Below are 57,671 nucleotides of genomic sequence, written 5' to 3' on the forward strand. Positions count from 1 at the left end.
GACACCACCGAACCCGCCGACATCACCTTCTCCGTACCCGCCACCCACGTCGCCCCAGTCCCCGAAGAAGCGGAGGCGTACAAGCGCGTGCCCCTGCGGCGGCATCCCGCCGCCGTAGCCCGCGCCGGCCGCCGCCCGGCCACTCCCCCGCCTCCGCCCCGGACCCGCGAGAACGCGGCCGGCGGAGGCTCGGGGGCGGGCTGGCCGCAGGTCCGCGGGGACGGTTCCGACCGCTGGAAGATCACCTACCCGCGCCATCCGTACAACGACACCAGCCCGCGGCGCAGCGTCCTTCACCACGCCTCGTGCTTCACCGCCCCAGGCCCCGCGGACCTCACCACCGACCAAGCGCTCGAGGCGCTGCTCCGGCCGGGGGCGCGAGTGTGCGAGATGTGCGGCGCCGACCGACTCGCCACGCCGCCGGGCACCCCCGGCAAGGCCCGGTGAATCCCGGGGCTCCTTCAGGGACGAGCTCGCAGGAGGACCTCCTCCCCGCCTGAAGGGCTGGGCGGCAGCGGGATGCGCCGAGGGGTGCCGTGCCTTCGCGCGGTGGTTGAGGTGCGGCAGGGACCGTGTGCTCTTGCGCCTTCGTCCGGGCGCTCTCCCCGGCAACGTGGTCGTGCATGGTTGCGCGTCATGACCGCCCCGGAGCACGGAGAGCCGGTCAGGAGCGCGACCGTCGGAGGGCCGACTCGCGGGTCGCGGAGCGAGCCCGCCCTCACCGGTCAGTTCCTGCCGGCGGGCCGCCCGCTCACCACCCGCAAGCCCCGCCCACTCCCCCAGCTCGCCGGTGCGCGGGTGGCGAGCGGTGAATCGCGAAGAACGCGCCGTCGTGGATGCGCAGTGCGAGACGGTCGCGGTGGAGGGCGTCGAGCACGTCGAGGATGTGCCCGGTGCCGCGGACGAGGCGGAACGTCTCAGAGATGTGCACGGTATCGGCTGGCCGCGCGTAGTCGAGGAAGCACGCGGAACTTCGGGCGCTGGAGGGGGTGGAGGCGGCTGGAGGTGCCCGGCTCTTCTTCGAAGACGACCGGGGCCTCGGTGTCGGCCTCGTGAAGGACGAGGTTTGGCTCGTGAAGGACGAGGTTTGGCCTGACGGTCGACTGCTGGTCGGTCGAGACGCGCTTGTAGACCAAGGGTGGCCGCCGAGAGGCCCCTTGCGTACGGAGGATCGAACCCTACCTGTCCTCAAACCCTCTCAGAAGTTGTCTCGCTTCTGCAATGAGTGGCTGATGGGCGGTTGGCCTCGGCAGGTGGCCGAGTCTCGGTGCCGTGAGGGTTCTTGACCGGCCGGAAGGGGCCCCAGCGAATCGTCGGGAGCCCCCTTCCGTGTCTCACTTGAGGATCGGCTTGCCTGGCAGGTCGGCCTCGGGGCTGTCGGTACGACCGTCGGCGTGAGGCGTGAGCACTTGATCTTGATCGGCTGAGGCTGGAGTGCAGTGGTCCTGAGAGCCCCTCCGCGTCGCTACCCCGCCGTGTCCTCGTCCGTCGCTTCATGGCCCGTTGCGGCATCCCCGCAGAACCTCACGGTGCCGGTGTTGTCCACGTACCGGGCCGAAACCCACCCGGGCCGGTCGCGCAGCAGGTACCACATGGCATTGCCGTCGATGACCTGGGCACGCACCTTGCATCGCAAGCCGACCGTGAAGGCGTAAGGCAGACGTGCGACGGTGGAGGAGTCAGTGCTGGGGAACTCCCGTACGTTGACTCCCGACTCGCTCACGACAGTTCCATAGGGCTGGCGGGGTGCAGAAGCCATCTCTTCCTTGCCCTTCCCTCGTCACCGAACCATGGGCCCGTCACACCACAGGGATTCACAGAAGGCGCGACTGCCACAGGCCGCCTGCGTGCAGCGGGTACAGGAGAGTGATTGGCGCAAACGGAGCTTTTGACACCTGGGACATCTGTTCGCGCAGATCAGGCCATGCGCACTGTTGTCTGCCATCGGTGAACACCACCCCTCAGCGGGCGCAACGGTCATTACCGTCCAGTCGCATGACGACGATCACCACCCGTACGGTCGAATACCCGGCCGACAACCTGACGATGATCGGATACCTCGCACTCCCGGCCGGTACCGAGCGCCGGCCCGCAGTCCTGATCGGACCCGAAGGCATGGGACTCAGCGATGTCGAGCGCCGGCGGGCCGAGGCCCTCGCCGAGCTCGGGTACGTGGCGCTGGCCTTCGACCTCCACGGCGGACGCTATTTAGAAGACCCACAGGAAATGTTGGCCCGTTGCATGCCGCTGCTCGCCGATCCCGACCGCATGCGAGAAATCGGCCACGCCGCCCTCAACGTGCTGCGGACCGAACCACGGGCCGACCCCGACCGGACCGCCGCAATCGGCTACGGCACCGGAGGCGCAATCGCACTGGAACTCGGTCGCGACGGCGTCGACCTGCGCGCGATCGGAACAGTCAACGCACTGACCACAGGCCGACCGGGCGAAGCAGCACGTATCCGCTGCCCCGTATGGGCCGGGGTCGGATCGGAAGACCCCATCATGCCACCCGCACAACGGGAAGCGTTCACCACAGAGATGCAGACCGCGGGCATCGACTGGCGCCTCACGGTCTACGGAGGAGCCCTTCACGCCTTCCACCACCCACCGGTCGACCACACCACGCCCCCCGGCGTCGGCCACCACCCACGCCACGCACAACGAGCCTGGCGCGACATCATCGACCTCCTCACCGAGTGCCTGCCCGTCACGGAGTGATCCGATCGACCCCTGATACCCACCCCTGCCCGCCGCCGTCCTCGTCGTCTTCGTCCAGCTCTGGGACATCCGGCGGGTCGCGCAGCGGGCGCAGGGCGCCGGCGGCCGGGACCCTGGCGGTGAAGCTGTAGCGGCCGAGCAGGCTCAGGTTGCGGTGCTTGAGCAGGGAGAGCCGGGCGAGGTCCTCGTCTCGGAGATCTCCTGGCTTTCGACGTGAAGCCGGGACGACGGCCGCGTCGGGGCACTTCATCGCCCAGAACACCATGGCGTTGCGAACTAGGCCCAGCGTGCCAAGCTGGTCCCCTCTCTCTCCCGTCCCAGTACGCCTGGTGGATAGTGCCGCGCTTGCCGTGGCACCATCCCGGGCCGGCTTGTGGCGGGACTCCTGCACGGTGAGCTGCCGGTTCATCTGCCGCCGGGCCGGTAGGTGCCGTCCACCGGGTCGACCACCGCAACAGGTGCTCGGATTCCTCGATCCGCCCGTACTGCGCGGACGCGGCGCCCAGCGGGGTCGGGCGGCCGTCGCGGCCGAACATGCGCAGCAGGTCGTAGGCGCGGACCTGGTCGCTGACCAGGGACCCGGCGACCTCAGCATGTCCGGCCAGTGCCTGATCACCTTGTTCCAGATTCACGCGGTTGCGCGCCAAGTCTTCCAGCGCGTCGTAGGTGCCGGTCTCGACGCGGGCATCGTGGCCCGCCAGAACCCACTGGCCGTCCAGATCGCGGAACCGCGGGCTGACGTCGTCGGCACGAGCTTGTCACCCACCTCGCACGGCAGCAGCGACTCGACGCCCCCCCTTCCGCCGCGCCAGCGCCGGCAGACCCCGCACCCCGCCAGGAGCCGCTTGCCCGCGCTCACCGCGTCCAGCACCTTCGGCCCGCCCTGCAGCGACAGGAACGGACGCAGCAACGGCATACCGATTCGCGAGCGCGACCTGCAAGACGACCCGTGACGACCGCGGCGGCCACGGTGGTGCTGGTGCCCGAGGACGAGAACTCGGCCCGACCACCCGACTGCTGCACCACCGCACCACCACGCGCCGACACCGCCGCTACGAAGACCTCCTCCTCCGCAACCGGGCGCCGAGCAGCCCAGCCGGATGACGGAGACCAGCACCGGCGGGGAGCATTTCCCGGCCAGACGACGACCCGACGCTCCCACCCCATCACACCCCCCGGGCAGCGCCCTCGAGGAACTCCAACACCATCGCGTCCACCACCACAGCACCGGCAATCGGTAGCGCATGATGACCCAGCCCCGGCACTACCTCCACCCGAGCCCGCGGCAGCAGCCGACGAGCCCGATCCGCCATCGCATCGGCATCATGCACCCGGCTCCGCCCCGCGAACACCACCAGCACCGGCACAGCCAGCCCCACCAGGTCGAGCGTCCGCCCCACCACCGGCCGGCCCCGCCCCCGCAACGTCGCACCCAACACGTAAAGACGCCTGAAGTCCACACCCACCCCCGTGCCTGCAGTCTCCCAGTCGAGGAACGCACCGACCCGCCGCACAGAAGGCCGCAACAACATCGGCAACGCACGCAGCAGGTAACCCGGACGGTAGCCGCCGAACACCTGGGTCGGGTCGAGCAGCACGAGGCGCTGCACCCGATCCGGCGCGTGCAGCGCGTACCCGGCAGCCACCCAACCACCATACGAATGCCCGCACAGAGCGGCCGCCGGCAGCTCCAGCTCGTCCAGCACCGCATCCAGCCACGCCATGAGGTCCTGCGGTGTGCGCAGCGGCAGACCTGCGCGTTCGCTGCGGCCGACATCGCCGAGGATGTCGACCGCGTACACCCGGTGCCGGGCACCCAGCGCCGGGGCATTGGCGAACCACGCCGTGCCGGTGGCACCACCACCATGCAGCAGCACCAGCGGCGGGCCGTCCGGCGGGCCGTAGGCGTGCACCCGGGTCGGGCCGTACGGCGTGGGCACGGTCAGTGCGGCGGTGCCAGCCGGCCAGCGGGCCAGCAGCGCATCGTAGGCGGCGAAGAATGTTTCGGACACACCGGCTCCTCGGGAGGTCGCATGACGTATTCTCTCGCTGAGCGAGATACTAGGCGAACGAGAGGACGGTGCGTCAATGAGTATCGACGGAGGCCGGCAGGACCCCCGGCTGCGACTGGTCCACCAACTGCGCGCCATGACCGTCGAGTTCGACCTGCTCGCCGCGGAGTTCGCCGCCCGTCACGGACTGCACCCCACCGACCTGCGGGCCCTGATCGCCCTGCTCGACGCCGCCCGGGCCGAACGCCCCATGACCCCCGGCCGGCTCGGCGAACAACTCCGCCTCAACTCCGCCGGCACCACCACCCTCGTCGACCGACTGGAGCGGCTCGGCCTCGTCCGCCGCGAACGCGACACCACCGACCGCCGACGGGTCCTGCTCACCGTCGAACCACAAGCCATCGACCTCGGGTGGTCATTCTTCGGCCCCGCCATCGACACCCTGCTCACCGCCATGGACGCCTTCACCCCGGCCGAACTCGACACCGCCGAACGCTTCGTCACCGCGATGACCACCGCCACCGCCGCCACCCGCACCAACGCCACCCGCACCAACGCCGCCGGCCATCACCCCTGACCTGCAGCCGAGCACAGCCGGGCGAGGGTTACGCCCGCCCCGGCCGGTTCCCCCCAAGGCGGCGGGTCCGAATCCAGCATTGCGTTCGATACGGCTCGGCGATCATTCCGCGCACCAACCGTGACAGTCATGGGGCAGGATGAGCTCACGTGATCGACTACCAGCGGCAGCAGCCGGTGCAGCACCCCCCGTACCCATACCCACACCCATACCCGCATCCGTATCCGCAGGCCCCCGTCGTCCCCGAACCGGTCGGCGACGAGCGCCGCATGCTCTTCGCCACGATCGACGGAACCCTCACCGTCGTGGCCGGTTTCGCGCTGGCCCTGAGGATCGCGGACGACAAGAGCGTCGGTACGTTCTGGGCCGTGGCCGCGGCATGCCTGTTCGGGGTGTCCTTCGCCCACCACGTCCTGGGGGCCGTGCTGTTCAGGACGACCGTGGGCAAGTTCCTGCTCTTCACGCGTGTCGTACGAGAGGCCGACGGCGGGCGCCCGCGCTTCTGGCAGGCCGTGGGGCGCTGGCTCATGGGCCTGACCTGGCTGCCGATGCAGCCCCTGTGGAACCTGTTCGGCTCGGACGGCGATCCGTACGAGGACGCCTGCGGACTGCGCTACGTACGCAGCAAAGATCTGCGGTAACGAGCACGAGGGCGGGGGCCGCCGCCGCGGTACATGCGGTGCCGCGGCCGCACTGCCATGGCTTTGCTGATTTTTGACTTCCCTTTGGGTGTTCATTGCCGGTAGCGTCCGGAGCCGGTCGGTGATCTTGCACAGGGCCGGCCCCGTACGTCATCTGCTCGCCGGCTCGTCGTGGGCCGCCGGACGTCACCGGAGGACGCATGCCTTCTCGTACAGCCGCCGCCATCGCCACGGGCACCCTCGCTCTCGCAACCCTCGCCTCGGGAGCAAGCGCGGCCGCGGCGGCTGCGCCGGCGGTCCTCGCGCGGGCCGCGGCCGTGGACCGGTGCAGCTATCAGGTGGTCCGCTCGGACGACTCCCGCTACGCCTACTCCGTGAGCGCAGTGTCCGCCGACGGCAGCACCCGCGCACTGCCGCTCCAGAAGGAGGACGTCGTCCGGATCGCCGATGTCTGGCGCACGGTCATGCAGGTCGACGCGTGCGCGGGCGGCCAGGGACGGGCCCTTGCCGCGCTCCGTGTCACGGGCAAGCTGGAACAGCCGGAGCACTACGAACCGTCCGTGCCCCGGACGATCCGCAGCGGCGACATCGAGCCCGCCACCGCCTCGGTGATCCCGAAGGCGCCGGCACTGAAGTCCGTCGAGCGCCTCCAGGCCAGTACCGTCCGCGTCACCTGGGAGCCCGCACAGGGCAACCCGGACGAGGTCCTCCTGATGGAAACCAAGCCCTTCTACAGCAGCGAGGTCGGCATCTGGCACCCCTACACCTTCCAGCGCAACGCCCCGGCCGGCGCCACCTCGATGGACCGCAAGCTCGAACGCGACCCCGGCATCCCCGCCAACGTCCGGGCACACTCCTACTGCATGCGCGCGGTCAAGGACGGCTTCGTCAGCGACCTGCGCGCCGAGAAGCCCGTCACGGTCGAACCGTAACCCCACCCGGTGCGTGCCGCGGTGACCGGCCGGGCGGCCTCACGGCTCCGCCGGCCCTGGTGGCACGGGGGCCGGTGAACGGGGCACGGAAGGAGCGGGCCCTGAGGAGTGCACGGCCAAACGCTCGTGGATCAGGCGGGCGAAATGGGTCAGCGTGCGCCCGCCGCCCATCAGTTCACCCGGCGGGATGTGGATACCGAAGTATTCGCGCGCCTGGAGGATGAACTCGGCACCCATGAGGGAGTCGACACCGAAGTCCTCCAGGTTGCGGTCGGGATCCAATTCGCCCGGATCGATGTGCAGGACACCGGCGAGGTGGCGGGTCAGGGCCTCGGTGATGGCGCGGACGGCCTCCTCAGGGGTCATTCCGGCCAGGGCGCGCAGCAGCTCCTCGCGGCTGTCGTCCGTTTCCGCGGCACCGGCGGGGACGAGCACACCGTAGCGAGGGCTGCCCAGGGAAGGCAGCAGACGGCGGGCGCGGGTCCAGCGGTAGCGGCCGACGCCGGCGACGTCGGTGCCGGTGGCGACGAGGTGGTCGGCGGCAGTAAACGCCTCGGCGGGGGTGACGGGTTCGAAGCCGAGAGCGGTCATCGCGGCCGCCAGGTTGCTGCGGGCGACGTATCCGGTGCCGGCGATCGGCCCCCAGGCGATCGCCGTGCCGGGGCGTCCGGCGCGGCGCCGGGCACGGGCCAGGGCCTCCAGGTAGGCGTTGGCGGCGACGTAGGGAGCCTGCGCGAGGTTCCCGGTCGCCGCGGTGACCGAGGAGTAGAGAAGGAACAGGTCGAGGTCGCGGTCGGCGGTCAGGCGGTCGAGGACGTCCGCTCCCGCGGCCTTGGGGGCGAACACGGCGGCGAAGCGCTCGTCCGTGAGGTCGGCCAGTGGGGCGTCGTCCAGGTGCATGGCGCAGTGGACCACGCCGCGCAGCCGATGGCCGCCGGCGTCCACGGCGGTGATCACCTGGCGGACGGCCGTCTCGTCGGTGACGTCGGCGGCGTACGCGGTGGCCGCCACCCCGCGCACAGACAGGCGTTCGAGCACGGCGGCGGCCTCGGGCGCTTCGCAACCGCGGCGGCTGAGCAGGGCGAAGTGGCGGGCGCCGCGGTCGGCGAGCCACTCGGCGGTGGCGGCACCGAAGCCGGAGAGCCCGCCGGTGATCAGGTAGGTGCCGTCCGGGTCCAGCGCGGGCACGGCGAGAGCGGGTTCGACCGGGACCGGTTCGTCCAACGGGTCGAAGGCGACGACGACCTTGCCGACGTGGCGGGAGTGCTGGAGCAGCCGGAAAGCCTCGTCGACGCGGGCCGGGGGGTGCAGGGTGTGCGGGAGGGGCCGGTAGCGGCCGGTGGCCACCTGCATCGCGGTGTCGTGCATCAGGCGGGGCCCGCGCAGGGGATCGAAGACGATGCTGTCGAGATTGAAGCCGATGAAGGTGAGGCTTCGGTTGAACGGGCGCAGCAGCAGGGGGTTGTTGAGGAAGATGTCGCGCTTGCCGAGCTCGACGAAACGCCCGTTGGGCCGCAGCAGCTCCAGGCTCCGGGCGATGGCCTCGCCGCTGAGGGAGTTGACGACGATGTCGACGCCCTTGCCGTCGGTCAGTTCCCGTACGCGCGGGACGAAGTCGAGGCTGCGGGAGTCCAGGACGTGCTCGATGCCGAGCGTGCGCAGCAGGTCGCGTTTGGTCTCGGTGCCTGCGGTGGCGATCACCTGCAGGCCCAGGTCGCGGGCGCATTGGAGGGCGGCCAGCCCGACGGCTCCGGCTCCGCCGTGGAGGAGCAGTGTCTCACCGGGCAGGGGCCTGGCCTCGTCGACCAGGGTGCGATGGACGGTGAGGAAGGCGACCGGCATGGTGGCGGCCTCGGCGTAGCTCATGCCGTCGGGGATGGGGCCGACGGTGGATTCCGGTGCGAGAGTGTGCGAGGCCAGGGCTGCGGCCATCAGTCCGCTGACGCGGTCCCCGACCTTGTACGCACTGGTCCCGGGGCCCACGGCGGTGACAATGCCCGCTCCGTCGGTTCCCAGGCCGCGGCTGAGCGGAGTGCCCTCGACGGCCTCGGGCGGCAGCAGTCCGTTGGCCCGCATCGGGTCGCGATAGTTGAGCGCGACGGCCCGCATCTCGATCACGATCTCGCCGGGCCCCGGCCGCAGTGGTTGCTCTTGCCGCCACACGAGCCTGCGGGAGAAGCCCGGGTCCCGGACCTCCAGGGCGAAGGGCGCGCCCGCGGAGACGGGGACGGAGATGGGGGCGGGCTGGTCGGCCGGGCACTGGGTCTCGCGAGGGACGAACCGGCCGCCACGGGTGAGGACGATCTCGTCCTCGTCGCCGGGTGCGAGCAGGTCGTGGGCCAGGCGCCGGGCGTCGGCGGCCGGGTCGCCGCTGCGGTCCAGGGATATCCGGCGCAGGTGCAGGTCGGGGCATTCGTTGGCCAGGGTGCGCGCTGCTGCCCAGGTGGCCGCGTCGAGGGGGTGGGCGGGGCGCTCGGGGGCGGGGAACAGGCCGGTGGGCCGGGTGACCAGCCACACCTGCGGGCGGGTCTCCTCCGTGCGTGCGGCGAGGGCTGCGGCCAGGGCGCGCAGGACGGCCGCGCGGTGCGTCGTCCGGGCGACGGTCCCTGCGGGGACGCCGGGGCTCCGGGGCGTGCCGAGCAGGAGGACGACGCCGCCGGGTCCGGCGGGCAGCGCGGTGGCCCAGGCCGAGGAGTCGCCGGTGGCGGTGATGACGTCCGCGGCGCCCATGAGGCCGGCGAGTGCCTGCGCGGTCGGTGTCTCGTCGGCCGTCTCGATGGCCACGGTCCAGGTGGTGCCCGGCCGGGGCGCGGGCGGTGCGGGTTCGGCGGCGGGGAGGCGGTCGGCGGCGGCGAGGAGGACGCAGCGGTCGCCGGTGCCGGTCTGCACGGTGCCGGTGAAGCCGCACTGCTCCAGCAGGGGTACCCACCGGTCCCTGGGCAGCAGCACGGTGTCGGACCGCAGGGTGCGGTCGTGGCGCTGCCAGAACTCCTCGGTGCCGCCGAGGAGGAGGGCGCGGTGCTGTGCGTCGTGCGATGCGACGGCGAGCAGGTGTCCGCCGGGGGCGAGCAGGGCGCGTACACGGTGCAGCGCCTCGGCCAGATCGGCGGTGCTGTGCAGGGTGTCGTCGGCGACGAGGAGGTCGAATGCGCCGTCGCCGAAGCCCTGGGCCGTGGGGTCGGTGTCCGGGTCGAGGGTGCGGTAGTCGACGAAGTCGTGGGCGGCGAAGCGGTGTCCGGCGGCGGCGAGAGCGGTCTCGGACCTGTCGGTGCAGGTGTAGCGGGTGCGGTCCGCCGGGAGCAGGGGCAGCAGGGCCGCGGTGAGGGCGTGGGGTGCGGCGCCGAGTTCCAGGACGCGCAGGGGGCGGTCGTCGGGCCAGCGGCGGACGATCTCGCCGAGCAGGGCCTGGGCGAGACGGTGGGTGAAGCGGTGGACGGGCGCGGCGGCGTACAGCTGCTCGTACGTCGTGGCGCCGGTCTCCAGCATGTCCTGTGTGCCCGGGGTGTCGCGCAGCGTGTGGGGCAGGTGGCGCAGGTGGGCGTTGAGGTGGAGGGTCTCGGCGACGAAGGCCGGGTGGTTCTCGGCCAGTGCCGTGAGGTGTTCTGCGGGCCGGGGCGCGGCGGCGGTCAGCTGCCAGCGCTCGCCGTCGGCGGCGCGGGCCAGTGCGTGCCGGGCGAGGAGGGGAAGCATCAGCCGTACCAGGCGCCGGTGGCGGGGCTGGAGGCCCCCGTGGAGGAGGTCGGGCAGGGTGAAGGGGGCGGAGGCGTCGTCGAGCAGTCCGGCCAGGGCCGCGGCCCAGCAGTGGGCCGCGGTTTCGTCGACGGCGGCACGGAAGCGTTCGTATCCGGTTTCCTGGAGGGCTTCGTGCAGCCGGGCGATCCGGTCGTGAACGGCGTTCGCCAGGTCGGTGGGGGGCGGCAGCGGTGAGGGGGCGGCCGGGAGCGCGGGGTGCGGCGCGGCGCGCAGGACGGTGTGCTGGACGGTCAGCGGGGTCCGGTCGGTGTTGTACGCGCGGCGGGTGCGGAACCCCTCGATCTCGGCGGTGACGGTGCCGTCGGTGTCGGCGTAGGTGACGTCCCAGCAGAACTCGGTCTCGGTGTAGCTGCGCTGGTGCAGGTGGACGACGCCGTGCGGGGACGGGGTGCGCCACACCCGCACCGCGTCGAAGGTCGACGGCAGGTAGGCGCGGCCGGCCCGCATGTGCTCCTCCACCAGGGCGACGGTGGCCTGGAAGGGGCCGTCGAGGAGGACCGGGTGCACGGTGTAGTCCTCGCCCGGGTGCTCGTTGCGGTAGTCGGCCAGCAGTTCGGTGGCGCCGACGTGCAGTTCGTGCAGCAGCTGGAAGGCGGGGCCGACGTCGAGGCCGACGCTGTGGCAGGTCCGGTAGAAGTCCGGGCCGCTGAGGGTGCGGGGGCAGCGGGCGCGGATCGCGTCGGGGTCGATGGGGGCGGGGGCCGTGCCGAGCAGCGTACGGGCCTGGGCACGGACGACGGGGTGGCAGGCGGTGCCGCGGCCTTCGCTGCTGCTGATGGTCAGTGCGCCGTCCTCGAGGGTGACGGCGGTCTGCAGCCGGGCGGGGCCGGGGTCGGGCCAGGCGATCGGCAGGGGGCTGGCGATGCCCAGGTGCCGTACCTCCACCGGCCTCTCCAGCGCCCGCCGCCCGGCGGACAGTGCCATCTCGACGTACGCGGCGGCGGGCATGAGCACGGATCCGGCGATCCTGTGGTCGCCCATCCAGGGCACCAGCTGGGGTTCGATGGAGCCTTCCCACAGCGGGTGCGGTGCCGGGAGGCGCTCGCCCAGGAGCGGGTGGTCGAGGAGTCCGGTGCCGCTGGTGCGCACGACCGCGTCGTGCGGGGTGCCGAGCCAGTGGCGTTCGTGCTGCCAGGCGTAGGCCGGCAGGTCGCTCACCCGGCCCTGGTGGGGGAAGTACGTCCGCCAGTCGACGGCCGCGCCCGCGGCGAGCAGGGCGGCGACGGCGGCGGTCTCGCGCGGGCCGTCGCCGTCGCGCTGCAGGGTGGGGATGTAGGTGGCTTCGGTGCGTTTGAGGTAGGGGCGCAGCACGGGGTGCGGGCCGATCTCGACGACGATGTCGGCGTGGTCGGCGAGGATGCGGGTGACGGCCTGGTGGAAACGGACCGGTTCGCGGACGTTGCGCCACCAGTATTCGGCGCCCAGGCCCTCGCCGGGCTGTGCCGTGCCGGTGACGGTGGACAGGAAGGGAATGCGGGTGGCGGTGGGTTCCAGTGCAGCCAGTGCGGTGCGCAGGGGGCCGGCGACGGGGTCCATGGCGGGGCTGTGGAAGGCGTAGTCGAGGTCGAGTTCGCGGAAGAAGACGTCGCGGGCCGTCAGTTCGGCTCCGAGGGCGGCCAGGGCCTGGGCACGGCCGGCGATGGTGACGTCGCGGTCGCTGTTGATTCCGGCGATCACCAGCTCGTCGGCGTACGGGAGGAGTTCCTCCCGTACGGCGTGCTCGGGCAGGCCGACGGCGGCCATGCGTCCGGTGCCGGCGGTGGCGCCCTGGGTACGGCTGCGTTCGGCGACCACGCGGGCTGCCTGCTCCAGGGTCAGCGCCCCGGCGGCGTGAGCGGCGGCCACTTCGCCGACGCTGTGCCCGGCGACGGCCGCCGGGCGCACGCCGTGGGCGGCCAGGACGGCGACCAGGCCCACCTGTACGGCGAACAGGGCGGGCTGGGCGATCTCGGTGCGCTGCCAGCGGGCTGCTTCCGGTTCGGCGAGTTCCTTCGCCACCGACCAGCGCAGGTACGGCGCGAGTGCGGCATCGGCCTGCTCGACGGCCGTGCGGAAGACCGGGTCGGCGGCCAGGAGATCGGCGGCCATGCCGGGCCATTGGGAGGCGTTGCCGGAGAAGACGTAGGCCACCGTGTCCCGTGGGGCCTTGCGGGACCGGGCTCCGTGGACGGGCTCGTCGGCGAGGAGCCCCTCGAGCCGGTCGGCGGCCTCCTGGAGGCTGCCGGCCAGGACGGCGGCGCGGTGGGGGTGGGCGCTGCGGCGCCGGGTGGTGGTGTGGGCGAGGTCGTAGAACTCCTCGGGTGCCGCTGTGCGCAGGTGCGCCGCGACACGTGCGGACAGTTCGCGCAGGGCCTTGGCCGAGCGGGCGGAGACCACCACGGGCAGTGTGCCGGCGGGGTGGTCCTCGCGGCGGGGTGGGGCCGGTGGCGTGAGGAGGACGGCGTGGCCGTTGGCTCCGCCGAAGCCGAAGGAGTTGACGCCGACGGCCGCCCGCGGCGATCGCGGGAGGTCGACGGGTTCGACGGTGGGTGCGAGACCGAGGCCGGTGAAGTCGATGTCCGGGTTGAGCGGCCTGGCGTGCAAGGTGGCGGGGGCCGTGCCGTGCCGGAGGACGAGCATGGCCTTGAACAGGCTCGGCATGGCGGAAGCCGGCTCCAGGTGGCCCAGGTTGGACTTGACGGAGCCGATCGGGAGGGGTCCGACGGTGCGGCGCTGTCCCAGGGCGCGTCCGATCGCCTGGGCTTCGGCCGGGTCGCCTGCGAGGGTGCCGGTGCCGTGGGCTTCGAAGTACACCAGCTCGTCCGGTGCCACGCCCGCCTGCTCGTACACGCTGCGCAGGAGGGCCTCCTGCGCGGCGGGGCTGGGAAGGGCCAGGCCCTGGGTGCGGCCGTCGCAGTTGGTGCCCGTGCCGGCGATCACCGCGTGGATGCGGTCACCGTCGGCCAGCGCGTCGGCGAGTCGTTTGAGGACGGCCACTCCCCCGCCCTCGGCCCGCACGAAGCCGTCGGCCGCGGCGGAGAAGGCGGCACAGTGCCCGCTGGGCGAGAGCATGCCCGCGTGGGAGAAGCCCGCGTAGGCGTAGGGGTTTGCCAGCACGTTGATGCCGCCGGCGAGGGCGATGCGGCTGGTGCCGTCCAGCAGGGTGCGGCAGGCGCGGTCGAGGGCCACGAGTGCCGAGGAGCAGGCGGTGTCGATCGCCATGCTCGGTCCGTGCAGGTCGAAGCAGTACGAGAGGCGGTTCGCGGTGATGGACAGCGTGGAACCGCTCATCGTGTAGGGGTTGGCGTACTTCTCGATCGTCCCCTGGATCGTGCCGTAGCTCGGGTCGGAGACCCCGATGTAGACGCAGGTGTCCGATCCGGCGAGCGACTCGGCGGGGATGCCCGCGTCGTCGAGGGCTTCCGCGGCCATTTCCAGCACCAGCCGCTGCTGGGGGTCCATGGCCTCGGCTTCTTTCGGGGCGATGCCGAAGTAGGCGGCGTCGAAGGCCGCCACGTCGTCGAGGAAGCCGCCGGCTGCCGTGTAGCTGCGGCAGGCGCGCAGGCCTCCGGGGTCGACGAAGCGATTCTTGTCGAAACGGTCCGGCGGGATCTCTCCCACCACGTCCCGGCCTTCGCACAGGACGTCCCACAGCCCTCGCAGGTCCGCGATGCCGCCGGGCAGCCGGCAGCCCGCGCCCACGACGGCCACCGCACGGTCGTTGCATTCCATCGTCGGCCCCCCGTCCGGTTCTCCAACGCGGCCTGTCGCGGTGCCGATTGTCATCCCTACCCCGGTGCGGGCCCCTCAGCGTGGACGGAACGGGCCGATTGCGGGGTAATCTCCCCTGAAAGAGAAGAAAACATGGACACTTGGTGATAGTTCTCCGGTGACCGGATCCGGCCGGCGCCACCGCCGTACGGTGGTGTGGTGCTGCCTTCCTGCCGTGCACGGCTGCTGTCGAACGCCGTACACCTCCCGCCGCAGTACCGGACCATGGAACAGGTCCGGGCGGGCATGATCGCGGCGGGCAGTCCCTTCGTTCCGCCGCCCGGCACGCTGGAGAACCTCACCGGTGTCCGGGGCGTACACGTCAGGTCCGACGACGTGCAGGCGTCCGACCTGGCGGTGGCGGCCGCCGTCGAGGCGCTGGGCATGGCGGGGGCGAGCGTCGGCGAGGTGGACCTGCTGCTGTTCGCCTCCACCTCCCAGGACCTCGTCGAGCCCGCCACCGGGCACATCGTGGCAGCGAAACTCGGCGCCACCTGCCCGGTGTTCGACGTGAAGAACGCCTGCAACAGCGTGCTCAACGCCGTGGAGACGGCGGCAGCCTTCATCGAGACCGGGCGCCACCGCACCGTGCTCGTCGCCTGCGGGGAGACGACGACGCTCACCACCCGCTGGCACGTGCCCGACCACGAGACCTTCATGCGCCACCTGCCCGGCTACACCGTCTCCGACGCCGGGGCCGCCCTGCTCCTGACCGCCGGGCCCGCGGGCCCGGACGAGCCCGGGGTGCTGCACGCGGTGTTCGCCGCCGACTCCTCCGCCTGGGAGGCGTGCACCGTGCTGGCCGGGGGCTCGATGTATCCGCGTTCCACGGACGACGACCACTACTGCCTCCGGCTCAACGAGAACCAGCTGTCCCGGACCGGCCGCGAGATGGCCCGGTTGGTGGTGGAGTACGCGCCGGAGGAAATGGCCCTGGTGCGCGAGAGCGCGTTCGTCGCCGTCCACCAGATCTCCATGCCGCAGTTCCACGAGGCCTGCGCTCTGCTCGGGCTGCCGAGGAGCCGGTTCCTGGCCACGGTGGACCGGTACGGCAACGCGGCCTCCGCGTCCCTGCCGCTGCAGCTGGCCCTGGCACAGCAGTCCGACCGCGTCATGCCCGGCGACGTGGTCGCCCTCGTCGGGCTGGCCAGCGGGTTCAGCATGGGGCTGGTGCTGATCCGGCTGTGACGACGGAGGGGGACGGGGGACGGCGGACCGGGGGCGGCGGATGACGGACCGGGCGCGGCGGATGACGGGTGGCGGAGGGCGGCCCGGCTGCGAGGGGGCCGCCGGCGGTCGGTCGAGGAAACGAGTTCCGTCGAGTTCCGGCCGCTGCCTGGAGATGGGGCGAGCTCCTGGGTCAGGGGGCCGCTTCATCCGGATGCTGAAGATCATTCGGTGAAGGTGAGCGGACGAAGGCGGGCGAACGAAGGCGGGCGTCCAGCATGCGCATCAGTTCACCGACCCGTCCACCGCCACCTGGTGCCGCTGGGAAGCGTTTGAGCACCTCTACGACGGCCGGTGTTGCCCGATGCACTATCTGCTCAACGTGTTCCTGCTCAACGTGTTCGGAACCAACGCTCGGATTCCGGCCGGCGACGAGTTCGGCTGCTCTGGCCGCATGGGCGCCTGCTCCGAGAATGTGCTTGACCTGGGTGGCCTTGGCCAGCGGATGCAGGTAGGCGGCGCCTGCCGCAGACATCGCTGCCCGAGCCGCCTCGCACGCGGCCGCAGTGTCCGCACTCTTGGCAGCCTTGAGGGCCGCCCACGCCGTGTCACGCAGAGCCTTCCCTCGCCGGCCGCCCCGAGCGAACTCCCACGCGGCGCCGACAGCGTCTCGGGGCCGCGGGTCGTCCGGCTGATCGGCCTCGAATACCTCAAGCACCACTTCCGCGCACGCCGCTGCGAAAGCGGTGACCTCACGAAGGTCTTGCGTAGTCAGAGCGATCTCGCCCTCGTCCCCTGCTGCCATGACCCCATCTTCGACCATGGTGTCGGGCAGCAAAGGCGCCCGGCCCGCCCCGTACCGGTGGAGCGTCGAGGGACTGGTGGCGTCCTGTGCGCAGCATCGTCGCCGTGCTGGGCGGTCGCATCTCTCCTGGGTAGGGACGACACCGCTCGGCGGTAGAACCCCGCCTCCAGGCCACTGCCCCATGGACGACAAGTGCTGGCCGTGTCTCGGCGTACATGGCCGGAAGTCGACCGCCCCGTGACGGGTGGGACGACACACAGATTGTGTACTCCCGTTCGGCAAACCTAGTGTCGATTGTTCGTGGCCGGTCAAGGCCGCATGGAGCGACTCTAGGAGCGCCAATGCACTGGCCGATACGCCGTGCGCTGACCACTGTTCTGGTCGGCGCCGCCTGTACCGCTCTTCCCGTCTCCTACGCCGCGGCGCAACCCGCCGCCCATGACGCGATGTCGCGCGTCACCGTGACACCCGTTCAGGTCGTCGATGCCCACCATCCCCTGCCCGCTCTCGGCAGCAGAGCACCGGAGTCCGCCACGCGGGGGGAGCCGGCGCCGCTCCCGCCCGCCGCGTTGTACGAGCACGGTGACGAGACCGGGCGACGGCTGGGCCTGTCCTACGCCTCCCCGGCCCAGGGCGGCGTCGCGCCCAGCGCCGTGGACCTGAGCAGCTGCCGCCGTCTGTTCCCGGGCTCCGGTGAGCGGATCCTCAACCACTACGAGTACTGCCATGTCACGCCCTTGGGCTACTCCGTGATGCAGGGCGGCAAAGTGATCGGTCATGTGTCCTGGCGGCACACCACCGCCGGCGAAGGCACCAAGGGTTCCCGGGTCATCCGGCTGGTGACCGGCATGGACAATTTCGTGCGCACCGGCACGACGACCGACGGCAAGCTCCTCATCGGCTGGGCCACCGGCGGCTACTCCGGGCCCGACGGGAGCAACAAGGCGTGTGGTGTCAACGGTTCCGGGCCACAGTTGCTCAGTGCCTGGCAGGCCGGCAAGACGGCCATCTACACCATTTCCTCGGCCGCGTCCGACGGCTACGGCCGCGACAAGGTGGCGCGCTGTGCCATCCGCTCGTCCGTGACCAATTCCGGTGGTACCGGGACGACCCTGGACAACGGGGTCCGGTTCGACTCGGCGAGCTATCTGGGGGCCAACGGTGCCGGCATCTTCGACCGGGTCATGCCCGTGATGGCGGAGTACAGCGTCGGCTCCGCGCGCAACGGGGCGGTCGCCCGCCACATCCAGCTGGCCCAGACCAACCCGGCAGCCACCTACCCGCCGGCCCCCGCCGGCCGCACGAAGTCCATTCCCGGCAGCCCTGCCTCGGGCAAGCCGCTGCACCGGCTGATGTCCACCTGGGACGCCGCGGCCACCACGGCCTACAACAACAACCGCAACGTGGTGCGCAGTACCTGTGCCCAGCTCACGCCCCAGGCGGGTGAGGAGTGCGACGAATACCCCTTCGCCTCGTCCTGGGAGGGCGCGGGCAAGGGTGACGGCAACTTCTCGGTGAAGTACGTCGACGGCACGCAGAACGGAAACGCCGGAACCGACCTGAACAACTGGTACGTGGCCGACCGCATCCTGCACAAGGACGCCTTTTACGTCAGCATCCGCTGAACCCTGATCGGCGCCGTCCCCCCTCGGGTCCGTCCGACGGGGGACGGTGGCGCCACAGCTGGATGACGAACCTCTCCAGACCGGTGAACAGCGGCGGGTCCGCCGCCTCCTGCCGGGCACGCGCTTCGGGGCCGCCCCCGTACCGGTGCACGCGGACGGCGTACGAGCCGGGGCCGTCGAGCGCCATGGGCTCGCCGACCGGACCGTGCGGTACGGACCAGGCCGTCACCGAACCGGAGGGCACACTGAGCACGCACTCCCCCGGTGCCTCGCCGGATTCCGGTGGAGGGGGCGCATCCCACAATTCCAGCCGCACGTCCGCGTCGTGCATCGCCACGGTGCTGGCCACGGTCAGCCCGCTGCCATTGACCGCGATTCGCCGTCCGTCAAGGGCCGGTAACTCCCATGGCCGTCCGTCGAACGGCGCTGTCGCGTCACACAGTGCGAACTGGCCTCGCTCCACGATCACCAGCTGTTCGGACGTCCGTACCACCGCCGTCATGCCGACCTCCCGCCGTCAGAGACCCCAGGTGCCTGAGATGCCTGCTTCTGTCGTGCGCCCGCCCGCCCACCGTAGCCCGTGCGGTGTGCCGGGGATTCCGGCGATCTCGCACCGGCCCGAGAGCTGTGTGGCCGCTGGTGGGGCGGGACGGGTTCAATGGGGGGATGAACGATTCTCTGTGGGGTCGGCTCTCGGCCGGGGACCAGCGGGAGGTAGACCAACTGGTCACTGCTGGTCGGAGCATTCAGGCCATTGTGCTGATGCGTGAGCGCGCCGGCCTGCCGCGACCGGTTCTCCGTGACTGTGTTGACCTCCTGGAACACCGTGCCAACCTCCTGCGGGTGAGGTAGGGACAGGTGAAGGCGCCTGGGCGATCAGGCGTCCCGCCACCGCAGGCCGTGCTGGCGGCCACGGCGATGGGGTCGCTGGTGCGGACGGCGGCGAGGAGGAGGTGCTCGGCGGTGGTCATGCGCACAGGTGGCTGAGGAGCCCTTCGGTGAGGGGGTAGGGCTCTTCGCGCGGCAGCAGGGCACGCGCCTCGGTGAGGTCGCCGGCGCGGACCAGTTCGTGGACGCGGTGTGCGAGCGGCGTGACGTCGCGGATGGAGACGGTCCATTCGTCGGCGTAGCGCCGGGCGGCCTCACCGGCGAGGCCGAGCTGCAGCGAACGGTACGGCAGTGGTTGCAGGTGCAGGTCACGCTCGGGATCCCACTGCACTCGTGCGGGCGCCTCGCGCAGCTGCCGCTTCCAGGTGGCGGGGTCGGGGTGCAGTCCGCGCACGAAGTGCGAGAGACAGGCGTGGCGCAGGGCCCATTCGAAGCCGTCGCGGGTGATCTCGATGGCGAGGACGGTCTCCTGGTCCTGCTTGGTGGCCCAGCCGCAGCGGTACATCATCCACAGGAAGGACGGCTTGATCCACGTCATCCGCTCCCGCTTCCAGGTGGCGGGAAACCGCCCCTCGGCGGCTGCGGGCCGCCCGATGGCGGGCGCATAGGCCTGATAGACGGTGACGGTTTCGGCGGTGTGGAGGGCGCGTATGCGGTGAGTGGGCTCGAGCGGGGCCGGTTGGGCCGGCGGGTTTTGCAGGTCTTGCAGGTTTGGCATGGGATTAGGGTGCGGGCGGGGGTTGGTTCGGTGCCAGCGAATTACGGCGGGGCGGTGGGACGGGCCCGGGCCTCGGCGGGTGGTGCCACGGGGTCCCGGGCGTTTGATGGGTGCTGTTCGGCTGCTGAGGGTGGCCGCCTGCGGGGGCTGCTGCGGTGAACTGCGCCGGACTTCATGGGGCTGTGGAGCGGTGGGACTGGAGCAGGAGGAGGGCGCTGTCGTCGGTGTGCCGGCCCGTCGGGCACGTGTGGTCGACGAACCGCGTCGGCCGTCGGGCCGGGCAGGGTCAGCAGCTCGGTGCGTAGCGGCTGCTTGCGGAGCCGGACCGCCCGGTGCCGGGCCGGCCGGGACCGACCCGCCCGTCTCGGCCGCCTGGAGAGCTCGCCCACGTAAGGGGTGCGGAGGCACGGGAGCAGGCGGGCGCAGCCGGTTTGCGCCGAAGGCCGATGGCTCTCTCGGGCAACGTGTGCGTGTCAGGCCGCGGTCTCTTGGTGAGCGTGGTGGGTCCTGGCGGCGGCCAGGTCCGCGGCTCGCCGGACGGAATCGGTGGAGGCGGCCAGCAGTGGCAGTCGGACGGCCGGGCTGGGGATGCGGCCCTGGGCGTGCAACACTCCCTTGATCACGGTGGGATTCGGCTCGGCGAAGAGCGCGGCGGACAGCCGGGCCAGCTCGGCTCCCAGCTTGCGGGCCGGTCCGGCGGCGTCGCGCCGCCACAGCGAGATGAGCTCGGCGAAGTCGGCGGTGCGGACGTTGGCCGACGCCAGGATGGCGCCGTGGGCGCCCGCCGCGAGCAGCGGCGAGATGACGGCGTCATCGCCGCCGAGCACCGCGAAGTCCGGGATCGACGAGCCGAGCAGTTCCATCGCGGCTGCGTCGATCGCACCGGTTGCGTACTTGACGCCGACGACCTGCGGTAGGTGCCCGAGCGCGTTCAGGGTGCCGGTGCTCAGGGGCTGAGCGGTGCGGTACGGGATGTCGTAGACGACCAGCGGCAGGCCCCCGTGTTCGGCGAGTGCCGTGAAGTGCGCCAGCGTTCCCGCCTCGCCCGGTCGGGTGTAGGGCGGCGCGGGAACCAGCGCCGCGGCGACATCACCGCTCCGGGCGAGCTCCTGCAGTGTCGTCGTGGCGGCGGCGGTGTCATTCGTGCCGACGCCGACGATCAGCGGAGCTCCGTGTGCCCGGCAAGCGAGCGAGCAGATACGGACCACGGCCTGCTTCTCCTCGGTGGTCAGCGTGGCCGCCTCCGCGGTCGTGCCCAGGGCAACGAGTCCGCGAGCACCCGCCGAGAGCGCCTCGTCGGCGAGGCGGGCGAGCGCGTCCGGGGCAAGGCGCAGGTCGTCAGCGAACGGGGTAACCAAAGGGACAAACAGGCCGGTGAGGTTCGCTTCGGGCTTCATGCGAACAGCCTGACCGACCTCAACCCAGTAGATCCAGCTCACGTTTCTTCACTTGAACGTAAGCTGATCTTATGCTCGATGTCCGACGCCTCCACCTGCTGCGTGAACTGGACCGACGCGGCACCATCGCGGCCGTCGCCGCAGCGCTGAACTTCACCGCCTCGGCCGTCTCCCAACAGCTGAGCGTGCTGGAACGCGAAGCGGGCGTAGCTCTGCTGGAACGCAGTGGCCGACGGGTGGTGCTCACCCCTGCGGGCCGCACCCTCGTCACCCACGCCGACGCCGTCCTCGCGCGCCTCGAACTGGCGGTCTCCGAGCTGGCCGGGGCACGCGAGGGCATCGGCGGGCCGCTGCGGATCGGCACGTTCCCCTCCGGCGGCCACGCCATCGTGCCCGCCACGCTGGCCGAACTCACCCTGCGGCATCCCGCGCTGGAACCGATGGTGCAGGAGATCGACTCGGCGCGGGTCTCCGACGGCCTGCGCGCCGGCGAACTCGACGTGGCCCTCGTCCACGACTACGACTTCGTGCCCGCGGCTCCGGACACCACGGTCGACCAGGTGCCCCTACTGGAAGAGCCGATGTACCTGGCTACGAGCGCCGTCACCGACAGCGCTCACGTGACCGCTCCGGCCGCGCCCGGCGACACGCTGGCGCAGCTGCTCGGGCCGTGGGCCACGACGCCCTGGATCACCGCCCGGGACGGCACGACCGGCCACGCGATGGCCGTACGCGCCTGCCAGGCGGCCGGCTTCCAGCCGCGCATTCGTCACCAGGTCAACGACTTCCGTACCGTCCTGGCACTGGCCGCCATCGGGCAAGGCGCGGGCTTCGTACCGGAGATGGCCACCGCGCACACCCCCCAGGACGTCGTCCTGACCCGTCTTCCCCTCTTCCGCCGCTCGAAGATCGCCTTCCGCGCGGGCAGCGGCACCCATCCGGCCATCGCCGCATTCGTGGAGGCGGCGCGAACAGCGGCGGGCGCCAGGGGCGATCGGTCCTAGTCCGGGACGCAGACGGGAGAAGTACCGCGTTCCAGGCTGCCGCGCTTCGCAGACGGCATCACCCGGCGGTGGGCATCGCGCGGCCGGAGCGTTCGGCTTTCGCGTGCTGGTCCAGCAGCTTGCTGTACGTGGTGGACGGGGGCGCCGAGCCGCTTCGGCGCAGGGCGTCCCGGAAGGCTCGGGTGGCCCCGGTGACGTAGTGGTCGGGACCCAGGACGCGTAGGCAGTCGTCGACGAGCGCGGCGAAGGCGGCGAGGCCGTCGGCCGGAGTGCGGTCGCGCCGGGTCCGCGCCTCGGCCAGGCAGCCGCGGAGCATCAGCGAGCCGAAGTGGTCGGGGCCCCACAGCCGCCGGGCCGCCGGCAGAAGGTCTTCGTACGCGGTGACCGACCCGGCGAAGTCGTCGCTGTCCGCGAGCAGTTTGGCATAGGTGGCACGGACGGGAAGGGTCTCGACGTGGTCGGGCGGCATGAGGCGCTGGTAGTCGCGGATCAGCTCGCGGCACTCCTCGGCCGCTCCGGCGGGGTCGCCCGCCTCCGCCCGGCACTCGAGAAGGCGGCCGCGCAGGTCGAGCGTACGCGGATGGTCGGAGCCCAGGGCGCGCGTAGAGTCGGCGATCAGCTCTTGATAGACCGGGAGCATCGTGTCCGCCTCCGCGTCGTGGGAGCGGCAGTCGGCAAGGGCGCTGCGCAGCCGGAGGGTGTCCGGGTGGTCCGGGCCCAGCATCCGGCTGCGCACGGTGATCAGGTCCTCGTATGCCGTAAGTGCCGCGGCAGTGTCGCCCATGGCGTGCAGCTTCTCCGCAAGGAGCTCATGAGCGCTCAGCGTCTCCGGGTGGTGTGGGCCGAGTACCCGGGCCATGTCCACCAGCAGGTCGCGGAGGTCGGCGACTGCCGTGGAGTGGTCGCCTGCCTGGCCGCGCCAGTCGGCCAGTTGCGTGCGGGTCGCCAGGGTGAGGGGGTGCTCGGGGCCAAGAGCCCGTCGGCAGTCGGCGAGCAGCACGGCGCACTCCTCGGCTGCCCGGCCCGGGTCGCCGATGACGCCCTCGATACTGACGAGGATGCCACGGTGGAACAGCACCTGGGGATGGTCGGGGCTCCAGACTGCGCGCAGGGTGGCGATCATCTCCTTCAGGGCCTCGGCGGCGGCGACCGGATCGCTCTCCGCAAGACCGTGCTGCCACGTCCGACGGAGGCCGCGGTGGCTGATGACCAGCGGGTGATCGGGCCCGAATGTCTGCTCCAGCAAGCGGGCCGCCTCATCCATGCCGGCCGGTGCCGCGGTGGTGTCGCCCGCCTTGTCGCGCAGCAGTCCCAGGCAGAAGCGGGCACGGGAAACGTCGAAGTGATGGGCGCCCAGGATCCGTACGGCGTCGTCGATCAGGTCCGCGAGGTCGGCGGCGGCTCCGGCCGGGTCTCCGGCGGCGGCACGCCACTCGGCCAGTTCTTGCCGCACCACCAGGGTGCGGTGGTCGTCACGGCCGAACGCCGCCAGGTGCTCCTCCAGCAGCTCTTCGCATCGCTCGCGAGCCCCGGCAGGGTCGCCCGCCTGACCCTCCAGGCGCGCGAGCTCGATGCGTACGTCCAGGGTCATGTCGTCGAGGGGGCCGAGGTACGTCCGGCAGTCGCCGAGCAGCTCCGTGTACAGCGCGGCGGCGCGCGGCGCGTCTCCCTTGTCACCGTGCAGGGAGGCGATCCGGGAGCGGACCGAGAGAGTGAGGCGATCGTGCGGGCCGTGGATGCGCCGGTGGTCGGCGAGCAGTTCTTCGTAGTCGGCCAGCGCACCGGCCAGGTCGCCCCCGCCGGCGCGGGCGGCGGCACGTTCGCCGCGGGCGTCGAGAGTGGTGAGGGCGTCCGGACCCGCCAGGCGGGCGCTGTCCGCGGCCAGCTCCGTGTACGCCGCCACGGCCTCTTCGGGGCGTGCGGTGAACTTCAGGAAACGGAGGGAGTTGCTGCGGCAGGTGAGGGTTCGGGGGTGGCCGGCGCCGTACTTGTGCGCGGAGGTGGCCGCGAGCTGCCGGTAGTGGTCGTCCGATGCCTGGTAGAACCCCGCACGGGCGAGGCTCTGGCCGATCCGGAGCAGGACCTCGTGCACATCGTGCTCCGACCACAGCAGGTGCTCGTCATGGGATCGCAGCGCCTCGGCGTTGGCGCGGAGCCGCTGGCCGGTGGCGAAGTCACCGTCCGTCTTCGGCCATGCCTGGAGCAGAGCGTCGGCCGCCGTCCGGACGGTCCGGGCCAGCAGGTCCGGCGGAAGCTGCTCGCGCACACTGCGCTGCACCAGCCCGTGGACCTGAACGGGCCGGCCCGGCTCGTAGGTGACCAGGCTGAGCCGGTGCAGGGCGTGCAGCGCGCCTGCAGCGTCCTCGCTCGTCGCGGGGGCCGGTTGCCGGGTGAGGTGGGTGCGATGGCGGGTGAGGTGGGTGAGGGCGGGTCGGCCGGTCAGGACCTCGGTGGGGATGCCGTTGGGGTCGAGCGTCGCGGCGAGTTGGAGCATGGGGCGGGCCAGGCCGGCGGGGCGGAGCCGGTCGGCGTGTTCGATGGACAGGGACCAGGTGGCCGCCACGGTGGCGCTCTGGTCGTCGGGCAGGGCGCTGGAGTCGGGGAGCAGGTCGGCCAGTTTCCTGAGCCGGTCGGCCAGCAGACGACGGTAGCGAGCGCAAGTGACGGCGGTGTCGATGAGGTAGGCGGCGGCCTGGGCGAGCGCGAGGGGCAGGTGTCCGAGGTCGTCGGCCAGGGCGCCGATGTCCTGCGCGGGATCGGTACGGCCGTGGGCGGCGAGTACGGCGGTGAGGTAGGCGCGCGCCTCCCCTGGCGTGAACATGCCGATGTGGACGAGCCGTCGGCTCTGCCCGCTGAGGGCGGCCTCACGACGGCGGGTGGTGACCAGGGTGCGGCCGTGCCCGCCGGGCGGCCACAGGCCGCGCAGGTCGGCCGGGTCGGCGAGGTCGTCCAGGACCACCAGCCACCGGCACGGCTCCTGCCCGCGCTTGGGCTCCAGCCAGGCCAGGAACGCGCGTGCGGCCAGCTCCGGGTCGCTGGGGTCGGTCGCGAGTATCTCGATGGCGGCCTGGGCGTATCCGGCCACGATCGCCTGACGGCTGGTCGCGCTGATCCACACCAGCACGTCCACGCTGCCGCTCTCCCAGGCGGTGCGAGCGTAGTCGGCGGCCAGCTGGGTCTTGCCCACGCCGCCGGTCCCGGCCAGCACCTGGCTGAGGACCGCGGTGCCCCCGGAGTCGACCGCTGCGCGCAGGTGGCCGGCTTCGGCGCGGTTCTGGAAGGACTGGGCGCGGGCCGGGATCACGCCGCTCTGATGTGGCCAGGTAGCCGGTGTGCGGGGCGCGGCGTGGTGGTGGACCTGCCCGACGTAGCCGAACGCGACGCCGCCCCGGTCGGCGAAGACACTGGTGATGCGGTGTACCGACGCGCTCGTGCTCGTGCCGTCTCCGGGTTCGCTCAGCGGCCCTGCGGACCCGGCCGGGAAGGGTTTCCCAGCGTCACATCCCCTTGAACCATGCCGGCCGCGAAGGACCCGTTGTCGGCTCCGACGTGCAGGTTCCCGCCGATGGCCAGCCCGCCGTCCGCCGCCGACACCCCACCGGGCGCGCGGGACGCGCGGGAGGCATCGCTGAGGGTCTGCACCTGCTCCACCGCACGGCTCAACGCCTCGCCGAAGCCGGGATCCTCCTCGACGGCGTCCTCCAGCGCGAGTCGCACCCGCTGCCGGGTGCGGTCACCGACCTCGTCCCGCTCCGCTTCCTCGGCGAGTCGGCGCAGTGCCGGATCGTCGCCGAGCCTGCTGCCGACCAGGCTGTGGAGCTCGTCCATCGCGGTGTCGAGCGCACGATCGACCTCTTCATCGGCCCGGCCGGCCACCCGCTTCGCCTTACCGACCATCCAGGCCAACACATAGCCGACCGCGATCTCCACGCCCGTCATCCGCACCCCCGTCATCGTTCCCGACCCCACATCAGACCGTACTCCTGACCGCCAGGGAAGATGCCGATTCAGCCGTGAAAGGTGTTGCGGGACAGGCCGGTGAGGCCGGTGGCGCAGTAGTGGGACAAGCGGCCGGTCCTCAGACGGTCTCTTCCTCGAGTTCGGCGGTCTCGCGGGCGGTGTCGTGGGTGGGGGTGTCGTAGGAGCGTCGGCCGGCTGTGTGCCACCAGATGGTGGCCAGCAGCAGGACTGCAGCCAGGGCGACGGGGGCGTAGTTGAAGGTGTCGACCGTGACGGGGTAGGTCTGGGGCAGGAGGAAGAGCACGGTCACGAAGGCCACCCAGAGCACGGCCACCCAGCCGATGATCGGGCCCCATGTGCCGAGGGTCCATGGGCCGGGACGGAAGGTACGCCGGTTGCGCAGGCGCAGGTAGATGGGGATGGCGTAGGCGGGGGTGATGCCGATGACGTTGATGGCGGTGACCGCGCCGTAGGCGGTGGAGCTGTACAGGGAGGGGGCCGCGAGGACGGCGGCGACGGCGACGGAGAGCCATACGGCGTGGACGGGTGTGCGGGTGCGGTCGGAGACCTGGCGCCACCGGCGTGATCCTGGCAGGGCGCCGTCGCGGGAGAAGGCGAAGACCATGCGGGAGCATGCGGCAACTGCGGCGTTGCCGCAGAAGAGCTGCGCGGTGATCACGATCAGGAGCAGGGCCTTCGCGCCGCCGGTGCCGAGAGCGTCGAGGAAGATCTGCGCGGGTGGTACGCCGGTGCCGGTGGTCTGGGTGCCGGCGTAGTCCTGGATGGCGAAGGTGAGGCCGGTGAGCAGGATGCCGCCGGCGAGCCAGGACCAGGCGATGGCGTGGACGATGCCGCGGGCGGCGTTGACTTGTGCGCCGGTGGTCTCTTCCGAGAGGTGTGCGGAGGCGTCGTAGCCGCTGAAGGTGTACTGGGCCAGGAGCAGGCCGATGAGGACGACGTACCAGTGGGAGCTCCAGCCGGTGTCGTTGACGAAGGTGCCGAAGACGAAGGAGGCCGGCTGGTGGTGTGCGGGTACCGCCCACAGGACGCCGACGATGACGGCGACGCCGGTGAGGTGCCACCAGACGCTGAGGGAGTTGAGGATGCTCACGAGGCGGACGCCGAAGAGGTTGAGCAGGCCGTGCAGGAGAAGGATGCACAGGTAGATGGTCATGGTTGTGGCGGGGGTCGGCTGGAAGCCCCATTGGAGGTTGGCGAACGCGCCGGTGAACAGGGCGGCTCCGTAGTCGATGCCGGCGATGGCTCCCAGCAGGCCGAGCAGGTTGAGCCAGCCGGTGTACCAGCCCCATTTCTTCGAGCCGAGCTGATCGGCCATGTAGTACAGGGCGCCGGAGGTGGGGTATGCGCTGGTGACCTCGGCCAGGCCTGCGCCGACGAACATGACCATGGCGCCGACGACGACCCAGCCCCACACCATGACCGCGGGGCCGCCCGTGTTCAGCCCGAAGCCGTAGAGCGTCATGCAGCCGGACAGGACGGAAATCACGGAGAAGCTGATGGCGAAGTTGCCGAACGGGCCCATGCGCCGGGTGAGCACCGGCTTGTAGCCGAGGGTGCGCAATAACGCGTCGTCGCGCAGGTCTTGTTGCTGCCGGCTGTCCACGGGGTGTCGTCGGCCACGGATGGGCACGGAGGACCTCCAACGAGTTGGCGGGGCGAGGCAACGCGCGTGCGTTTGGCTACGCTCGTGTCACATGGCCAGTGTGGTGATCCCGCTGCGGGCACGCACGAAGGCGATCTCGGCCAGAAGGCGGTAGCTGCCGGCTCCGGATGGTGACGATCGTCCAGCGATGTGGCCCCAGGGCTGCAAGGCCGCGTGAGGTCGCTCCGGACGTCTCAGGGATGAGCGATGAACCCCGCGGATCGGTCGAGCCGGAAAGGGGAACCGGCTCGGGTTGGTTCCCAGCCTTGCTCTCGGGCTTCTCGAATACTGGCAACAACGTGGGCCGGCAGAATCGGATCCGCCTCGGCGCCCACCCAGTTGCCGGGATGAGCCCGGTTGCTGGTCACGATCAAGGTCGTCCCCGACCGGTTGTCGAGGACCGCCTCGACCGCGTAGGTCAACGGTGTCCAGCAGAGCCCCTGCATGTAGGTGGGCTTCCTGCGGATCCGCCAGCGGTACTCGATCCCGTCAACAGTGATGCGCCGGGACCCCTTCTTGTTCAGCGCCATCGTTCCCCCCGGTTGCGGTGGGAGTGTAGCGCCCTGCAACCGCCCCCTAGGCCGGCGACGGGATGGCCGGGACGGGTTGGCGTCGGCGGTCTGCTGGTCAGGGGAGGAATGCCTCCACCGCTGCCCGGGTCAGCGTTCGGAACCGTGCTTCTCCCAGCGCGCCGGGGAAGTGTCCGCCGCGTTCGAGGCTGATCACACCGTGGGCCGCCGCCCAGAGGGTGTCGGTGATTTCGTCGGCGTCCGCATCGCTGCGGAAGACGCCGGACTCGATGCAGTCGCGGGCGGCTGCGCGGAGCACGTCCAGGCTGGCGGTGGCCGCGGCGCGGGAGTCCTCGTCGGGGACGAAGCCGGGGATGGCCTCGCCATGCATGATGCTGTAGAAGTTGGGTTCCTCCAGGGCGTTGGCGCGGTAGGCGCGACCGAGAGCGGCGAGGTACTCGGCCGGGTCGTCGCCGCGGGGCACGGCGTCCAGGCGGCGGCGCAGCCGGGCGAAGCCTTCGCGGTAGAGCGCTGCTGCGATGCCGTCCTTGGCGCCGAAGAGGCGGTAAAGGACGGTGGTCGAGCAGCCGGCGACCGCTGCCATGCGGCGCATGCTGAGCGCGGCCGGGCCTTCGGCGGCCAGCAGGCCGGCGGCGATGTCGAGCACGGCGGCGCGCACGGCCGCCTCGCCCTGGGCCTGGGCCCGGGCGAAGGCACCGGTCGGTGAGGTGGCGGGCATGGGGACGTCTTCTCCTGGAGGGGTGCTACTGCCAGTCCGGCAGCGGTCGGTAGATCGGTACGCCGGCTTCCTCCAGCGCGGCGCGCCGGGCGAAGTACGCGTCGCCCATCGGGTCCACCCCGAGCAGCGGCATGGCGCTGCGCCACGTCGTGACGTCCTCCGGTGCGAGCTCCGCTGCTTGTGCGAAATGCGCTTCGGCCGCCTCGGTGTGGCCGTGGCGCAGCAGCCACAGCGCCAGGGTGGCCTCCGTGCGGGCGCGTTGCTGTTGCGGCGTGCCGGGGCGGGTCAGTTCGGCGACCGCGTTGTCATCGAGGCCGGAGTCGCCGGTCGTCACCCAGCGGTGCAGGGCGCCGAGCGCCTTGTGTGCGTCCAGGCCGCTCATGGAGCGGAAGAGGTCGGTCGCGAACTGGGTGTCGTTGGGGCGTGCGATGCGGCCTTCCTCGTCGATCCAGACCACGGTCGGGACGTTGAGCAGCTGGTAGAGGTCCGCGACCTTGCCGTCGACATCGATCAACGCATGGTGCGTCGGCGCGGCTTCGGCGATCCAGGGCGCCGCGTCCTCGATGCGGCGGTCGACGGCGATGCTCAGCACGGACAAGCCGTCGGCGGTCAGCGCGGCATGCCGGCGTTCCCACTCCGGCAGGTCGTAGCGGCAGCCGCACCAGGAGGCCCAGAAGACGAGCGCCACCTTGCGTCCGCGCAGGTCGCTCAGCCGGTGCTCGACGCCGTTGACGTCCGGCAGCGTGAAATCGGGGGCCGTACCGCCGGTGAGGACCGCCGAGCGCTCGGCGGCCGACGCGCCGATCGCCACGACCCCTGCATCCGGCTCGATCGCCACCGGCCGGCCCAGGAGGGCGGCGAAGGCGGTGACGTCCAGCATGGCGGCGTCCGCGTCCTCGATGCCGGCGGTGGCAGCCGCGGGAATGCACAGGTCGCCGCGGCACCAGCCCTGCGGCTTGCGCGTGAAGCCCAGCGCGCGCTCGACGTCCGGGAAGGCGAGCCGGATACGGCTGTTCGCGCCGTCGTCGTCGACGGCGAGTTCGGCCTGGACCCGGGTCTCGACGTGGTCGTCCAGGACGGCCAGTTGGACGGTGGTCCGGGTGGTGTTCGTGGTCCTGATGGCAGTGCTGTGCATGGCTCCCCCTCGGCGAATAACGCTGTTATTCAACAATAACGCTGTTATTTCGTCGGGGCAACCACCCGGCAGTCCTCAGCCGGTCCGGTCGGCGCCTTCGCGGGTGGCCGTCCATGAGGGGTGGGAGTTCACCTGGGACACCGTGGCCTGGGCCAGCTTCTTGTAGGCGTGCGCAATGGCTTCGGCCTGGTCGGCGGGCAGCGGGCCGCCGTGTTCCGCGGCCCGGGCGATGATCTCCTCCGGTCCCAGGGCCCGGTTGCCCAGCACGACGGCGTTGGTCCTCGGGCGGCGCAGCCCGTCGTAGCGGCGCAGTGCGGTCACCGGATCGTGCTCGCGGGTCAGGCACCAGGCCAGGACGCGGGCGTCGACGACGGACTGCGATCCGCCGTTCATCCCCATCGGGAACATGGGGTGCGCGGCGTCGCCCAGCAGGGTGACCCGGCCGAAGCTCCAGCGGGGCAGCGGGTCGCGGTCGAGCATCGGGTACTCGAAGATCGCCGAGGAGTTCCCGACCAGGGTGGGCAGGTCGATCCAGGGCAGGTGCCAGCCCGCCAGGCCGGCGAGGGCCTCCGCCACCGGGACGCGGCGGTGCGAGCGGTCCGGCGGGGCGGCGGGTGGGGCGTGCCGTACCTCCAGGACCCAGTTCATCAGGGCGTCGCCGCCCTCGGTCGCGGGGTCCTCGATGGGGTAGGCGACGAACTTGGCGCCGGGGCTGCCGCCGGCGACGACGATCGAGCGGCCGCCGAGGATGTGCGGGTACGGCGCGACGCCGCGCCACATGTGCACGCCGTTGCCGTGGGAGGGCCCCTCGTGCGGGTGGAGTTGGGCGCGGACGGCGGAGTCGATGCCGTCGGAGCCGACCAGCAGGTCGCACTCCTCGGTCACCCGGGTGCCGCTCGCCCGGTCCAGGAAGTGGGCCCGCACGCCGTCCGCGGTCTGCTCGAAGCGCCGGAACCGCAGGCCGGTGCGGACGGCGTCCGGGCCCAGGCGCTCGCGTACGGCGGCGAGCAGCAGCAGGTGCAGGCGGCCGCGGTGGACCGAGTACTGCGGCCAGTGGTAGCCGGCGTCGACGCCGAGCGGCTCCTGCCACACGGGCACGCCGTCCCGGTCGTGGTAGCTCAGCCGCCGCGGTTGCAGCGCGACGGCGTCCAGGGCGTCGGCCAGGCCGAGTTCGGCCAGTTCCCGGGTGGCGTGGGGCAGCAGGTTGATGCCCACGCCGACCGCCTCGATGGCCCGCGCCGCCTCGCACACCCGTGGCTCGAAGCCGGCGGCGTGCAGGCTCAGGGCACTGGTCAGCCCGGCGATGCCCCCGCCCACGATGGTGATCCTCATGCGTGCGAGCCTGCCTTTCGTCGGCGCACCACGACGGGGACTCCCCGGCGGGGGCGCATGGCCATGATGCTGACCGGGGTCACCGGGGCGGAGGGTGTCAGGTCGGTCCGCCGGAGCAGTTCCACGAGGATGGTCTTGAGTTCGGCGGTGGCGAACGGTGCGCCGATGCAGCGATGGCGGCCGCCGCCGAAGGGCAGGAAGCCGGCCGGGGTCACCTCCCGGTGCAGCCGGTGGCCGCTGAACCACCGCTCGGGGACGAACCGGGAGGGCTCGGGCCAGATGCGGGGCATCCGGTGCGTCACGTACGGGCTGATCGCCAGCCGGGTGCCGGCCGGCAGCCGGTGGCCGGCGAATGCGACGTCCTGGGCCGTCACGCGCGGCAGGACGACCACGGGCGGGTGGAGGCGCAGCGCCTCCTGCACCACGCCGTCCACGTACGGGAGTTTCTCCAGCGCCTCCACGGTCACCGGCGCATCGCCCAGCACCTCCGTGACGGACTGCCGGGCCCGCTCCCAGGTTCCGGGGGTGCTCAGCGCGGCATGCACCACCCAGGCCATGGCGGCACTCGTCGTCTCGTAGCCGGCCACGATCAGGCTGATCACCTGATCCTGGATCTCGCCGTCGTCGAGCGGGCAGCGCTCGCCGTCCGCGGCCGCGAGCAGCGCGCCGAGGCCGTCGCCGTCCGGTTCCGGGTGGCGGCGCCGGTGTTCGATCTCGGTCTGGATGCGCTCGGCGACCCAGCGGCGGGCCCGTTTGGCCCGGGCGGTGAGCGGGTTGGGGATGCGGGTGAGGAAGAGCTGCAGGCCCAGGGGCAGGTCCGTGGCGTCGAGGGCGATCTGCAGCCGGGCGCCGATGGCGTCGTTCTGGGCGGCCAGCCGGGAGCCGTAGAGCGACTCGACGGTGTTGCGGCGGATCAGCGCGCGCAGTTCGCGGTAGAGGTCCACGCGCCGGCCGGTCTCCCAACGGTCCATGGTCGCGGCGGCGTTGCGGGCCATGAGGCGGACGTAGTCCTCGATGCGGCGGCGGTGGAAGGCGGGCAGCACCAGGTGGCGGCGTCTGCGGTGGCCCTCGCCGTCGCTCACCAGCAGGGCGCTCTCGCCGAGTACCGGCAGCATCACCTCGAAGGAGTCGCGCCAGGAGAACAGCTGGGGATTGGCGAAGACGAAGGAGTTGGCCTCCGGCCCGAAGAGGAAGGTCGAGCGCTGACGGCCGTAGCCGACCTCCACCACGTCGCCGTGGATGCGCTGGGCGCGCAGCATGCCGGTGAACGGGTCGGCGGCGAACCGCAGCACCTCGGCGGGCGCGAGCCGGGGAATCTCCGCAGCACTCATCCCGCCGCCTCCGCGGGTCGAGGGGTGCCGGGCGGGGTGCCGAGCAGCCGCGCCACCTCGGGCAGGAGACCGGCCAGCATCCGGCGCAGCGCTGTTGCACCGTCGGGCCGGGGCAGGTCGGCGGCCTCCAAGCACTCGAAGGCGGTCCGCAGCCGGCCGTCCGCCGTCGCGGCGGCGCGTTCCAGGGCGCCGCAGTCGCGCAGGACGGTGAGCACTTCGGCGGGCGTGTCGTCCCGGAAGGGAGCGGACAGCAGCGGGCGCAGCCGGTCGCCGGCCGTCTGCAGGCCGTAGAGGACGGGCAGGGTGTAGGTGCCGTTGCCGAGGTCCCGGCCGGCGCCTTCGCCCGGTGCGGTGAGGTCGCCGAGGTCGTTCCAGATCTGGAAGGCGACGCCGAGGTGGTGCCCGAAGGCGGCCAGGGCCCGTCGGCGGCCTTCGTCGGCGCCGGCCGCGATGGCGCCCAGGCGTGCGCTGAAGGAGAGGAGTTCGGCGGTCTTGCCGGAGACGGCGGCGAGGTAGCCGGGGACGGTGCGGTGGTGGTCGCCGCTCTCGCGGAGCTCGACGAGCTGCCCGATGCAGATCCGCCGGGCGCAGTGTGTGGCGGCCGAGGCCGCCTCCGGGCCCAGTGCGGCGGCGAGTTTGAGGGCGGAGGCGAGCAGGTAGTCGCCGAGGACCAGGGCGGCGCTGTCGCCGTAGCGCGCGTTGAGGGTGGGTACGCCGCGGCGGACTGCGGCCCGGTCGCACAGGTCGTCGTGGCAGAGGGTGGCGAGGTGGAGCAGTTCGACCGCCGCGCCCGCCGTGATGACCTGCTCACTGGCCGGGGCGCCGCCGCCGACCAGGTCGGCGGCGCCGAGCACCAGGGCGGGGCGCAGGAACTTCCCCGGGTGGCGGACCAGGTGCTGCAGTGCGTCCTCGATCGGCGGGTCGTCCAGCGTCAGCTCCTTGACGACGCGGTCGCGCACGCGCGAGAGGTCGCCGGCGAGCCGGGGGAAGTCGGGGCCCGGGGCGGGGCCGCTTCCGGCAGGGGGCATCTTTAGATCCACGCTCCCGTCGCGAAGAGGACGAAGTCGGCGATCATCAGGTAGTACAGCCAGGCCCAGGAGATCATCGACGGGCCGATCCGGGACCGGGCGACCGCGCCGGCCAGCACGGCGGCCCACGGCAGCGTGAGCAGCGGCAGTAGCAGGCCGGCCGCGTGCAGGCGCCGGGCCAGTGCGGCGTCGACCAGGTAGAAGCCGGCCAGGCAGCCGCCGTACAGCAGCTTGGTCACCGTCGGGCTGACCACGTGCGGCAGGGTCGTCTTGCCGACCGCGGCGTCCTTCTCCGTGTCACGGGCGTTGTTGTGGAGCATCAGCGCGGCGAACAGGAATCCCGGGCCCAGGGCCGCGAGCAGCAGGGTGGCGTCGATGCGGCCCGCGTTCAGCCAGGCGAGGATCAGGGTGACGCCGAAGCCGGTGACCACGAAGTCCAGCAGCTCGCCCAGCGCCCGGTGGCCCAGCGGCCGCGGGCCGCCCGCGTAGCCGAAGTAGGCGAGGTAGCACAGGGCGATCAGGGGCAGGAGCCACCAGGTGGTGGTGGCGGCGAGCACGGCGAGACCGGCCCAGGCGAGAGCGAAGCAGCCGAGTCCGGCCAGCCGCAGCCGGTGCATGTCCAGGCCCTGCGCGAGGGCGCTCTCGGGGCGGACCCGGTCCGTCCTGTCCAGGCCGCGCACGTAGTCCTCGTAGTCGTTGACGTAGCGCCGGCCGACGCAGTCGGGTACCAGGACGAGCAGGGTCAGCGCCACCTTCCAGGGCTCCAGCGGATGGACCTGGCGGGCGGCGGCCACCGCGTACAGGCCCTGCAGCACGATGACCAGGACCAGCGGCGGTCCGGCGGCCACCAGCCAGGCCCGTGGGCCCGGTCGTATCCGGCCGGACGCCGCCGCGGACCCTGCCGTCACCGTGCGCCTGCCGGGGCCGGCAGGCGCTTGGTGCCGATCGCCTGGAACATCACGTTGGTGGAGCGGGTGGGGACCATGGGGACCGTCGAGCGGAGCTTGAAGAACCACGGGATGAGCGCGCGGGCCTGCGGCCACAGCCCGTACAGGCGCAGTTCGACGCCGCCGAGCGCGGCGGTCTGGGCCAGGCGCAGGCGGTTGACGAAGAGCCGGTGGTCGTGGCAGCCCTTGGGGGCCATCCCGGGCAGCGGAAGGTTCTCGGTCAGTGTGACGATGAGGATCCGGGCCAGGAAGGTGTCGGCGATGGTGTCGAGCAGCAGGGTCCCGCCCGGGCGCAGGATCCGGCAGCACTCGGCGACCACGGCGTAGGGGTCCGGGACGTGTTCCAGGCACTGGCCGGCGACCACGACGTCCACGCTGTCGTCCTCGAACGGCAGCGTGGCCACGTCGGCCAGGACCGTCTCGTCGACTCCGTGGGCGGCGGCCACCTCCAGCGAGCGCTTGGACTGGTCCACGCCGATGTGCCGGTAGCCCTTGCCGGCCAGGTGCGGGTGGAGCAGTCCGCCGCCGCAGGCGACGTCGACCAGCCGGGCGCCGGGCCGGTCGGCCGGGGGGACGAGCTCGCCGCGCTTGGCCGCGATCCAGCCGAGCGCGGCGAAGGGGCCGCGCGGATCCCACCACTGGTCGGCGAGGTCGTCGTACTGGGTCAGGTCGTTGGCCTTGACTTCGGGCTTCCTCACAGGACTCCGTTCCTGGTCGTCGCCGGTGGCCGGGGGCGGCGCCGGCTCGGGGCCGGCGCCGGGGGCGGGGTGGGACGGCGCCGGTGGCGGGGGCGCGGCGTCAGCGCTGGTAGCGCCCGAGCGCCATGACGGGGAAGAGGTGGCGGTACAGGGGATAGCTCATGTAGAACTGCCGCGGCAGGACGGTGCCGGTGAACGGTTCCTCGTCCCAGCCGCCGTCCTCCCGCTGGGCCTCGACCAGCCATGCCAGCCCCCGGTCGACCCGGTCGTCGTCGGCCGGCAGGCCGGCCGCGTGCAGGGCGAGCAGCGCCCAGGAGGTCTGGCTGGGGGTGGACGGCCCGCGGCCGCACCAGGCCGGGTCGTCGTACGAGCGCAGGCTCTCGCCCCAGCCTCCGTCGCCGTTCTGGTGGTCCGTCAGCCAGTCGACCGCGCGCCGCACCGGTGGGCTGTGCGGCGGGATGCCGGCGCTCAGCAGGGCGGTGACCGCCGCTCCCGTGCCGTAGAGGTGGTTGGCGCCCCACCGGCCGAACCAGGAGCCGTCCGCGCCCTGGTGGCGTACCAGCCACCGCACGGCGGACCGGGCCCTGGGGTCGGCCGCCAGGCCCTGGCGGGCCAGGCTCTCCAGGGCGTGCGCGGTGATGTCCGGGCAGGGCCGGTCGTTCAGTTCGGTGAAGTCGAGGGTGCTGAGGCGGGAGGCGATCCAGGAGGTGTTGTCCGCGTCGTAGGCGGCCCAGCCGCCGTCCGAGGACTGCATGGCCAGCAGCCAGGACGTGCCGCGGACGGTGGCGCCGCGCAGCCGGGCGGCCTCGGCGGGGTCGGGCGCCGTCACCCGGGAGAGCGCCTCGATGACGACTGCGGTGTCGTCGCAGTCGGGGAAGGCTTCTTCGGCGAAGCCGACCGACCAGCCGCCGGCGGCTCGTCCGGGCCTGGCCACGGCCCAGTCGCCGTGCCTGGTGACCTCCTGGCCGGCGAGCCAACGGGCGGCTCGCAGCAGCGCGGGGTGGTCGGCGCCGAGGCCGGCGTCGGTGAGTGCGCTCACGCACAGGGCGGTGTCCCAGACCGGCGTGGGCATGCAGTTCATCCGGCGGACGGGGCCGTCGGCGCTCTCCTGCCAGACGGCGAAGCCGTCCAGCCCGCGCAGTCCGGCGCGTATCGCGGGGTGCTCGGCGCCCAGGCCCGCGGCGTGCAGGCCGAGCAGGCAGAACACCGAGGCCACGTTGCAGGCCAGCCAGGCGCCGTCCGCCTCCTGGCGGTCGGTGATCCACCGGACGGCGCGCTCGACCGCCCGGCGGCGCGGCAGGCCGAGCGCATGCTCGTTGTACCAGCCGATGGCCCGGTCCATCGACCGGAGGGCCCGCGGCAGCGCGGTCGGGGCGGGGCGGCCGGTGCGCAGTTCGTCCGTGCGGAAGCCCGGGTCGTGGCAGGGCCGGGAGCGGTGGACCAGGCCGAGCGGCACCATCGTCAGCCGGGCCCAGGTGGACAGCCGGTACAGCGAGAGCGGGGCGCGCGGCGGCAGCAGGACGGCCTCGGTGAGCACGGTGGGCACGGCCTGCCAGTCCTCCTGGCCGAACAGGGCGAGCCACAGGTGTGCTTCCAGCCGGCAGCGTTCGGCGCCGCCCCGGGCGCGGACGAAGCGGGCCGCGGCCGCCATGTGCGGTTCCTCGGGGCCGTCCCCGGCCAGCCGCAGGGCGAGGTAGGCCTCCACGGTGGTGGACAGGTCGCCGGGGCCGCCGGGGTACAGGCCCCAACCGGCGTCGGGCAGTTGCCGGGAGCGGATCCAGCGGGCGGTGGCCGCGAGGATGCGCTCGTCGCGCACGCCCAGCAGCTCGCGGATGAAGAGGTCGACCGCGTCGACCATCACGTTGGCGTCCGGGCAGCGGGACCACCAGCCCTGCGGTTCCTGGATCGACAGCAGGTGGTCCACTCCGCGGGAGACGGCCGCCTTCAGATCAGTGCGCACGATAGTAACCCTCGGTATCTGGACTGCAGGCCAGTAACGGGTGGGACGTGACACTCCGGAGCTCGCGTTCGTACTATAAAAGCACTGGTACCGCACCGCTCCCACCCGTCGGCGTCTTCACAACTGGGGGGTCATCTTCCATGCGGTTGCTGGTAGTTGGTGCGGGAATCGGCGGTCTGGCGCTCGCCCGGGGAGCGCTCGCGGCAGGCCACCACGTAACCGTGCTGGAGCAGGCGCCGAGCCCGCGCACCACCGGCTCGGCGATCACTGTCTGGAGCGGAGGAGTCGGCATCCTGCGCGCGCTCGGGGTCCGCACCGACGGGCTGGGCGCACGCATCGACCGGCTGCAGACCCGGACCGACGCCGGGGAACCCCTCTACGCCATCGACGTCGGGCATGCGGCCCGCCGGCTGGGCCACCCCAGCATCACCGCACCGCGCCGCGACCTGCTCGCCCGCCTCGCCGACGGCCTGCCGGAGGGCACCATCGCGTACGGGCGCCGGTTCGTGCGGGCCAAGGAGGGCGGCTCCGGCGTCCAGGCCGTCCTCGCCGACGGCGGCACGGCCGAGGGCGACCTGCTGATCGGAGCCGACGGCCACCATTCCGCGGTGCGGCGGCACTTGTGGGGCCAGGACCCGACCGTGCCGGCCGGCTGGGCGACCTGGCAGGGCCTTGCGGATCATCGCTGCCGGATCACCGGTCCGCACCAGGGGCTCATGATCAACGGCCGGGCCGGCTTCTGCGGACTGCTGCCCGCCGGGCCGGACACCGTGCAGTGGTGGTTCAGCTTCCCGTGGCGCCCCGGCGCGCCCGACGTACCCGCCCTGCCCCGGCTGCGCGAGCGCTTCGCCCACTGGGCGGCGCCGGTGCCGGCCGTGCTGGAGGGCCTGCGGGAGGCGGAGATCGAGATGTTCCCGCACCACACCCATCGGGTGCGCCGGGTCTGGGGCACCGAGCGCTCGACCCTGCTCGGCGACGCGGCCCACACGATGCCGCCCATCGTCGCCCAGGGCGCCAACCAGGCGCTGGAGGACGCCTGGGTGCTCGCCCGCCTGCTCGCCCACCGGCCGGCGAACCTCACCGCGGCGCTGCGCCGCTACGAACACCTCCGCTCCCGGAGGGTCTCCCCCATCGCCCGGCTGGCCGCCACCGAGTACACCTACCGCTACCACCCGCCGCGCTACGACCGCCTGGTGCCCGGCCCCCTGGTGACCCGGGCGTACGCGCGCTGGCTGTACGCCACCAGCGACTATCTGCGCGGCCGCCGGCGCTGGCGGTAGCCGCCGGCGCTCGGTGCTCCGGTGCTCCGGTGCTCCGGTGCTCCGGTGCTCCCGTGCTGCGACGCTCGGCGCTCGGCCCTCGGGCGCCTCGAACGACAGCGCCGCACGGGGCGACCAGGTAGTCCCGCTCCCCGGTCGCTGCTGCCGTCAGTGCAGGATTTCGGCCCGCAGCCTCTCGTTGGGCGTGGCGATGTCCCAGTACCGGGCAGAACCCCGCGCGTCGCGGTAGGCGCCGGTGCCGCCGGTGATGGCCATGTCGAGCGTTTTCTCTCCGCTCACCCCGAGCGACTGCATCGTCAGGGAGCCACCCTCGAGTTCCACGGTGAGCAGGCACTGCTTCGTGAGTTTCGCGCCGTCGACATGAACGACCTGACATGTCCCGCCGCCGCGTCCGATCGTGCGGCCGTCCCTGACGACGCTGCCGGAGTAGACGTCCATGTCCCCCAGGCTCGGCCCTGCCGGGCCGAGGTCGGTGGCCGCGTACTGATCGTTGCGGACCTTGAGGTCGAGGACCTCGACAGGGCTCTTCTTCGGGGTATCGGCATCCGCTCCGTCGATGGTGCAGACGCCGACCGCAGCGGCGGTCAGCGATACGGCGACGAACCTCGTGAGCGCCGCCCGTGTGATGCGCATTCCCCGCAGTTTCCCCCGCCCGCTCCGATGCCCGGCAGCGGATTGTGGACTGCTGCTGACCATGATGTGTGCTCCCCACGGTGATCTTCATGTGCGAACAACTCGACGCTATGGCTGCCGAGTCGCCCTGTCTAAGATCAATATCGTCATGGCGTCATGTTCCGGGAGGCATGGGTCGAGCCCCGGGCGGCGGAGCCGGCGCGCTCACGCCCAAGGACCCCACGCCGGACAGCGGCGCCGCCCGGGCCCCCGGCAGCTGCAGACCGCCGGCCGGACGGGAGCGAACGACAGCCACAAGCGCCGCATGCGACGCCGGCGCGAGCCCGCCCGGCGGTTCTTCCGGCGGCTCCGAGCCGGCGCCACGACGCCGGCCGGCAGGGATGACGAGGGGCACAGGGCAGTGGGCCGCACAAGCATGGGATTCCCTCACCTCGACGTGTTCTCATGCGGCTCCCCTCGGGTGGTGCCGGGTGTACCGCTGCATGCAAGCAGTTCAGCCGCCGCGGTCGCGGCAGTCGAGGGGTTTCCCGGTTTCCTTCGTCCCGAGTCCGTAGGGAAACCCGCGCTGAGCTGCGGAAGTCGGTGACATCGGAGCCCTCCGGCGCGCAACGGCTCGATGCCGCTCCAGGCGGCCGTTCCCGAAAAGGTTGACCCTGAGGACACAAGGTGTCCTATAGTGAACTCACGTTTCCTGCTGGGCTCCGGAAGGACGTTCCCCATGGCCGACACCCTCGCCACCGCAAAATCCGAACTCGTTGCTCTCGCCCACCGCCGCATGCGCGAGACGATTCCCGACACCGACTGGACACCCCGTCAGAAGCTCGCGCTGACCTGCCGGATCCTCTTCGACGCAGGACACGACTCCGGACTGGCCGGGCAGATCACCACACGGGCCGAGCAGCCCGGCACGTACTGGACGCAGCGGCTCGGGCTGGGCTTCGACGAAGTGGCCGAGGACAATCTGCTGCTGGTCGACGAAGACCTCGACGTCCTTGAGGGCATCGGCATGGCCAATCCCGCCAATCGCTTCCACAGCTGGGTCTACCGCGCCCGGCCGGACGTCAATTGCATCATCCACACACATCCTTTGCACGTCTCGGCCCTGTCCATGCTGGAAACACCTCTGGTCGTCTCGCACATGGACACCACTCCGCTTTTCGAGGACTGCGCCTTTTTGGAGAACTGGCCCGGCATTCCCGTGGGGAACGAGGAAGGCGAGATCATCTCGGCCGCCCTGGGCGACAAGCGCACGCTGCTGATGGCCCATCACGGCATGCTCGTCACCGGGCGCACCGTGGAGGAGGCGTGCGTGCTGGCTCTGCTCCTGGAGCGGGCGGCGCGGCTGCAGTTGCTCGCCTCGGCCGCGGGTACGGTACGGGAGCTGCCGGCGGCGCTCGCCCGGGAGGCCCACGACTGGGTGTCGGTGCCCAAGCGTGACCAGGCGTCCTTCGCCTACTACGCCCGCCGCGCGCTGCGCTCCCATCCCGACTGCCTGACGGCTGCCGGCGCGAAGGCCGGTGCCTGAAGATGACTCCCACCGACCTGCAGGGCATCATCGCCTACCCGGTCACACCCTTCGACCGTGAGCACGGGTCGGTCGACACCGCCGCTGTGAGCTCGCTGGTCGATCGGCTGGTGACGTCCGGCTGCCATGCCGTAGCCCCGCTGGGCAGCACGGGAGAGAGCGCGTACCTGGACGACGAGGAGTGGCGCACGGTGGCCCGGGCCTCGCTCGAAGCGGTCGGCGGGCGCGTACCGGTCGTCGTGGGCATCTCCGATCTGACCACGGAGGGCGCCGTTCGGCGGGCCCGCTTCGCCGAACGGGCGGGCGCGAGCGCGGTGATGGTGCTGCCGGTGTCGTACTGGAAGCTCGGCGAGCGCGAGATCACCGAGCACTACGCGCGCATCTGCGCGGCCGTCGGCGTACCGGTGATGGTCTACAACAACCCGGCGACCAGCGGCACCGACCTGTCCCCCGAATTCCTGGTGGGGCTGTGGGAGAAGTTCGAGAACGTCACCATGGTCAAGGAGAGCAGCGGCGACGTGCAGCGCATGCACCGGATCGCCCAGCTCTCGGACGGCCGGCTGCCCTTCTACAACGGCTCCAACCCCCTGGCGCTGGCAGCCTTCGCGGCGGGTGCGGCCGGCTGGTGCACCGCGGCGCCCTGCCTGGCGCCGGGACCGGTGCTGGAGCTGTACCGGGCGGTGCGCGCCGGGGATCTCGCCGCAGCGCAGGAGGTGTTCCACCGCCAGCTGCCGCTGCTGCAGTTCCTCCTCGCGGGCGGGCTGCCCGCCACCGTCAAGGCGGGCATGGCCCTGCGCGGCTTCGACGCCGGGGACCCGCGCAGGCCCCTGCTGCCGCTGGAGGCGCAGCAGACCCGGCGGCTGGCGCAGATCATGGAGTCGCTGCAGGCGGCGGAGGCAGTGAGGTCGGCGCAGGGCAGAGGTGGGACACCGGCTGTACCTGCGGGGTGAGTCGCGACCTCAGGAGGTCGTGGACGAGGTCGCCGCGCCGGTCGCCGCGCCGGTTGCCGCGCACGGTTCGTCGTGGATGACGACGAGCACCGCGGCGCGCCGCTCGCCCACGCTCCGCGAGCGGTGGGGCACCTCGGCCTTGAAGTACACGCTGTCGCCGGGCCCGAGCAGCACACTGCGGTCGGGGAAGACCAGCTCCATCTCGCCCTCGTGGACGAAGAGGAACTCCTCCCCCGCGTGGGACTTGAACGACGTGTCGTCGGCTTCGAGCGGCGGGCGCATCATGAAGGGGGCCATGGCCTTGCCGCTCACGCCCGTGGCGATGCCCTCGTAGTGCGTGGCACCGGCGGCCCCCGGTGCCGCCGCCACAGGGGTGCGCTCGCCGGCCCGTACGACGGTGATCAACTCGGGTTCGACCTCCTCGGCGAAGAGCCGGCCAACGTCCACACCCAGCACGCGGGCCAGTTTCATCGCCGTGGAGATGGAGGGCACGCTCAGGCCGCGCTCCACCTTGGACAGGTAGCTCTTGGTCACCCCGGCCTGCTGGGCGAGGGCTTCCAGACTCAGCCTGTTCTGCTTGCGCAGCAGTCTCAGTCGGGTGCTCATCGAAGGGGCCTCGGGCAGGAACGCATTGGCTCATTATCCCCCAGGTGTGCCACCGGTCGCCGGGGCGGGGATCCGCAGGTCGATGCCTGATCCGTTTGACCTCCGTCACCAGGTTCATGGCGTCCGTCGTGATCGCATGGGCCGCCCCGGGCTCCGGCAGGCCGCCCTTCGTGGCCTCGCCCCGAGAGTCCAGGGGCCCGCCCCGTCCCACGGCCACCTCATGGGACCGGGTGCCTCCGCAGGTCATGGCGTGCGTGTCCCTCGTCGTGCCCTGGGATCCGCCCTCCGTTGGCGGCGTTCGTTCGATTCGCCACAGTCATGCCGACTCCGGGCACACCGCCCGGACAACAGCGAGGGAACCGGTGGCCCGGGCCGCCGTGGCGCAGCGCATCCAGCCGCCGGAACCGGCACAGCCCGGCGCCGGGGTCGTCAGCCGCGGGGGAACGGGCTCGTCTGAGGAGCCGTCCGTATGAAGTCGTCGACATGGGCCTGGCGCGTGGCAGCGCGCCGACCGGCCGCCCTGCTCATGCTCTTTCTGCCGGCCGTCATGGCCGTCCTCATGCAGCCTCATGTGGCGCGGGCCGATAGACCCATGGCTCGCGCCGCAGGTCTTCAGGAGAGCCATCGCGCCGGATCGGGTCTGCCCGAGCCGGCACCCGGACCGGTGCCCGCGGTGCGGGCGGCGGTGCGGGGGCTCGATGTCAGCGGGCATCAAGGGGTGGTGGACTGGTCCGCCGTCGTTTCGGCGGGTGCCTCGTTCGTCTATGTGAAGGCGACAGAGGGCCTGACGTACCGCAACGAGTTCTTCGCACGGCAATACGGGGGTGCTGCCGATGCCGGGCTGGTGCGCGGCGCCTACCACTTCGCCCGGCCCGACACCTCCGGCGGCGACGCCCAGGCGGACGCCTTCCTTGCCGGTGGCGGGCAATGGAGGGCGGACGGGCGGACGCTGCCGGGCGCACTCGACATCGAGGGATATCCCGGGGCCGGCGTCCCGGCCTGCTACGGGCTGACCCCGGCTGCCATGGTCGACTGGATCCGCGCCTTCGCCGACCGGTACCGGGAGCGGACGGGCCGGTACCCGGCCCTGTACACCAACGCTCCATGGTGGTCCCAGTGCACCGGCGACTCCCGGATGTTCGGCACCACGCTGCCTCTGTGGGTCGCGAACCACAACGGCACCGCCCATCCCCTGCCGTCCGGCTGGTCCTCCTACGCACTGTGGCAGACCGCGGAAGCCGGGCCCTTCCCCGGCGATCAGGACGTCTTCAACGGATCGCTCCAGGATCTCCGCTCCTTCGCCGAGGGCTCCTACACCCCGCCCCCGACCGCCGGCTGGCCCCTGATCGCCCAGGGCAAGCGCGGCCCGCAGGTGGCCGCGGCCCAGTACCTGCTCAACGCTCGAGGCGCGGCCCTGGATCCGGACGGCGCATTCGGGCCCGCGACCCGGGAGGCCGTCACAGCCTTCCAGCAGTCGGCGGGGCTCTCCGCGGACGGCATCATCGGACCGAAGACCTGGCAAGCTCTCGTCCTGACGGTGCGGTCCGGTTCCAGCGGGCCTGCCGTGAAGGCGGTCCAGCACCTGCTCGACAGCCACGGCTCGACGCTGGCAGTCGACGGCATCTTCGCAGCGGCGACCCGCACTGCGGTCGTCGCCTACCAGGCAGCCTGGCGGCTCGAAGCCGACGGCGTCGTCGGCCCGGCAACCTGGCAAGCGCTCCTTTCCTGAGCTTGCCCGTGGACATTGCACCGTGGTTTCGGCGTCGAGGAGGGCGGTGGACCGGCGTCCACCGCCCTCCTCCTCTGCGGGCAGAGCCACCGGGGCACCGGGAGGTGCTCAAGCCCCTGACGGGTCATTCGCAGGGGAGGCAGAGTTCGGTCGGGCGGCGGGTGGCCGCGGGTTGCGTACCGCGGGCGGCTCCCTCTGCTCCGCGGGCTCCCCCACGCGTGAAATGGTTGAAAGCGCACATAGCTCGGCTTCTGCGCTCCGCGCCTGATGAGATGATTCCTCCTCAATGCAAGTAAGCACGCGCACAGCGGGCAGATGCGCACGCACTCGGGTCATCAGGAAAGGCCATGCGACAGTGATCGAGGGGGCAGCGCCCTGCAGGGGAGTCGATGACGGCCGGACGGCTGTTCCGGGCCCGCCCGGGGAGCAGTTGCGGCGCATGCGGCGGGAGCGGGGGGTGTCGCTGCTGCAGCTGTCGAGGCTCGCCTTCTACAGCAAGAGCTACCTGAGCCGGGTCGAGAACGGTGACAAGCCGCTGACCCTGGGGCTGGCCCGGGCGTGCGACCAGGCGCTCGGGACGGACGGGGCGCTGGAGGAGCTCGCGCGGGCGGCGAATGCCGGGGCGTGCCGCGGGGGGCGGTCCGCGGACACCGATGTCTGTCCGTACCCGGGGCTGTCCTCCTTCGGGCCCGAGGACGCGCAGTGGTTCTTCGGGCGCGAGGAGGCCGTGGCCGAGCTCGTCGCCCGGCTGGCCGAGCGGCTCGCCGGCCGCGGTCGCGGCCCGCTGACGGTCGTGGCGCCGTCCGGTGCCGGCAAGTCCTCGCTGCTGCGGGCGGGGCTGCTGCCGGCCCTTGCCCGGGGGGCGCTGCCCGTACCGGGCTCGCAGGCGTGGCCGACTGTGGTGATCAGTCCCGGTGAGCGTCCTTGGGAGACGCTGCTGGTCCGGCTGGCGGCCGTGTGCGGTGTCGGCCGGCAGGAGCTGGCCGACGCGTGGAGCGCGGGGCCGGAGACGTTCGTCAAGCAGGTGGGGGCGGGGCTCTGCCCCTCCGTCGGCCGTTCCGCTTCGGGCATGACCGGTCTGGTGGTCGTTGTCGACCAGTTCGAGGAGGTCTTCGCGCTCTGCCGGGACGGCGAGGAGCGGGCTGCCTTCATTGCCGCCCTGCTCGCGCTGTCCCACACGAGTGGGGGCGAGGACCGGCCGTGTGCCTTGGTCGTCCTCGGTGTACGAGCGGACTTCTACCATCATTGCCTCGCCGATCCCGGCCTGGCTCCGTCCCTGCAGCGGGGGCAGGTGGCCCTGGCGCCGATGGACGAGGGGAAGGTGCGCGAGGTCATCACCGGTCCGGCGCGGCGGTCCGGGCTGGCCGTGGAGGCCGGGCTGGTGGAGATCCTGCTGCGCGACGCGGGGCTCGGGCCCGGCTCCCCCGGCCGGGGCGGGGGCCTGCGGCCCGGTGCTCTTCCGTTGCTGTCGCACGCCCTGCTGTGCACGTGGCAGCACCGTGAGGGGGCGTCCCTGACGGTGGCCGGGTACCAGCTGACGGGGGGCATATCCGGTGCGGTGGCGTCGACGGCCGAGCGTGCCTACCAGTCGCTGACCGCCCCTCAGCGGGAAGCGGCCCGTCACGTCCTGCTGCAGCTGGTCAACGTCGGGGAGGAGCAGCAGGAGACCGGCCGTCCCGCACGACGGGCGGACCTGCTGCAGGTGGCCGGAGAGGGTTCCGGGGACGCCGCTGCCGTACTGGAGGCCTTCACCCAATCCCGGTTGCTGACCCACGACGCCGACCGCGTGGAGCTCGCTCACGAGGTGCTGTTGTCCGCCTGGCCCCGGCTGCGCCGGTGGGTCGACGACGATCGTGCGGGGCTCCGCGTCCACCAGCGCCTGGCGGAGACGGCCGCCGTGTGGGAGGCGGAGGGCCGCGACGGCGGGCTGCTCTACCGCGGTGGCCGCCTCGCCGCGGCGCGGGAGTGGGCGTCGGCTCCGGGACGCGTCGTGCCCGGCTCGGCGACCCGGGCGTTCCTCGACGCCAGCATCCGCCACGACGACGCGAAGGTACGGGCACGGAAGCGCCGTCTGAGGCGGTTGCGAACGCTGACCTCGGTCCTCACCGTGCTGCTGGTCCTGGCGTCGACCGCCGGGGCGCTGGCCTTCCAGCAGTGGCGCACGTCCCAGAGCAATCACCGGCTCGCCCTGTCGCGCGAGTTCGCCGCCCGGGCGGAGCTGCTGGCCCGGGAGTCCCCCGAGGCCGCGATGCTCTCCGCGCTCACGGCCTACCGGCACGCGCCCACCGTGGAGGCCCGCAGCAGCCTGCTGAGCACCTACGCCCGGCATCACGCCGACGACTTCAACGGCCACTCGGCCACCGTCAACGCCGTGGTGTACTCCCCCGACGGGCGCATCGTGGCCACCGGGAGCGACGACCACACGGTCAAGCTGTGGGATGCCGCTTCGGGAACGGTGCTGGCCACGCTCCGGGGGCACACCCACAGCGTCAACGCGCTCGCGTTCTCGCCCGACGGACGGACCCTCGCCTCCGCCAGCCATGACCGCAGCACCAAGCTGTGGGACGTCACGACGCACCGGGTGCTCGCCACGCTCACCGGCCACGAGGGCGGCATTCTCGGTGTGGCCTTCAGCCCCGACGGGCGCGCCCTGGCCACCGCCGGGCACGACCGCACGGTCCGGTTGTGGGACACGGCGACGTACCGGCAGACGGCCGTGCTGACCGGGCACACGCAGCAGGTGATGAACATCGCCTTCTCCCCCGACAACCGGACGCTGGCCACCGCGTGCAACGACCACACGATCAAGCTGTGGGACACCGCCACCTTGACGGAGTCGGCGACCCTCGAAGGGCACACCGACTCGGTGATGTCCGCGGCCTTCTCCCCCGACGGCCGGACGCTGGCCAGCGCGAGCGCGGACGGCACCGCGCGCCTGTGGGACGTGGCGTCCCGCCGGCCGGTGGCCGTGCTCACCGGCCACACCGCAGTGGTGGCCCAGGTCGCCTTCCTTCCCGACGGCCGCACCCTGGCCACCGCGAGTCACGACCGCACCATCCGTCTGTGGGATGCAACCGGCCACGAGGCGACGACCACGTTCACCAGCGAACTGCCCGTCAACGGGGTGCAGGTCAGCCCCGACGGTCGTCACCTTGCGACCGTCTCGCTGGAGGAGCCCGGCCCCGGCACTTCCGCGGGTGCCTCCGGGGAACCGCCGCGGGCCGGTATATGGGACATCGCGTCGAGCACGATGACGACCGCGCTCGGCACGCGGGTCATGCCGCGTCAGGTGGCCTTCTCCCCCGACGGGAAGGTGCTGGCCGTCGGTGATGCCAAGGGTGTGGTGAGCCTGTGGGACGTCCGCAGCCACCGGCCGGTCACCGCCCTGTCCGGGCCGTCCGAGGCCGTCACCGGGCTGGCCTTCGCCCCGGACGGCCGGACCCTGGCCGGCGCCGGTGCGGACGGGGCCGTACGCCTGTGGGACACCGCCACCCGGCGTACGAAGGCGATCCTCTCCGGTCACGTCCAAGCCGTGCTCGCCCTCGCCTTCAGCCCCGACGGCCGTTTCCTCGCCACGGCGGGCGCGGACCGTACGACACGCCTGTGGGATGTGGCGTCGCGGCGCTCGGAGGTCGTCGTCAGCGGGGACAGCGATGAAACGGTCACCCTGGCCTTCAGCCCCGACGGCCGCACCCTGGCCAAGGGCAACGCCAACGGCACGGTACGGCTCCTGGACGTGGCCTCCCGCCGCCTCGTCGCGGTCCTGCCCGGGCAGTCGGCCACCACATGGGCCCTGGCGTTCAGCCCCAACGGCCGTATCCTCGCCACGGCGGGATCGGAGGGCACCATCCGCCTGTGGGACACCGCCACCCGGCGCCGGATCCGGACCCTGACGGGTCACACCGGGGTGGTCAAGGCCCTGGCGTTCTCGCCCGACGGCCGCACCCTGGCCAGCGGCAGCGCCGACCGCACGGTCCGGCTCTGGGACACCGGCGATCACCGTACCGTCGCCACCCTGACGGGTCACGACGACGCCGTGGTCTCCCTCGCCTTCCCGCCCGACGGCCGCACGCTGGCCACGGCGAGCTCGGACCGGACCAGTCGCCTGTGGGAACTCGACCCGGACGACGTCGCAGGCCGCGTCTGTGCCCTCAGCACCGCCCACGAGTGGCACGACCTGCTGACCGACCTGCCTCCCGGGACGCCCTGTCCCTGATGCCCGGCAGCCCCTGCGGTCAGCCGATGCCGATCGGCGGCGTTCCCGTGCCCGGCTTCATGGTCTTCTCCACCAGGGGCACCTGAAGCTCGCCGGACTTGTCGTGGAACGACAGGACGGCACGCGCGGGCGTGCTCCTGTCGATGGTCCGGTCCGTCCACTCGACGAAGGCGGCATGCCGCGCGCCGTCGCAGCGCAGCTCCCTCTTGGTCTTCGTCGCCTTCAGGTACGTGGCGGGCGCGGGGACGGGCGGGAACGAGGTGAGGGTGACGTCCAGGCGCTCGGTCGCCGCCGTGCAGGCGTAGTCGAACGAGACGAGCACCGAGGGGATGGTCCCCTGACCGATGAGGATCTTGTCGATCGTCGCGGACGGCGCCTTGGCGGCGGCCTTGGCCGTAACGGCGGCTGCTGCAGGGGAAACCGCTGCGGCGAGAGTGGCCGAGACCAGTGCGTAGGTGGCAACGGCGCGAAGGGTCGTGCGCTTCACGGAGGAACTCCTCAAAAGGGTCAGGAGAAGAAGACGGTCCGGCACCCGGCCGGCAGACAACAGCTCACCGCTTGCGGGGCCATGGGGGAAGGGTTGCCCCGTTCCCCGTCATGGTGGGAAACCCGGGCAACCGCAGCGCCCCGGCGGGCGGAGCGGGAGACATCGCTGCGGGGGTGGGTGGGCGAGGTGTGAGCGGCTGGTTGTCGCTCAGCTGCTCGGCAGGACCTTGCGGAGTTCCTCGTGCAGTTCCCTTGCTGCCGCCTCGTCGGGCATCGACCGTGCCTGCGCCGCCGTGTGGAGGCGGTTCAGCTGCGTGGTGAAGGCGTGGGTGAAGGCGCCGTAGAACGGGGTGCGGGGGCGGAGGGTGGCGGTTTGGAGGGCGGGCAGGAGGGTGTCGTGGGCGTACAGGGGGCGGTGGGAGGGGTCGCGGGGCATGTCGGCGGCGTTGCCCTCGGAGTGGGCGGGGGCGCTCGGGGAGGCGCGGTCGCCGTCGCAGGAGACGGCCGGGTCGGTGTAGGCGGAGGTGCGGGTGGCGGCGAAGCCGGCGTCGAGCAGACAGCGTTCGCTGGTCCTGTCGGTGAGGAATGCGACGAGTTCCCTGGCCTTGGCGATGCGTTCCTGCGTCATGGCGGGGTTGGCGGCTATGGCCAGGTTCTGGCCTCCGAGGACGGCTCCGGGCAGGGGTGCGACGCCGAGTTTGCCGCTGCCGAGTGCGGTGTGCAGGGTGCGGTAGGCGTAGGGCCAGTGGCGCAGGAAGGCGGTTCGGCCTTCGGCGAAGTCCTTGAGGGTGCCGGCCTCGTCCGAGTCGAATGCCGAGTCGAGCGTGTGGGCGCTGCCGGTGCGGCGGCGGAATTCGGCTATGCCTCGGGTGAGGTCGGCGGGGGTGGCGGTGTAGTCGCCGTCGTCGTCGGTCAGGTGGACGCCGGCCGAGGCGAATGCCTCGGTGCCGTTGACGGTGAGGCCCTCGTAGGGGCCGAGCTGGCTCGTCCAGGCGCTGCGGTAGTTCTTCGATTTCTCGGTCTTGTCGGCGCGGGCCCAGGCGTCGACGCCGTCCATGAGGGAGGCGACGTCGTTCCAGGTCGCGTCCTTCTTGGTGAGGGCGGTGAGCTTGCTCTCCTCGATTCCGGCGCCGTCGATCAGGTAGTCGCGGCGGTAGTACAGCAGGCCGACGTCGCTGTTGTAGGGAACGGAGTAGACCTTGCCCTTCCAGCGGGCCGTGGCGGCGGCCTTGTCGATGACGTCGCCGTCGTCGACGAATTCCGGCGGTAGTTCCCTGACGAGGCCGGCGGCGGCGAATTCGGCGACCCAGGTGACGTCGAGGTTGACGATGTCGTAGCCGGCGCTGCCGGACTGCAGTGCGGCGAGGAGCTGGCTTCGTTGCAGGTCGGCGGAGCCGGGCAGGATGACGGCCTGGGCGCGGTAGGGGGAGTGCTGTTTTTCCTGCAGGGTGTTCCATGCGTCGACCAGGTGTTTGCGGATGCCGTTCTTGCCGGTGACGTCCACGCCGGTGGCGATGACGAGCTGGGTGCCGGTGAGCGGCCGTACCGAGGGCGGTCCGGCCTGTTCGCCGTTGCCTTCGCCCCCGGTGCAGGCCGTCGTCGCGCCCAGAAGGAGCACGGCGGCGCACATCCACCGGCAAAGCGTCTTTCCGTGCCTCATGGTCCTTCCCCCGTCGTGCTTACTGGCGGCCCTGTGCCACTTGGGCGATCTCGGCGTCGAGCCCCTTCGCGAGGTCGCCCCGGCCATCAAGACACGTCCCTCCGCTCGCTTCGGCCACGCGCAGGTCCAGGCGGTCCTTGAGGCAGCCGCCGGAGTCGAACGACACCATGGTCACGGGCACTTTCCGGTCGCGCACGAAGGCCAGGAGGTCGTTCTGCCGGGCGGCGTCCAGGCGGTCGTTGTCCTCGTCGTCGGTGAGCAGGACGACGAGCTGGGGATGGCCGTCGTCCTCGTCGCCGCGGGGCATCCTGTCCAGTGCCGCGCGCAGGGCGCCGCCGATGTCCGCTTCCAGGTTCATCTGCGGTGTGGCCGCGTCGATCTTCCGTCCGGCGTCGGCTGCCTTTTCCTGCTCGTTCTTGTCGGCCGTCCTCGACCAGGATCCGTGCGTGCCGAAGGGCAGGAGTTCGCGGTAGGGGGGATCCGATCCGGCCGAGGCAACGGACCACACGCCGAAGGTGTCGTCGGGGCCGAAGCGGCTCAGCGATTGTTTGAGGATTTCGCGGGCGCCGTTCGGTCCGTCCCACCACCGGCTCATGGATCCCGAGCTGTCCAGGAGGAAGGAGACCCGACTGGCGGCCGTGGCCTGCCGGTGCTTTTCGAGGGTGTCGCTCGCCTCGTCGACGCTCAGGGCACGCGGCAGGGGCGACGGCGGCGTGCTGCGGAACGCTTCGCCCTGGAAGATCGTGCGGCCGTCGTCCGAGGTGAGCCAGGCGTGGAATCGCCGGACCGCCGCCTCCCGGTCGCTTTCGTCCCGGCGGGCGCCGTTCCAGCGGACGTGGACGAACACCGGGTCGAGCGCGGGTACGTCGTCGGGGTATTCCGCCACCCGGGTCACGCCGGTCTCCCCCGCGCAACTGCGGTACTGGGCGAGGGTGGGTTCGGCCGCCAGGACCGCGGTGCGCCGGTCGGTGGCGCGTTCCTCGGCGGAGTTCCCCCGGGCCAGTGCGCACACGAGGTCCCGTCCCGTCGGCGCGGGCCGCCCCTGGCGGCGCTGCCCTCGTTCGACGGTGCGCGGCGCGTCGGTGCGGTAGAGGCCGAGGGCCGCGGCCAGGCCGGTGTCGGTGAGTGCGGGGTCCGGCCGCCGTACCTCGGCCTGCTGGTTCTTGGCTCTCATGGCCGTCATCAGTTCGGCGAGTTTGCGGCCGGTGCGTGCGCCCGCGTTCTCGGCGAGCTGTTCCGGCAGGAGGAGCACCATGGGCGCGTAGGCGAGCGGTTTGTTGTCGGATTCCAGGGTGAGCACCGACGACTGGTTGCCCGCCTCGTCCTGGGCGCGCCGTGCGGCGGCCGAGGACGCGGGGATCCACACGTCGGGTTGCGGGCCCACGGTGCCGACGGGGTTGAATCCGGCACGGCCGACGTGTGCCCATTCGCCGTACTGGGTGCGGAAGGCCTCGACGGTCTCGGCAGCCCCCGCGCTGTAGACCGTGACGCCGGTGCGGCGGCAATGGTGTTCGTCCGTGTTGGCCCGGGAGGCGACGAAGCCGTCCGCGGCCTTGCGGGTGACCGGCAGCAGGTCGGGATCGGTGAGGACGCGCAGTTCGAGGGGCGGGTGGTTCGCGCAGGAGGCGGCGGGGCCCTCGCTCTTCGCATCGCCGGTGAGCAGCCACCACAGGACGGTTGCGGCAGCGGCGGCCACGGCGGTCATCAGCGTGGCGAGGATCAGGCGACGGCGCCCGGACGGGGGTGCGGTGGCGATGCCGGTTTCCCGTACCGTACCGGCTCCTTCCCCGGCTTCGGCTCCGTCCGGGTTTGCGGTGCCGTCGCCCGGTTCCGGTGGGCGGGCGAGGATCTCGGCGGTCGCGGTGTCCTTGTGGCAGGCCTGGGGGCTCCAGCGCTTGCGGCCCACGGTCTGCCTGTCCTTGAGGCGGGCCGCGAGTCCTTCCTGCAGGGCCCCGAGGCCGACCGGTCCGCCGCCGTCGCCGACGCCCTGGGCCAGGAACCGTACGAGTTCCGCCGTGTACGGGGTGGGGGTGGCGGGGTCGCCGGCGTCGATGCGCTGGTTCTTCTGGACGGCCAGCAGCAGCGCGATGCGCTCCTGGTCCTGCTCGTCGAGTTCCTCCCAGGCGCCGGCGGCGTTGCCCGCGTAGCAGCAGTCGAGGATCACCACGGTGCGGCGGGGCCGCCGGACGCCGGAGGAGAGGCGGTTGAGCACGTCGTCCCAGCGGACCCAGCCGGGAAAGCTGGGACCGCCGTGTTCGACTTTCGCGTCGCGCAGGCCCAGCAACAGCCGGCCGTGGCTGTTCGTTCGCGTGTCGACGATGCCGTGCCCGGCGAAGTAGACGAGCAGCAGTCCGTCGGTGTGGTCCCGTGCGTGGCCGAGGCGGCTTTCGAACTTCTCCAGCCCCGGGGATTCGAGCAACTCGATCGCGTCCTCGTCGAAGACGCCGCCCGCACGCAGCACTGCGCGCAGCTGCTCGAGATTGTGCCGGACGGCCGCTATGTCACCGAGGTCGTCCGCGACTTCCAGCGGTCTTCCGCTGGAGTACTGCGTGACTCCGACGAGCAGGGCACGGTTGCGCTGCCGCCCGTGCGGCTCAGGACCCGCCATCGTGCTGATCCCGCTCGTCGTCCAGTTCTGCCCGGAACTGCGGCGGATCCTGGTCGCCGAGGGCCCGGCGGCTCGTACGCCATTCCTTGATGGAGTCCGCCACCCGGCTGACGAGCGTGGCCGCGACCGCCGAACCGCTCCAGTCGACCACGTGGAGCACGATGTCCAGCAGCGGCCCCATGGGCGCGCCGCTCTCCGCGCGCCGCGGTGCACGCTTGACCTGTACCTGGCCCTTGAACTCCGGCTCTCCCTTGAGCCATGCCTCCAGCGACGTGACGTCTCTTTCCTGCACGTGGTCCCCGGGTGCGGAAATACGCACGATGCGCCGTAATTCGCCCTCACACTCGCCCTGCGCCATAAGTGGACATGGTGGCACGGAGCGTGTCGGTCGAGGAGAGGTGTGAATGCATGTTCTTCCGGACTGCCGTGCCAAGGCTGCGGTGCCGGCCCGGTTCAGCTCGGCAGCGCCGCTTCGAGTTGCGCCAGCTCCGCTGCGCTCAGCTCGATGCTCGCGGCCCGGGCGGAGTCCTGGATGGAGGCGGGGCGGCTGGCTCCCGGCACCGGGATCACCGCCGGGGAGCGGGCCAGCAGCCAGGCGAGGGCGATCTGCTGGGGGCTGACGCCGTGCTCGGCGGCGATGCGGTGGAAGGCGGTGCCCGCCGAGGTCGCGGTGGCGGGGCCGTCGAGGGAGCTGCGGGTGATGCCGCCGAGCGGGCTCCAGGGCAGGAAGGCGAGGCCCAGTTCGGTGCTCAGCCGCAGCTCGGGCTCGCTGTCGCGCGCTGCCGGCGAGTACTGGTTCTGTACGCAGACGAGTCCGTCGCCGAGGATGGCGTGCGCCTGGCGGATCTGGGCGGTGGTGACGTTGGAGATGCCGGCGGCGCGGATCGTGCCGGCGTCGAGGAGCTCGCGCAGGGCGCCGACGGAGTCGGCCCAGGGGACGGCCGGGTCGGGCTTGTGGAGCTGGTAGAGGCCGATGGCCTCGCTGCCCAGGCGCCGGGCGGAGGCCCGGGCGGCGCGCTTGAGGTGCTCGGGGTGGCCGGTGACGGTCCAGCTGCCGTCGCCGGGGCGGCCGCGGCCGCCCTTGGTGGCCACGAGGACATCGGAGGTGTCGCCGCCGTAGCGGGCCAGGGCGCGGGCGATGAGGAGCTCGTTGTGCCCTTCCTCGCCGGCGTGCCAGTGGTAGCTGTCGGCGGTGTCGATGAGGGTGATGCCGGCGTCGAGGGCGGCGTGGACGGTGGCGATGGCGCGCTGTTCGTCCGGGCGGTGCTCGATGGACAGGGGCATGGCGCCCAGACCGACGGCGCTGACGCGGGTGTTGCCGATGCTGCGGTGGTGCATGGTGACTTGTCTTCCTCAGAGGGCGGGGACGGCGGATGCGGCGAGGGCTTCGGCGACGGCGCCGGGCAGCCAGTCGGTGGTGCGGGAGAAGGAGAAGCCCAGGTGCTTGGCGCGGGCGTTGCTCATGGCGTAGTGGCGGTCGAAGGAGAACGGTGAGGCGCTCTCGCCCTCGGCGACGGTCCGGTACAGGGGCCGGCGTCCCGTTTGTGCGGCGACGGCGGCGCCCAGGTCGCGTACGTCGAGAAGGCCGTCGGAGCAGGCGTTGAGGGGGCCGGTGAAGCCGGTGGCGGTGGCCGCCCACAGCAGCAGGTCGGCCAGCTCCTCGTAGTGGATGAACACGCTGGGCCGTACGTGGGCGTGCACGGCGATCTCCTCGCCCCGGGCGATGCGCTCGACGTAGTGCGCGAGCCGGCCGGTGAACTCCTGGGCGCCGCCGCCGAGTACGTGGGCGCTGCGTACGCAGGCGAACGCGAAGCCGGGGGCCTGGGTGAGGACGGCCTCCGCCTGGCGTTTGCCTTCGGCGTAGTGCGCCTGGAGGTACGCCTCGTCGTGCCAGGGCAGATCGGTCGCGACCCGCCAGGCGGCCGTGTCCACGTTCTCCTCCGGCACCGGGGTGTCCTCCGGCAGGGGCGCGAGGGCGGCGGTCGCCGGGTCGTAGACCTCGATCGTGGAGGTCATCACGTAGCGCCGGGTGCGGCCGGTGAAGACGCGGGCGGCGATGGCGGCCTGCACGGGGGTGTAGCAGACCTGGTCGACGACGACGTCGAAGGTGCGGGTGCCCAGCGCGGCCCTCAGGGCGGGTTCGTCGTTGCGGTCGACGACGAGGTGCTCGACGCCGGCGGGCGGCCGGGTGGAGCCGCGGTTGACGACCGTGACCTGGTGGCCGGCCGCCCGGAGGCGTTGGACGAGGAGCTTGCCGAAGTACCGGCTTCCGCCGATGACGCAGATCTTTTGCATGCCTCCATCCTGGGGATCTACCGTCACCAGCAGAAGTGATCACTTACTGACGACGTATGAAGGCACACTGTTGATCGACATCCAGCGGCTGCGCGTCCTGCGGGCGGTGGCCGAGCACGGCAGCTTCAACCAGGCGGCCGGCGCCCTGCACCTGACCCCCTCGGCCGTCTCCCAGCACGTGGCCGCCCTCGAACGCAGCCTCGGCACGCGGGTCGTCGCCCGCAGCACCCGCGGCGTCACCCTCACCCCGGCCGGCCGGATCATGGTCGGTGCCGCCGAATCGGTCGCCGCCGAACTCGCCCACGCCCGGCGGCAGGTCGACCGGCTCGGCACCGGACGCAGCCAGCTCACCGTCGCCACGTTCACCAGCGGGGGCAGGCTGCTGCTGCCCGGTGCGCTCGGCCGCCTCACGGCGGCCCATCCCGACACCGTGCTGCACGTCAGGGAGGGCGAGCCCGAGGACAGCCTGCCCCTGGTCCGCCAGGGCGCCGTGGACCTCGCGCTCGCCTACCACTTCGACGGCCCGTTGCCCGGGCCGCAAGGCCCGCATTCCGGCCTGCAGTGGACCGCGCTGCTGGAGGACCCCCTGCACGTCGTCCTGCCGGCAGCACACCCGCTGGCCGGCCGCGACGTGCTCGACCTGGCCGAGCTGGCGGCGGAGCCGTGGGTGCTCGGCTGTCTGAAGACCGAGGCGTACCTGCGCCGCTACGCCGAGCGCGCCGGCTTCGTCCCGCAGGTGCGCGGCACGACCAGCGACTACTTCTTCGCCCGCTCGCTCGTCGCCGCGGGCATGGGAATCGCCCTGGTCCCCTCCATCGCCCTGACCCCGCACGTGCCGGGCCTGCACGTCGTCCCGATCACCTCACCGGTCCCGACCCGGCACATCGGCGTCGCCACGATCGGCCGCCGGCGCGACCATCCCCAGGTCACGACCCTCGTCGACGCCCTGCGCGAGCAGGCTGCGGCGCTGAACGGGAGGGGTGGCTCGGGGACGGGGTGATTCCCTCAGCGTGCCGCCTCCTCGTCCAGCGCCGGCTCGCAGGCGGGTGCCGTGGCACGGCGGGCGGAGAGGGCGAGAAGGCCGAGGACGACGAGTGCGGCCAGGGAGGTGGCGGTCAGGAGGGTCATGGCGGCCTGCATGCCGTCGGTGAAGGTGCGCGCGAAGACGGCCTGGGCCTGGTCGGGGGTGAGGGAGGTGTGCCCGTGCAGGAGGGCGGTCGCCTGGTGGGTGTCGGCGACGACGTCCTTGGTCCAGGGGCCCGGTGCGATCTGGTGGTCGCTCAGTTCGGCGGCCAGGGTGTGGTCGCTGCTGACGCGGTAGAGGTTGACGCCTGCCGCGAGGCCGATGGCGCCGCCGAGGTTGTGGAACGTCCAGGAGGAGCCCACGGCCAGGCCGGCCTGGCGTTCGGGGACGGCGGAGAGGGCGGAGACGGTGGCGGGGCCGAGGACGAGGGCCCAGCCCAGGCCCATGGCCACGAGGGCGAGGACGAGGTGGGGCATGCCGCTGCCGGGGGTGACGGCGGACAGCAGCAGGGCGGCGGCGGTGAACGCCGTGAAGCCGGCGGCCAGGAGCCTGCGGGGGCCGTAGCGGTCGGTGAGCCGGCCCACGAAGGGCGACAGGGCGGCCATGACGGCCGTGCACGGCAGCAGCAGCGCGCCGGTGGCGTACCCGTCGTAGCCGCGGACGTCGCTGAGATAGAGCGGGAGGAGGAACAGGACGGTGGCGTAGAAGCAGGCGAGGGCGAAGTCGGAGACGATGGCGCCGAGGAAGGCGCGGTGCCGGAAGAGGCCGAAGCCGATGATGGGGTCGGCGGCGCGGCGTTCGACGGCCTGGAAGGCGATCAGGGCGCAGGCGGCGAAGGCGAGGAGGCCGAGGGTGCGGGGGCTGGTCCAGCCCCAGGTGTCGCCGAGGGTGAAGGCGAGGACCACGGCGGGGACGCCGAGGCTGATCAGGACGAGGCCGGGCCAGTCCAGACCGGGCCCGGCGTCCTCGTTGCGGGACTCGCGGACGCTGAAGGAGCACAGTCCCAGGGCGACGACGATCAGGGGGACGTTGAGCCAGAAGACCCACTGCCAGCCGAGGGCGGAGACGATGACGCCGCCGAGGAGGGGGCCGATGGCCAGTCCGAAGCCGTTGACGCCGTAGAGGGCGCCGATGGCGCGACCGCGCCGGTCGGCGGGGAAGGCGTTTTGGACGATGGCTCCGGTGGAGGTGTAGAGGATGGCTCCGGCGGCGCCCTGGACGAAGCGGAAGGCGATGAGCCAGCCGGTGGTCGGGGCCAGCCCCGCACCGAGCGAGGCCAGGCCGAAGACGACGGTTCCGGTGTAGAGGACGCGGCGCCTGCCGTAGGTGTCCGCGAGCCGGCCCATGGTCACCATGAACATCGACAG

Annotated in this window: 43 protein-coding genes and 3 pseudogenes (1 of these 46 running past the window's edge); 16 read left to right on the forward strand and 30 right to left on the reverse strand. The window is 72.1% G+C overall.

Translation table 11 applies throughout. The annotated features are described in order from the left end of the window. The coding region (locus tag AC27L3_RS26305) for a DUF6233 domain-containing protein (protein WP_487236544.1) at positions 1 to 447 on the forward strand (447 nt) is incomplete at its 5' end. 1,018 nt (positions 448 to 1,465) lie between these two features. Here the strand turns inward: AC27L3_RS26305 and AC27L3_RS26310 are convergent. Further along, positions 1,466 to 1,723, reverse strand: coding sequence for an SH3 domain-containing protein (locus tag AC27L3_RS26310; RefSeq protein ID WP_487236545.1), 258 nt, complete (start codon positions 1,721 to 1,723; stop codon positions 1,466 to 1,468). A gap of 272 nt (positions 1,724 to 1,995) precedes the next feature. Here AC27L3_RS26310 and AC27L3_RS26315 point away from each other — a divergent pair, with 272 nt between their 5' ends. After that, positions 1,996 to 2,721 (forward strand): dienelactone hydrolase family protein, encoded by a 726-nt coding sequence (locus AC27L3_RS26315; protein ID WP_487236546.1) that lies wholly within the window; start codon positions 1,996 to 1,998, stop codon positions 2,719 to 2,721. Here the strand turns inward: AC27L3_RS26315 and AC27L3_RS26320 are convergent. The 3 genes and pseudogenes from AC27L3_RS26320 to AC27L3_RS26330 form a co-directional block, all read right to left on the reverse strand. Then, the gene (locus AC27L3_RS26320) at positions 2,711 to 3,316 is read right to left on the reverse strand and encodes a Tn3 family transposase (protein ID WP_487236547.1); all 606 of its coding nucleotides are present in this window, start codon (positions 3,314 to 3,316) and stop codon (positions 2,711 to 2,713) included. The two genes, AC27L3_RS26315 and AC27L3_RS26320, sit on opposite strands and share 11 nt — an antisense overlap. Then, a pseudogene (locus tag AC27L3_RS26325) lies at positions 3,225 to 3,440 on the reverse strand (hypothetical protein); the annotation flags it as partial. The gene AC27L3_RS26320 and the pseudogene AC27L3_RS26325, both read right to left, overlap by 92 nt. A 447-nt stretch (positions 3,441 to 3,887) precedes the next feature. After that, positions 3,888 to 4,733: an alpha/beta fold hydrolase gene (locus tag AC27L3_RS26330; RefSeq protein ID WP_487236548.1), complete on the reverse strand. Its 846-nt coding sequence runs from the start codon at positions 4,731 to 4,733 to the stop codon at positions 3,888 to 3,890. A gap of 76 nt (positions 4,734 to 4,809) precedes the next feature. Here AC27L3_RS26330 and AC27L3_RS26335 point away from each other — a divergent pair, with 76 nt between their 5' ends. The 3 genes from AC27L3_RS26335 to AC27L3_RS26345 all read left to right on the forward strand — a co-directional run bounded on the left by AC27L3_RS26335 (position 4,810) and on the right by AC27L3_RS26345 (position 6,883). Continuing rightward, positions 4,810 to 5,310, forward strand: coding sequence for a MarR family winged helix-turn-helix transcriptional regulator (locus tag AC27L3_RS26335; protein WP_487236549.1), 501 nt, complete (start codon positions 4,810 to 4,812; stop codon positions 5,308 to 5,310). A gap of 269 nt (positions 5,311 to 5,579) precedes the next feature. Beyond that, entirely contained in the window at positions 5,580 to 5,951 is a 372-nt protein-coding gene (locus tag AC27L3_RS26340; protein WP_487236550.1) for an RDD family protein, read from the forward strand. Positions 5,952 to 6,151: 200 nt separating this feature from the next. Further along, complete coding sequence (locus AC27L3_RS26345; protein WP_487236551.1) at positions 6,152 to 6,883, forward strand: hypothetical protein; 732 nt, start codon at positions 6,152 to 6,154, stop codon at positions 6,881 to 6,883. A gap of 39 nt (positions 6,884 to 6,922) precedes the next feature. On the opposite strand, the gene AC27L3_RS26350 is transcribed toward AC27L3_RS26345, so the two are convergent. Continuing rightward, positions 6,923 to 14,347 (reverse strand): SDR family NAD(P)-dependent oxidoreductase, encoded by a 7,425-nt coding sequence (locus AC27L3_RS26350; protein ID WP_487236552.1) that lies wholly within the window; start codon positions 14,345 to 14,347, stop codon positions 6,923 to 6,925. Between the two features lie 198 nt (positions 14,348 to 14,545). On the opposite strand from AC27L3_RS26350, the gene AC27L3_RS26355 reads away from it, so the two are divergent. Continuing rightward, positions 14,546 to 15,574 carry a 3-oxoacyl-ACP synthase III family protein gene (locus AC27L3_RS26355; protein ID WP_487236553.1) on the forward strand — a complete coding sequence of 343 codons (1,029 nt, stop codon included), beginning with the start codon at positions 14,546 to 14,548 and terminating at the stop codon, positions 15,572 to 15,574. Positions 15,575 to 15,746: 172 nt separating this feature from the next. On the opposite strand, the gene AC27L3_RS26360 is transcribed toward AC27L3_RS26355, so the two are convergent. Beyond that, on the reverse strand, positions 15,747 to 16,358 hold the full coding sequence (locus tag AC27L3_RS26360; protein WP_487236554.1) for a putative immunity protein: 612 nt from the start codon (positions 16,356 to 16,358) through the stop codon (positions 15,747 to 15,749). Between the two features lie 341 nt (positions 16,359 to 16,699). Between AC27L3_RS26360 and AC27L3_RS26365 the strand changes: the two genes are divergently transcribed. Then, positions 16,700 to 17,983: a NucA/NucB deoxyribonuclease domain-containing protein gene (locus AC27L3_RS26365; RefSeq protein ID WP_487236555.1), complete on the forward strand. Its 1,284-nt coding sequence runs from the start codon at positions 16,700 to 16,702 to the stop codon at positions 17,981 to 17,983. On the opposite strand, the gene AC27L3_RS26370 is transcribed toward AC27L3_RS26365, so the two are convergent. From AC27L3_RS26370 to dapA, 3 genes are all read right to left on the reverse strand, one after another. Next, positions 17,970 to 18,332 (reverse strand): hypothetical protein, encoded by a 363-nt coding sequence (locus AC27L3_RS26370; RefSeq protein ID WP_487236556.1) that lies wholly within the window; start codon positions 18,330 to 18,332, stop codon positions 17,970 to 17,972. The two genes, AC27L3_RS26365 and AC27L3_RS26370, sit on opposite strands and share 14 nt — an antisense overlap. 618 nt (positions 18,333 to 18,950) lie before the next feature. Beyond that, positions 18,951 to 19,589, reverse strand: a complete 639-nt coding sequence (locus tag AC27L3_RS26375) for a DUF4291 domain-containing protein (RefSeq protein ID WP_487236557.1) — start codon at positions 19,587 to 19,589, stop codon at positions 18,951 to 18,953. 473 nt (positions 19,590 to 20,062) lie between these two features. Then, positions 20,063 to 21,028 (reverse strand): 4-hydroxy-tetrahydrodipicolinate synthase, encoded by a 966-nt coding sequence (dapA, locus tag AC27L3_RS26380; RefSeq protein WP_487236558.1) that lies wholly within the window; start codon positions 21,026 to 21,028, stop codon positions 20,063 to 20,065. A gap of 29 nt (positions 21,029 to 21,057) precedes the next feature. On the opposite strand from dapA, the gene AC27L3_RS26385 reads away from it, so the two are divergent. Further along, on the forward strand, positions 21,058 to 21,990 hold the full coding sequence (locus AC27L3_RS26385; protein ID WP_487236559.1) for a LysR family transcriptional regulator: 933 nt from the start codon (positions 21,058 to 21,060) through the stop codon (positions 21,988 to 21,990). 58 nt (positions 21,991 to 22,048) lie between these two features. On the opposite strand, the gene fxsT is transcribed toward AC27L3_RS26385, so the two are convergent. The 12 genes from fxsT to shc all read right to left on the reverse strand — a co-directional run bounded on the left by fxsT (position 22,049) and on the right by shc (position 37,292). Further along, on the reverse strand, positions 22,049 to 25,294 hold the full coding sequence (gene fxsT / locus AC27L3_RS26390) for an FxSxx-COOH system tetratricopeptide repeat protein (protein WP_487236560.1): 3,246 nt from the start codon (positions 25,292 to 25,294) through the stop codon (positions 22,049 to 22,051). 152 nt (positions 25,295 to 25,446) lie between these two features. Then, a complete protein-coding gene (locus AC27L3_RS26395; protein ID WP_487236561.1) occupies positions 25,447 to 25,920 on the reverse strand; it encodes a hypothetical protein in 474 nt (157 codons plus the stop codon). A gap of 148 nt (positions 25,921 to 26,068) precedes the next feature. Next, complete coding sequence (locus tag AC27L3_RS26400) at positions 26,069 to 27,574, reverse strand: amino acid permease (RefSeq protein WP_487236605.1); 1,506 nt, start codon at positions 27,572 to 27,574, stop codon at positions 26,069 to 26,071. 233 nt (positions 27,575 to 27,807) lie between these two features. Continuing rightward, complete coding sequence (locus AC27L3_RS26405; RefSeq protein ID WP_487236562.1) at positions 27,808 to 28,143, reverse strand: hypothetical protein; 336 nt, start codon at positions 28,141 to 28,143, stop codon at positions 27,808 to 27,810. A gap of 97 nt (positions 28,144 to 28,240) precedes the next feature. After that, complete coding sequence (locus AC27L3_RS26410; RefSeq protein ID WP_487236563.1) at positions 28,241 to 28,861, reverse strand: TetR/AcrR family transcriptional regulator; 621 nt, start codon at positions 28,859 to 28,861, stop codon at positions 28,241 to 28,243. A gap of 25 nt (positions 28,862 to 28,886) precedes the next feature. Further along, the gene (locus AC27L3_RS26415; RefSeq protein ID WP_487236564.1) at positions 28,887 to 29,996 is read right to left on the reverse strand and encodes a redoxin domain-containing protein; all 1,110 of its coding nucleotides are present in this window, start codon (positions 29,994 to 29,996) and stop codon (positions 28,887 to 28,889) included. Positions 29,997 to 30,071: 75 nt separating this feature from the next. Then, complete coding sequence (locus AC27L3_RS26420) at positions 30,072 to 31,328, reverse strand: FAD-dependent monooxygenase (protein ID WP_487236565.1); 1,257 nt, start codon at positions 31,326 to 31,328, stop codon at positions 30,072 to 30,074. Continuing rightward, a complete protein-coding gene (locus AC27L3_RS26425) occupies positions 31,325 to 32,659 on the reverse strand; it encodes a cytochrome P450 (protein ID WP_487236566.1) in 1,335 nt (444 codons plus the stop codon). The genes AC27L3_RS26420 and AC27L3_RS26425 overlap by 4 nt, the downstream gene beginning before the upstream one ends. After that, positions 32,656 to 33,687, reverse strand: a complete 1,032-nt coding sequence (locus AC27L3_RS26430; protein WP_487236567.1) for a polyprenyl synthetase family protein — start codon at positions 33,685 to 33,687, stop codon at positions 32,656 to 32,658. Before AC27L3_RS26430 ends, AC27L3_RS26425 begins: the two co-directional genes overlap by 4 nt. A gap of 2 nt (positions 33,688 to 33,689) precedes the next feature. Beyond that, a complete protein-coding gene (locus tag AC27L3_RS26435) occupies positions 33,690 to 34,595 on the reverse strand; it encodes a UbiA family prenyltransferase (protein ID WP_487236568.1) in 906 nt (301 codons plus the stop codon). Beyond that, positions 34,592 to 35,332: a methyltransferase domain-containing protein gene (locus AC27L3_RS26440; protein WP_487236569.1), complete on the reverse strand. Its 741-nt coding sequence runs from the start codon at positions 35,330 to 35,332 to the stop codon at positions 34,592 to 34,594. Before AC27L3_RS26440 ends, AC27L3_RS26435 begins: the two co-directional genes overlap by 4 nt. A 100-nt stretch (positions 35,333 to 35,432) precedes the next feature. Next, positions 35,433 to 37,292 (reverse strand): squalene--hopene cyclase, encoded by a 1,860-nt coding sequence (shc, locus tag AC27L3_RS26445; protein ID WP_487236570.1) that lies wholly within the window; start codon positions 37,290 to 37,292, stop codon positions 35,433 to 35,435. 140 nt (positions 37,293 to 37,432) lie between these two features. Here shc and AC27L3_RS26450 point away from each other — a divergent pair, with 140 nt between their 5' ends. Beyond that, positions 37,433 to 38,572, forward strand: a complete 1,140-nt coding sequence (locus tag AC27L3_RS26450) for an FAD-dependent oxidoreductase (protein ID WP_487236571.1) — start codon at positions 37,433 to 37,435, stop codon at positions 38,570 to 38,572. 147 nt (positions 38,573 to 38,719) lie between these two features. Here AC27L3_RS26450 and AC27L3_RS26455 read toward each other — a convergent pair whose 3' ends face one another. Then, positions 38,720 to 39,205 carry an allene oxide cyclase barrel-like domain-containing protein gene (locus AC27L3_RS26455; protein ID WP_487236572.1) on the reverse strand — a complete coding sequence of 162 codons (486 nt, stop codon included), beginning with the start codon at positions 39,203 to 39,205 and terminating at the stop codon, positions 38,720 to 38,722. Positions 39,206 to 39,881: 676 nt separating this feature from the next. Here AC27L3_RS26455 and AC27L3_RS26460 point away from each other — a divergent pair. Beyond that, positions 39,882 to 40,730 (forward strand): aldolase, encoded by an 849-nt coding sequence (locus tag AC27L3_RS26460; RefSeq protein ID WP_487236573.1) that lies wholly within the window; start codon positions 39,882 to 39,884, stop codon positions 40,728 to 40,730. Positions 40,731 to 40,732: 2 nt separating this feature from the next. Beyond that, the gene (locus AC27L3_RS26465; protein ID WP_487236574.1) at positions 40,733 to 41,680 is read left to right on the forward strand and encodes a dihydrodipicolinate synthase family protein; all 948 of its coding nucleotides are present in this window, start codon (positions 40,733 to 40,735) and stop codon (positions 41,678 to 41,680) included. A 9-nt stretch (positions 41,681 to 41,689) separates the two neighbouring features. On the opposite strand, the gene AC27L3_RS26470 is transcribed toward AC27L3_RS26465, so the two are convergent. Then, entirely contained in the window at positions 41,690 to 42,286 is a 597-nt protein-coding gene (locus tag AC27L3_RS26470; RefSeq protein ID WP_487236575.1) for a helix-turn-helix domain-containing protein, read from the reverse strand. 469 nt (positions 42,287 to 42,755) lie between these two features. On the opposite strand from AC27L3_RS26470, the gene AC27L3_RS26475 reads away from it, so the two are divergent. The 4 genes and pseudogenes from AC27L3_RS26475 (at position 42,756) to AC27L3_RS26490 (ending at position 48,231) form a co-directional block, all read left to right on the forward strand. Continuing rightward, positions 42,756 to 44,015 (forward strand): GH25 family lysozyme, encoded by a 1,260-nt coding sequence (locus AC27L3_RS26475; RefSeq protein WP_487236576.1) that lies wholly within the window; start codon positions 42,756 to 42,758, stop codon positions 44,013 to 44,015. A gap of 286 nt (positions 44,016 to 44,301) precedes the next feature. Beyond that, positions 44,302 to 44,601: pseudogene (locus tag AC27L3_RS26480) on the forward strand (helix-turn-helix domain-containing protein); the annotation flags it as partial. An 87-nt stretch (positions 44,602 to 44,688) separates the two neighbouring features. Next, positions 44,689 to 45,924, forward strand: a pseudogene (locus AC27L3_RS26485) (ATP-binding protein); the annotation flags it as partial. 339 nt (positions 45,925 to 46,263) lie between these two features. Further along, the gene (locus AC27L3_RS26490; RefSeq protein ID WP_487236606.1) at positions 46,264 to 48,231 is read left to right on the forward strand and encodes a WD40 repeat domain-containing protein; all 1,968 of its coding nucleotides are present in this window, start codon (positions 46,264 to 46,266) and stop codon (positions 48,229 to 48,231) included. Between the two features lie 19 nt (positions 48,232 to 48,250). On the opposite strand, the gene AC27L3_RS26495 is transcribed toward AC27L3_RS26490, so the two are convergent. The 6 genes from AC27L3_RS26495 to AC27L3_RS26520 form a co-directional block, all read right to left on the reverse strand. Then, positions 48,251 to 48,718 (reverse strand): hypothetical protein, encoded by a 468-nt coding sequence (locus AC27L3_RS26495; protein ID WP_487236577.1) that lies wholly within the window; start codon positions 48,716 to 48,718, stop codon positions 48,251 to 48,253. 207 nt (positions 48,719 to 48,925) lie between these two features. Next, on the reverse strand, positions 48,926 to 50,335 hold the full coding sequence (locus AC27L3_RS26500) for an extracellular solute-binding protein (RefSeq protein ID WP_487236578.1): 1,410 nt from the start codon (positions 50,333 to 50,335) through the stop codon (positions 48,926 to 48,928). A 61-nt stretch (positions 50,336 to 50,396) separates the two neighbouring features. Beyond that, positions 50,397 to 52,985 carry a substrate-binding domain-containing protein gene (locus tag AC27L3_RS26505; protein WP_487236579.1) on the reverse strand — a complete coding sequence of 863 codons (2,589 nt, stop codon included), beginning with the start codon at positions 52,983 to 52,985 and terminating at the stop codon, positions 50,397 to 50,399. Next, entirely contained in the window at positions 52,972 to 53,343 is a 372-nt protein-coding gene (locus AC27L3_RS26510; protein WP_487236580.1) for an effector-associated constant component EACC1, read from the reverse strand. The genes AC27L3_RS26505 and AC27L3_RS26510 overlap by 14 nt, the downstream gene beginning before the upstream one ends. Positions 53,344 to 53,438: 95 nt before the next feature. After that, positions 53,439 to 54,323 (reverse strand): aldo/keto reductase, encoded by an 885-nt coding sequence (locus tag AC27L3_RS26515; RefSeq protein ID WP_487236581.1) that lies wholly within the window; start codon positions 54,321 to 54,323, stop codon positions 53,439 to 53,441. Positions 54,324 to 54,338: 15 nt separating this feature from the next. Next, a complete protein-coding gene (locus AC27L3_RS26520; RefSeq protein ID WP_487236582.1) occupies positions 54,339 to 55,280 on the reverse strand; it encodes an NAD-dependent epimerase/dehydratase family protein in 942 nt (313 codons plus the stop codon). A gap of 70 nt (positions 55,281 to 55,350) precedes the next feature. On the opposite strand from AC27L3_RS26520, the gene AC27L3_RS26525 reads away from it, so the two are divergent. Next, complete coding sequence (locus AC27L3_RS26525) at positions 55,351 to 56,280, forward strand: LysR family transcriptional regulator (protein WP_487236583.1); 930 nt, start codon at positions 55,351 to 55,353, stop codon at positions 56,278 to 56,280. Between the two features lie 5 nt (positions 56,281 to 56,285). Here AC27L3_RS26525 and AC27L3_RS26530 read toward each other — a convergent pair whose 3' ends face one another. Further along, positions 56,286 to 57,671, reverse strand: the 3' portion of a protein-coding gene (locus AC27L3_RS26530) for an MFS transporter (RefSeq protein ID WP_487236584.1). Its footprint extends 171 nt past the window's final position; only the last 1,386 of its 1,557 coding nucleotides appear in the window; its start codon lies beyond the right edge, outside the window; its stop codon occupies positions 56,286 to 56,288.

It is taken from the genome of Streptomyces sp. PKA51 (genome assembly GCF_057552455.1).

Coding starts and splice junctions, on each gene's coding strand:
- AC27L3_RS26315 (WP_487236546.1), top strand. CDS start 1,996: ATGACGACGATCACCACCCGTACGGTCGAATACCCGGCCGACAACCTG.
- AC27L3_RS26320 (WP_487236547.1), bottom strand. CDS start 3,316: ATGCTGAGGTCGCCGGGTCCCTGGTCAGCGACCAGGTCCGCGCCTACG.
- AC27L3_RS26335 (WP_487236549.1), top strand. CDS start 4,810: ATGAGTATCGACGGAGGCCGGCAGGACCCCCGGCTGCGACTGGTCCAC.
- AC27L3_RS26340 (WP_487236550.1), top strand. CDS start 5,580: ATGCTCTTCGCCACGATCGACGGAACCCTCACCGTCGTGGCCGGTTTC.
- AC27L3_RS26345 (WP_487236551.1), top strand. CDS start 6,152: ATGCCTTCTCGTACAGCCGCCGCCATCGCCACGGGCACCCTCGCTCTC.
- AC27L3_RS26350 (WP_487236552.1), bottom strand. CDS start 14,347: ATGGAATGCAACGACCGTGCGGTGGCCGTCGTGGGCGCGGGCTGCCGG.
- AC27L3_RS26360 (WP_487236554.1), bottom strand. CDS start 16,358: ATGGCAGCAGGGGACGAGGGCGAGATCGCTCTGACTACGCAAGACCTT.
- AC27L3_RS26365 (WP_487236555.1), top strand. CDS start 16,700: ATGCACTGGCCGATACGCCGTGCGCTGACCACTGTTCTGGTCGGCGCC.
- AC27L3_RS26375 (WP_487236557.1), bottom strand. CDS start 19,589: ATGCCAAACCTGCAAGACCTGCAAAACCCGCCGGCCCAACCGGCCCCG.
- AC27L3_RS26385 (WP_487236559.1), top strand. CDS start 21,058: ATGCTCGATGTCCGACGCCTCCACCTGCTGCGTGAACTGGACCGACGC.
- AC27L3_RS26405 (WP_487236562.1), bottom strand. CDS start 28,143: ATGGCGCTGAACAAGAAGGGGTCCCGGCGCATCACTGTTGACGGGATC.
- AC27L3_RS26410 (WP_487236563.1), bottom strand. CDS start 28,861: ATGCCCGCCACCTCACCGACCGGTGCCTTCGCCCGGGCCCAGGCCCAG.
- AC27L3_RS26415 (WP_487236564.1), bottom strand. CDS start 29,996: ATGCACAGCACTGCCATCAGGACCACGAACACCACCCGGACCACCGTC.
- AC27L3_RS26420 (WP_487236565.1), bottom strand. CDS start 31,328: ATGAGGATCACCATCGTGGGCGGGGGCATCGCCGGGCTGACCAGTGCC.
- AC27L3_RS26425 (WP_487236566.1), bottom strand. CDS start 32,659: ATGAGTGCTGCGGAGATTCCCCGGCTCGCGCCCGCCGAGGTGCTGCGG.
- AC27L3_RS26430 (WP_487236567.1), bottom strand. CDS start 33,687: ATGCCCCCTGCCGGAAGCGGCCCCGCCCCGGGCCCCGACTTCCCCCGG.
- AC27L3_RS26450 (WP_487236571.1), top strand. CDS start 37,433: ATGCGGTTGCTGGTAGTTGGTGCGGGAATCGGCGGTCTGGCGCTCGCC.
- AC27L3_RS26455 (WP_487236572.1), bottom strand. CDS start 39,205: ATGCGCATCACACGGGCGGCGCTCACGAGGTTCGTCGCCGTATCGCTG.
- AC27L3_RS26465 (WP_487236574.1), top strand. CDS start 40,733: ATGACTCCCACCGACCTGCAGGGCATCATCGCCTACCCGGTCACACCC.
- AC27L3_RS26470 (WP_487236575.1), bottom strand. CDS start 42,286: ATGAGCACCCGACTGAGACTGCTGCGCAAGCAGAACAGGCTGAGTCTG.
- AC27L3_RS26475 (WP_487236576.1), top strand. CDS start 42,756: ATGAAGTCGTCGACATGGGCCTGGCGCGTGGCAGCGCGCCGACCGGCC.
- AC27L3_RS26490 (WP_487236606.1), top strand. CDS start 46,264: ATGCTCTCCGCGCTCACGGCCTACCGGCACGCGCCCACCGTGGAGGCC.
- AC27L3_RS26505 (WP_487236579.1), bottom strand. CDS start 52,985: ATGGCGGGTCCTGAGCCGCACGGGCGGCAGCGCAACCGTGCCCTGCTC.
- AC27L3_RS26510 (WP_487236580.1), bottom strand. CDS start 53,343: ATGGCGCAGGGCGAGTGTGAGGGCGAATTACGGCGCATCGTGCGTATT.
- AC27L3_RS26515 (WP_487236581.1), bottom strand. CDS start 54,323: ATGCACCACCGCAGCATCGGCAACACCCGCGTCAGCGCCGTCGGTCTG.
- AC27L3_RS26520 (WP_487236582.1), bottom strand. CDS start 55,280: ATGCAAAAGATCTGCGTCATCGGCGGAAGCCGGTACTTCGGCAAGCTC.